The sequence below is a fragment of the Streptomyces sp. NPDC090442 genome, from assembly GCF_044769405.1.
Classification (GTDB): Bacteria; Actinomycetota; Actinomycetes; order Streptomycetales; family Streptomycetaceae; genus Streptomyces.
The window spans coordinates 1-56,697 of record NZ_JBIVXW010000021.1 but is presented as its reverse complement, the minus strand read 5'-3'; the positions used below and the strand labels follow the sequence as shown (position 1 = coordinate 56,697).

The window sequence follows — 56,697 nt, the reverse complement described above, 5'->3', positions numbered from 1 at the left end:
GTCCGGCCGCGGCCGGATCTGGTCCTACGTCGTGCCGCACCCGCCGCTGCTGCCCGCCTACGCCGCGCAGGCGCCCTACAACGCGATCGTCGTCGAGCTCGCCGAGGCCCCCCGGATCCGCCTGGTGGGCAACCTCGTCGCCGCCCCGGACGCCGCCCTGAACTCCGTCGACCCGGCCCGGCTGCGGATCGGCGCCCCGGTCCGGGCGGTCTTCCACACCCCGCCCGGCGGCCCCACCCTCCCCCGCTGGGTCCTGGAGCGCCCATGACGCCCGCCGGGCTCCGCACGGAGATCACCGACGGGGTCGCCCTGGTCACCCTCGACCGACCCGCCCGCCACAACGCCCTCGACCTCGCCACCGCCGCCGAACTGGTCGCCACCTGGCGGGAGTTCCGCTTCGACGACACCGTCCGGGCGGCCGTGCTCACCGGCGCCGGCGGCCGCGCCTTCTGCACCGGCATCGACCGCTCCGCCGAAGTGCCCCAGCCCGCCTCCCCGTTCTCCCTCGACGACCCGCTGCGCACCGTCGGCCCGAAATCCAACGACCTGTGGAAACCGGTGCTCGCCGCCGTCGAGGGCATGGCCTGCGGCGGCGCCTTCTACCTGCTCGGCGAGGCGGAGTTCATCGTCGCCGCCGAGGACGCCACCTTCTTCGACCCGCACACCACCTACGGGATGGTCAGCGCCTACGAGTCCGTCCTCATGGCGCAGCGGATGCCCTACGGGGAGATCGCCCGGCTCGCCCTGATGGGCACCGCCGAACGGCTCGGCGCCCGGCGCGCCCACGCCGTCGGGCTGGTCTGCGAACTCACCGCGCCGGGCTCGGCGGTCGAGACCGCGCTGCGCCGCGCCGCGGTGCTGGCCGCCCAGCCCACCGAGGCCGTCCAGGGCACCGTCCGGGCCCTGTGGGCGGCCCAGGAGGCCACCCGTTCCCAGGCGTTGGCGCACGCCCCGCACCTGATCGCGCTCGGCAACCTGCCGCCGGAGCGCCAACGCGCCCTGTTCGCCGCCCGCCCCCGCACCACCGGGGACGACCCGCCGCCCGTCAGATGACCCGCCGGCCGCACCCGGCCGGCTCCGGCCTCACATCTTGGTCTTGTGCGCCCGGGTGATCTGGCAGGTGTACCAGAACGCCTGCCAAGAGGACTGGTTCAGCGTGTACTTGGCGGTGTACGTCTCGGTCGCGCCGGGTGCCACCACGACGCTGCGCTGGTGCACCCCGTAGGACGAGCCGTCCGCCGGCCGGTCCTTCATCCAGTCGACCCGTATGTCGTAGGAGAACGTGCTGGTCGTCGACGGGTTGGTGACGGAGACCGTGTAGCTGAACTGGCGCGTCGAGGCGGAGAAGTCACAGCCGCTGCCGCGGATGTCGGACCGCCCGTCCGGGTCGAAGGTCTCCTGGGTCGGCGACGGCGAGTAGCTGTCGTATCCCGGCGGGGTGTACGAGGGCGTCGGGTTCGCCGGGTCGTAGCTGGCGGACGGCGACGCCGTCGCCCAGTCCGGCAGCGGCGGCGGCTTGGGCCGGCTGAACGCACAGCCGCTGGCGCCGACGAGCGTGCCCGCCGCCACCGCGGCGACGACGCCCGCCCTGATCCCCTTGCCGCCCCGGCCCCCGCGGCCCCCGACGGTCCCGCCCGTACGCGTACGCGTGCCCTGCGCCATGTCCTTCGCCCATCCCCCGTTGTCACGTTCCCACCGCGCCGCCCCAAGGGGTTGACGCGTGCACGGCACCCTAGCAAGTGCCGGTGACGGCCCGTGCGGGCCCCTGAGCGGAGCCGGCCCGGAGGTGAGCCCGCTTGTCTAGCGGGGGTCGACGGGCAGGCGTAGCGTCGGTCACGAGGGCGAGACGACGGGACGAGTCGAAGCGAGGCGACGCCGGTGGTGCGCAACGTTCTCGGCTCCCTGATCGCCCTCGTCGGAGCGACGGCCGCCGTCTGGAGCCCCTTCCGTCCCTGGTACGACGGCCGTCACGGAAGCGACGTCCGGATCGAGGACCTCTTCAACGGCCTCACGGACAACGGCGCCACGCTCTTCGGCTCCCTGGTGCTCCCGATGGTCTTCGCCGGGCTGCTGACCCTGATCGGCGTGGCGCTGCGCTCCCGGTTGCTCGTCACCCTCGCCGGGCTGGTGGTCCTGGGCTGCACCGTCTTGTGGATGGTCCGCCAGGGCCAGCGCGCGGGCGAACTCACCGCCGGCGCCCACGGGCTGGGCGTCGGCGTCGCCAACGCCCTGGGCGGCGGCGCACTGCTGATCCTGGGCGCCCTGATCATGCGCGGGCGCGCCCGACGGGTGCCCCGCTACGAGGACGAGCCCCTCCGACCGCCACCGCCCGAGCCCTGGGACCCGGGCCGCCCGGCCGCCCAGGAGTGGCACCCGGCACCGCACGATCCGCGGTCCACCACCCAGCCCCTTGGGCCGCAGCCACCGACCCCGCCCGTGGAGTGGGGCCGCCAACTCCCGTCGGACCGCCGGGAACACGGGCCCACCGGGGGACCGGGACCACAGGGGCCTCCGGCGCACCAACCGCCGCCGGACGACAACGGGCCGCCACCGGACGAACCCCGGTGAACGCCCCCACGCGCCCCGCCCGTCCTACGGGCGCCGCGCCTGCCCCGTCCCCTTCGCGGCGTCCAGCGCGTACACGCAGCGGTCCTTGCTGCACGCGTAGACCACCCCGCCGACCGCCACCGGCGAACCGGTGATCTCGCCGCCGGTGGCCAGCTTCCAGCGCAACTGCCCGCCCATCGCGTCGAGGGTGTAGAGGCAGTGGTCGGCCGACCCGAAGTGCACCCGGCCCTCGGCGACGACCGGGGAGCCCACGATGTCGGCGCCCGCCTGGAAGCGCCAACGCGGGGTGCCGGTCACCGCGTCGAGGGTGTAGAGGGCCTTGCCGCTGCCCAGGTGGACGGCGCCCTGCGCGACCAGGACGGGGGCCGCGGACTGCCGGGCCTCGGTGGCGATCCGCCAGCGGTCCCGACCGTCCGCCGCGTCGAGGGCGTAGACCGTGCCGAGGTAGTCGGCCAGATAGATCCCGCCGCCGGCGACGGCCGGACCGGGCGCGAAGGCCGGCGGGCTCAGGAAGACCGCGGGCGCCTCGAAGTGCCAACGGACGTCGCCGCGGGCCGCGTCGAAGGCGAGCACCCGGGTGCCGGCGACGACGTACACCGAGCCGTCCGACGCGGGCAGCACCCGCATCGGGACGCCGCCGCAGGACGCCGTGTCCCCCACCGGATACGACCAGAGTTCGGCGCCGGTGCGCACCTGGAGCGCCTTCAGCCGGGCGTCGGCCCAGACGTAGACCGTGCCGTCGTGCACCACTGGCGCGGCCTCGGGATTCTCGAAGTCGGTCTGGACACCGGTCAGTTCCCACAGCAGCTCACCGCTGGCGGCCTCCCGCGCCTGGACGCCGCCACCGCGGGTGCTGGTGACGACGGTGCCGCGGTCGGCGGCGAGGGCGTAGATCCACGCCTCGCTGCTCAGCCGCCAGCGCTCGCCGCCGTCCTCGGCGTCCAGGGCGTAGAGGGTGGGGCCGTCGGAGGCGTGGATCCGGCCGTCGGCGACCGCCATCGCCCAGGCGACGTCGCGGGTCTTGAACTTCCGCCGCCCGCTGGCCACATCGAGGGCGTGCACCTCGAACGACGTGACGTAGAGCAGGTCGTCGGCGACGACCGGGGTGCCCCAGACGTCGTTGGACATCCGGAACCGCCAGGGGCGCCAGCGGCCCGGCTCGGCGGGCGGGGCCTCCGGCGGAGCGGAGTGCGTGGCGTCGCCCTGGCCGGCGCCGCTGGCCGCGGCCGCGCCCTGCTGCGGTACGCCGGGGGCACCGGACGGGGGCCGGACCCAGTTCGTCCCGGCGGCGGCCTGCCCGCGCGGCTGCGGGGCCTCGGCGGCGCGGGGCCCGGGCCCTATCGGGGCGTGCGAGCCACCGAGTCGTACGGGACCGCCGGCGCCGTCGGGGGCGGGCGGGGCGGCCACCGGGGCCGGCGCGACGCCGTGCGCGGCCTGCGGGACCGGGGCGGCGCCGCGGGGGTCGGCGGCGCGGTGCACACCGGGGCCGGCGCCGATCCGCCCGGGCCAGCCGTCGGCGGGCCGGCCGGCCTCGGCGTGCTGCGGCGGGGTCCTGGGCATGGGCGGGAGCGCGGGCTCCTGGGGGCCGGCGCCGCGGGGCACGGCGGCGGCCCGCGGGGTGCTCGGCGCGACCGCGCCCCGGCCGCCGCCGCGGCGCCGCTCGATGAGCGCCACGGCACCGGGCGGCAACCAGGCCGACGCGGTGCCGCTGTCGTCCCCGCCGGAGCTGAACAGGTGCGGCGCCAACTCGGACTGGAGATCGGCCGGGGACGGCCGGTGGGCCGCCTCCATCTGCATGCAGGACTCCATCAACGGCCGCAGCTCGTCCGGCAACCCGACCAGGTCGGGGCCCTCACGGAGCAGCATGAAGACCGTCTCGACCGGGTTGGCGCCGTGGAAGGGCGCGTGCCCGGTGGCGGCGAAGACCAGGGTGGAGCCGAGCGAGAAGACGTCGCTGGCGCCGGTGACGCTGCGGGAGTCGCGGGCCTGCTCCGGCGACATGTAGGCCGGGGTGCCGACGGCGACATTGGTCATCGTCAGCCGGGTGTTGGACACCCCGGAGGCGATGCCGAAGTCGATGACCCGGGGGCCGTCCTCGACCACCAGGACGTTCGACGGCTTCAGGTCGCGGTGGACCAGGCCGGCGCCGTGGATGGACTGGAGCGCCTCCGCGATGCCGGCCGCCAACCAGCGCACCGCCTGGACGGGCAGCGGGCCGCACTCATTGACTATCTCCTCCAGGGAGGGCGCGGGGACGTACGCCGTCGCCAACCAGGGCACCGCGGCCCGGGGATCGGCGTCGACCACGGCCGCGGTGTAGAAGCCGCTGACGGCGCGGGCCGCCTCTACCTCGCGGGTGAACCGGACCCGGAACAGCTGGTCCTCGGCGAGCTCGGAACGGACCGTCTTGATGGCCACCCGCCGGCCGGACGCCGACCGCGCCAGATAGACCAGGCCCATGCCGCCGGCCCCGAGACGGCCGAGGACCTCGAACGGGCCGATCCGCCGGGGATCGTGCTGCGTCAGCTGCTCCACCACTTGCCTGCCACCTCCCCGTGGGGCATAAAACGAGACTCTCCACACCGACGAGTCGCCGAGAGCCACTGCCCCGCGCAGCGTCTCACCGCCTGGCCGAAACGGCCGTACGCACCCTGATTCTTCCTGGCCGGGCCGGCGGTTGCGAACCCGGGGCCTGTCGGCCGTGTCACGACTCACCCCCTGCGATACGCAACAAGGCCATTACCCGGCGTATTCCACCCCGCCCTGACGTGCTCCGATACGTCCGGGTCGGGCGATTACCGAGCGGTTACCGATCGGTTGTGCCGCGGGCGAAGGAACGCGGCCGCGGAATATCCGCCGTTCATCGCCCCATCCGGACGGCCGGATTCCGCGCCGGAGGCCGCGCAACCACCCCCACCGATCCCCTTGCCCCCGGCGGATATCCGGACCGACGGCCGGTCCGCCGTGGCCGAAACCATCCCTTTTCCCGCCCGCTTGCCCGCCCGTATCTCTGCACATGCCTTCCCCCGTGCCACCCCTGCGTCAATGGATCAATTCTGCGACGCCCGGGGCGATTTCGGGGCCAGGACACCGCGCGTGGCGCACGGATTGCCGCGCCCCGACCGCCGCGCACCCGCCGCTCCCCCGACGCCTCGTCGCCCACCCCGTCATCCACCGCAGTTGTCCACAGGGTGTTGATAACAACATTCACTGGATCGGACCAATGGGCGCCCGTCCAGCACCATCGGCGATCGGGCCCACAACCAGGGCGGCAGCGGGCTTTGGGCACCCCGAACTCCCCGGTCCCCATTTGCAGGCAGCCAAATCGCGCTCCGATCACCCCTCGGTAAGCTGACGGCATGACAGGACAAGTTCGAACCGTCGACGGCAGAGTTGCCGGCCGCCGCGGACAGGCGACGCGGCAAAAGCTCCTCGACTGCCTCAGCGAAATGCTCAGTTCGTCCCCCTATCGGGACGTCAAAGTCATCGATGTGGCCCGAAAAGCGGGCACTTCCCCCGCGACGTTCTACCAGTACTTCCCGGACGTTGAAGGCGCGGTCCTCGAAATCGCCGAAGAGATGGCGAAAGGGGGCGCGAGCCTGACCGACCTGGTCGCCGGACGCTCGTGGGTGGGCAAGTCCGGTTGGCAGGCGGCCGAGGAACTGGTCGACGGCTTCCTCTCCTTCTGGCGCAAGCACGACGCGATCCTGCGCGTCATCGACCTGGGCGCCGCCGAGGGCGACAAGCGGTTCTACAAGATCCGCATGAAGATCCTCAACGCGGTCACCAACTCCCTTACGGAGTCGATCCAGGAGCTCCAGAGCAAGAACAAGGTCGACAAGGACGTGAGCGCCGCGGCGATGGCCGGCTCCCTCGTCGCCATGCTCGCGGCGGTCGCCGGCCACCAGAAGGGCTTCCAGAGCTGGGGCGTCAAGCAGGCCGAGCTCAAGCCCAACCTGGCGCTGCTGGTGCACTTCGGCATCACCGGCAAGAAGCCCACCAAGTAGCCGGCCTCCCGGGCCTCCGGACCCCGAGGGTCCGCGCCGGGACCGCCGCGCCGGCGCAGCGCAACGACGCCGCGCCGCTGCCGCCGGGGAAGCCTCGCCTCCCCCATGTCCCGTACTTTCCGGGACAGTTCGCCCCCGTCCTGTGTCCGTCCTGCCATAGCTGTGAACGCCCGCGCGGCGGGCGCCGAGCCCCTCTTCAGGGGCGGTACGGCGCCCGTTGGGCGGGCGTTTCGGTGCCGCCCCGGCGCCCGTCAGGTCAGCGCCGGTCCAACCGGAAGAGTCGGATCTCCCGTTCCACCCGCGCCTGATAGGCCGCGTACGGCGGCCAGAACGCCAGCGCCGCCCGCCAGGCCCGCTCCCGCTCCGCCCCGGTCAGCAGCCGGGCCCGCACCGGAACGTCCCGGCCGCGCCAACTCACCTCCGCCTCCGGGTTCTTGCGCAGGTTCGCGGACCAGGCCGGGTGCCCCGGCCGGCCGAAGTTGCTGCCGACCAACAGCCAACCGCCGTCGTCCTGCGGCACACAGGACAGCGGGGTGCGCCGCGGCAGTCCGCTCCGGGCGCCGGTGGTGGTGAGCACGACGCCGGGCAGCATCCGGGTGCTGAGCAACGCCCTCCCGCCGGACAGTCGGTGGACGGCGCGGTCCAGCGCGGGGATGAGGTGCGGTGCGAGCCGCGCGAACGCCCGCGTCGAGGAGAGCTTCTGCACCAGGTGCACGCCGCGGTCCATCAGGCACCGACCGCCGCTCGCGCGCCCGGAACGGCGAGGGCGTCCGCGCCCGTCGCGTTTCCCCCGGCTCCGAACAGGCCCGCCTGCTCCGCCGCCCGGGCCCGCAGCCGGTGCACCGGACCCCACAACAGCTCGTCGCAGGCGGCCCGTTTGAAGTAGAGGTGCGCGGCGTGCTCCCAGGTGAAGCCGATGCCGCCGTGCAGTTGCACGGCCTCGGCGGCCACCGCGCGCAGCGCCGACAGCCCCTGGGCCAGCGCCAGCGCCCCCGCCCCGGGCTCGGGCCGCCCGCCGCCCGCCACCCAGGCCGCGTAGTACGCCGCCGAACGGGCCGCCTGCACCTCGACGTAGAGGTCGGCGAGCCGGTGCTGCACGGCCTGGAACGCGCCGATCGGCCGGCCGAACTGGGTCCGCTCCTTGACGTAGTCGACCGTGCGGGACAGCGCCGCATCGGCCGCGCCGACCGCCTCGGCCGCCAGGCACGCGGCCGCCGTCGCCCCCGTGGCGGCCAGCGCCGCGACCACCGCGTCCGCGGCGCCGTCCTCCCCGGACGGCTCCTCGCCCAGCAACTCGGCCGCGACGTCGCGGAGTTCGACGCGGGCCTGCGGACGGGTCTCGTCCATGGCGGTCTGCCGGGTCCGCAGCAGCCCCGGCGCCTCCGCGCCGTCCGGCCCCTTCGCCCGTACGGCGAAGAGCAGGGTGCGGCTGCAGGCGAAGCCACCGGTGTGCGCGGCGACCACCAGCACGTCCGCGGTGTGCCCGTCGAGGACCTGCGCGGCCTCCCCGTAGAGCCGCCATCCGGAGCCCGCTCGTCGCGCCTGGATGCCACCGGCCCGGCCGCCACCGGCCCAGTCGCCGTCATTGGAGCCGGTCAGCGCCAGCGCGGTGGCCAACTGCCCACCCGGTACGACGAGGGCGGCGGTCAACTCGCCGGCGGCCAGGGCCGGTAGCAGCTCCGCGCGGCGGCGCTCCCCGCCCAGCGCCAGGATCAGCGGCGCGGCCAGCACGGCGGTGCCGATCAGCGGCGCGGGGAGCACGGCGCGGCCGGTCTCCTCGCAGGCCAGGGCGAGTTCGGTGGGTCCGCAGCCGGCGCCGCCGTACGCGGCGGGCAGGGCGAGGCCGGGTAGTCCGAGCTCTCCGGCGAGCCGGCGCCACAGCTCCTCGTCGTAGCCCGCCGGAGTGCGGACCGCCGCCTTGACCTCGTCCGGGCCGCAGCGCTTGCGCAACAGCGCGCGCAGGGTGCGGCGGATCTCGTCCTGCTCCTCGGTGAACGCGGCATCCATCGGCGGGCTCCTCCCGACCGTGCGGCGACGCCCGTCCGGCCGGACGGGCTCCGGTTACGCCGGCTGCACTGCTGACCGAACCGGTGGAACGGGCGGCCTCATTGAGCTGGTTGAACTGGATTCACCGGCGTCGCTGGCTTCGCAGCCATCTGATCTGACGGGGCGTCATGTTAGGGCTGAAGGACGGAGTTTCCCAGAGAGGGGCGGGCGGCGCCCCCCTTACCGCCGGACAGCGGCCGTCCGGCCGTCCCGCCACCCGCTCCCCCTCTGCCCGCCCTGGCATATCTGATGTACCGTCAGATTCATGTCGCTGACGCCAGAGACCCCCGTCCGGAGCCGCAAAGTCGCCGTCGCCGGAGTCGCGTTGGCGGACTGCGGGCGGGTGGACGAGGCCACCCCGTATGCCCTGCATGCGCAGGCCGCCCGGCGGGCGCTCGCCGACTCCGGGCTCGACCGGTCGGTGATCGACGGCTTCGCCTCGGCCGGGCTCGGCACCCTCGCCCCCGTCGAGGTCGCGGAATACCTGGGGCTGCGCCCCACCTGGGTAGACTCCACCTCGGTGGGCGGCGCCACCTGGGAGGTGATGGCCGCGCACGCCGCCGACGCGATCGCGGCCGGGCACGCCAACGCCGTTCTGCTGGTCTACGGCTCCACCGCCCGCGCCGACATCAGGGCCCGGCGGCGCACCGCCAACCTCTCCTTCGGCGCCCGCGGCCCGCTCCAGTTCGAGGTCCCCTACGGGCACACCCTGATCGCCAAGTACGCCATGGCCGCCCGTCGCCACCAGCACCAGTACGGGACCACCCTGGAACAACTGGCCCAGGTGGCCGTCCAGGCGCGGGCGAACGCGGCCACCAACCCGGACGCGATGTACCGCGAGCCGATCACCGTGGACGAGGTGCTGTCCGGGCCGATGATCGCCGACCCGTTCACCAAGCTGCACTGCTGCATCCGCTCCGACGGCGGCTGCGCGGTGCTGCTCGTCGCCGAGGACTACGTGCCCGACCTCGCCAAACGCCCGGTCTGGGTGCTCGGTTCGGGCACCGCCGTCTCGCACACCACCATGTCGGAGTGGGACGACTTCACCGTCTCCCCGGCCGCCGTCTCCGGCCGGCTCGCCTTCGCGCGCGCCGGCGTCCGGCCCGCGGAGATCGACCTCGCGGAGATCTACGACGCCTTCACCTATATGACCCTGGTGACGCTGGAGGACCTGGGCTTCTGTGCCAAGGGGGAGGGCGGGGCGTTCGTCGAGAAGGGGCGGCTGCTGCGGGACGGCGCGCTGCCGGTCAACACCGACGGCGGCGGGCTGGCCGCCTGCCATCCCGGGATGCGGGGGCTGTTCCTGCTGGTCGAGGCGGTGCGGCAGCTCCGCGGCGAGGCCGGCCCGGGCCGCCAGGTCCACAGGGCGGGCGGCGCGCTGCCGCGGCTCGCGGTGGCGTCCGGGACCGGCGGGTGGTTCTGCTCGTCGGGGACGGTGGTGTTGGGGCGGGGATAGGGCGGTAGCGCCCGCGCGGACGGTGGCTGCGGCGCGGGGCGGGGGCCGCGCGTAGGCTGCCCGGCATGGCCGCACAGATGGATCACCGCGCCGACGGGGACGCTCCGGAACCCGACGCCGCCCGAGGCGCCGACGACGAGGCCCGGGCCTTTCGGGCGCTGTTGCGCGGGCTGCGGGTCTGGGAGGGCGAGTTGCCGGCGTTCGCGGCGGAGCGGGCGCCCGCCGAGCCGCTGCCGCTCTTCCGGCAGTGGCTGCGCGAGGCCGCCGAGGCCGGCGTCCCCGAGCCGCACACCATGTCCCTGGCCACGGCGGACGCGACCGGCGACCCGTCCGTGCGCATCGTGATGCTGCACGACGCCGACGCGCGCGGCTGGCACTTCGGCACCCACCGCGACAGCCGCAAGGGCCGCGAGCTGGCCGCCCGTCCGCGGGCCGCGCTCGCCTTCTACTGGGCGGCGGTCGGCCGCCAGGTGCGGGTCCGGGGCACGGTGACCGCGGCCGGCCCGGCGGAGAGCGCGGCCGATCTGCACCACCGCTCCACGGGCGCGCTGGCCGCCGCCCTGGTGGGCCGGCAGAGTCAGGTGCTCGGCTCCGCCGCGGAGTTGGCGCGCGCCGCGGACGCCGCCTGGGAGCGCGCCCGCCGCGAACCGGACGCGCCGGTCCCGAGCTGGACGCTGTACGTACTGGACGCCGACGAGGTCGAGTTCTTCCAGGGCGACCAGCATCGACGTCAGCACGTTCGACTCAACTACCGCCGGACCGTAGGCGGTTGGGAGCGGGAGCTGCTCTGGCCGTGAGGCGGAGGCGGCGGCGCGGCGCCGATCGGCGCTACAGTCTCCGGTACATGACGTGCAGCCCCACGTACCCCTTCGAGGGGTGACGGAAGCCTTCGGGGACGGTGGCCAGGATCTCGAAACCGAGGGACTGCCAGAGGGCGACCGCGCCGGTGTTGGTCTCCACGACCGCGTTGAACTGCATCGCCCGGTAGCCCTCGGCGGTGGCCCAGGCCAGCGCGTGCTCGCCCAGCGCCCGGCCGACGCCGCGCCCGCGGTGCCGCGGGTCGACCATGAAGCTGGCGCTGGCGACGTGGGCACCGTTGCCCATGCGGTTGGGGTTCATGTGCGCCGAGCCGAGCACCGTGCCGGCGTCGTCGACGGCGACGACGGTCCGGCCGGGCGGCGGGAGCAACCAGAGCGTGCGGGCCGCCGGTTCGTCGATGTCCAGGGGGTAGGCGTAGGTCTCGCCGGCCCGCACGATGGACCGGAAGAAGGGCCAGATCGCCGGCCAGTCGGGGGCGTTCGCGTCTCGGATCAGCACCGCGGCAGCATCCCGGAGGAGCGGCGCGGCCCGCCACCCCATTACCGGGGGCCGCCACCATGGCGGCCGAGTGGACGTGGGCTCCGCTCGCCCGCTCCCCGGGCCTCCGGCACGTTCCACCGCGCCGCCGCCGTCACACCGGGCGGAACACCGGTATCGCGTGGCCGGCGGCGCCCGCCGGCTCCGGGGCGTCGCCGGTCGCGTCGGGTTGCGGCTCGGCGCGGAAGTGCACCGCGAGCGGCATCCCGATCCGCAGGTCGGACTCCGCGCAGTCGGTCACCTCGGTCATCATCCGGGGCCCTTCGGCGAGTTCGACGACGGCGGCGACATAGGGGACGCGGGCGCCGAAGGGTGGCAGGTCGTTGCGGTGCACGACGGACCAGGTGTAGAGGGCGGCGCGGCCGGAGGCCGGCTCCCAGGCGACGTCCTCGCTCCAGCAGTGCGGGCAGAACTCGCGCGGGTAGTGGTGCGCCACCCCGCACCCCTCGGCCCGGCACCGGCGCAGCAGCAGCCGCCCCTCGGCCGCCGCCTCCCAGTACGGCCGGGTGAAGGCGTCCACCTCCGGAAGATCGAACCGTGCCGCGGCCCGCCCCGCGCCGCCCTTGTCGTGCTTCGTGTCCCGCGCCGTCATCCGCACCCACCTCCACCACCGGGCCGGGCGGCCCGCGTTGCCGTGTCCTGTGCACCGCGCCGGGCCGGGCCGGGCCGGGCCGGTTCCGCCCGGTGCGCCCGCTGGCCCGTTTCCGCCTTGCCCTCGCACCGGGCCCCGGGGTTGCCTGGAAGCGACAAGCGCTCCGCTGCGCACCCGCGTTTCCGTACTCCTGCGGTCCCGGGCCGCCGGGATTCTGCGCTTCTGCGCTTCTGCGCTTCTGCGCTTCCGAACGCCCGGATGCCCGGACTACAACCGTTAGCGGATGCCTGACATTGCGTCAGGTCCCGGTGTCCAGTCCAGCCGATGGTGGGCCGCGACCGCAAGAGGGCGGGGGCACTCCACCCCGTCCGCCAACCTTTACCGCGCACAACCATTCCTGACGCGACGTCAGTTCAGTAATCTGACTGAGCGTCAGCTAGCGATTGGCCGCTGCCGAGCGCGGTGCGGCGCGCAGTCCACGAGAGCCGTCACACAGGAGCGGGCGTCTGCGATGCTTGGATCGACTCACGGCACCCTCACCACGCACTCCCGGCCGGCCCGCGTCGTGGCCTGCGGGGAGCATCCACCCCACACCGTCCACGGCATCAGCGAACCCGACGGCGCCGATGGTCCGCGGCACCTCAACGGCGGTGGGGGCGCGGTCGGTTCGGCCGGTGTCGACCTCGACGTCAGCGGGCGCCCGCTGCACGCGCCGGTGCCGGACCTGGACCGCTTCTTCCGGCCCGAGTCGGTGGCGGTGATCGGCGCCTCGGACCGCGAGGGCCGGCCCAACACCGGCATCACCCGTCAGTTGCTCGCCTGGGCGGAGCGGGTCGGTGCCCGGCTGCACCCCGTCAATCCCGGGCGGGAGCGGGTCTTCGGGCTGGCCTGCTACCCGAGCGTCGCCGAGCTGCCGGAGACCGTCGATCTCGCCGTGCTGCTGGTCGGTGACCCGCTGCCGGTCATCACCGAACTGGACCGGGCCAAGGTGAAGTTCGCGGTCGCGTTCGCCTCCGGCTTCGCCGAGACCGGGCGGGACGGGGCCGCCGCCCAGGCCCGGCTGGCCGAGGCGGTCGCCCGCTCCGGTCTGCGGCTGCTCGGTCCGAACACCAACCTCAACGCCTTCGAGCGGTTCCGCGACGACCTCGAAGGGCCGGCCATCGCCCTGATCACGCAGTCGGGCCACCAGGGCCGGCCGGTCTTCACCCTCCAGGAGCTGGGCATCCGCCTCTCGCACTGGGCACCGACCGGCAACGAGGCCGATCTGGAGACCGCCGACTTCCTCTCCTACTTCGCCTCCCGTCCGGAGGTCGGCGCGATCGCCGCGTATGTGGAAGGGCTCAAGGACGGCCGCAGCTTCCTGCTCGCCGCCGACCGCGCGGCCCGCAACAAGGTGCCGGTGGTCGTCGTCAAGGTCGGCCGCACCGAGACCGGCGCCCGGACCGCCGCCTCGCACACCGGCAAGCTCACCGGCGCGGACGAGGTGGTGGACGCCGCGCTGCGGCAGTTCGGCGTGATCCGGGTGGACGGCCTGGACGAGCTCCAGGACACCGCGGCGCTGCTGGCCCGGGCCCGCACGCCCCTCGCCGAGGGCGTCGCGGTCTATTCGATCTCCGGCGGCACCGGCGCGCACTTCGCCGACCTGGCGACCGCGGCGGGCCTGACGCTGCCCACCCTCTCCGACGCCAAGCAGGCCGAACTCCACCAGTGGATACCCGACTACCTCCACGTCGCCAACCCGATCGACAACGGCGGGCACCCGGTGGGCGACTGGCGCGGCCGCAGGATCATCGACGCGCTTCTCGCCGACCCCGCCGTCGGCGTGCTGATCTGCCCGATCACCGGCCCCTTCCCGCCCATGAGCGACAAGCTGGCGCAGGACCTCGTGGACGCGGCCGAGCGGACCGACAAGCTGGTCTGCGTCGTCTGGGGCTCGCCGGTCGGCACCGAGGACGCCTATCGCCGCACCCTCCTCGGCTCCTCCCGGGTCGCGACCTTCCGCACCTTCGCCAACTGCATCACCGCCGTCCGCGCCTACGTGGACCACCACCGCTTCACCGCCGACTACCGCTCCCCCTTCGACGACGCCCCGCGCGCGGCCTCCCCGGCCGTCCGCAAGGCCCGGATGCTGCTCCAACCGGGCCAGCAGCTCAGCGAGCACGGGGCCAAGCAACTGCTGCGCGCCTACGGCATCCGCGTGCCGCGCGAGCAGTTGGTGACCAGCGCGGCCGCGGCCGTCCGGGCGGCGAGCCAGGTCGGCTATCCGGTGGTGCTGAAGGGCTCCGGGCCCCAGCTCGCCCACAAGACCGAACTCGGCCTCGTCAAGGTCGGGTTGACCTCCGCCAGTCAGGTCCGCGACGCCTACCGCGAGCTGACCGACATCGCCCGCTACGAGGACCAGCCGCTGGACGGCGTCCTGGTCTGCCAGATGGTCGAGCGGGGCGTCGAGATGGTCGTCGGCGTCACCCCCGACCCGCTCTTCGGGCCGACCGTCTCCGTCGGCCTGGGCGGGGTGCTCGTGGAGGTCCTGCGGGACGTCGTGGTGGGCGTGCCGCCCTTCGGGGAGGCGCACGCCCGCGCCATGCTCCGCGAGCTGCGCGGCCACGCCCTCCTGGAGGGCGTCCGGGGGATGCCGCCCGCCGACACCGACGCGCTGGTCGAGACCGTGCTGCGGGTGCAGCGGATGGCCCTCGAACTCGACGGCGAGCTGGCCGAGTTGGACATCAATCCGCTGGTCGTCCTCCCCCGCGGCCAGGGCGCGGTGGCGCTGGACGCCCTCGCGCTCTGCCACTGACCGCCGCGCCGGCACCCCCGACCGCCTCTTCTCCTGGAGCCGCTCCCCCATGTCGCCCGCACCGTCCCCCCGTTCCGAAACCGCCACCGACCCGGCCCCGGCGGCCCCCGCCGCCGACCCCGTCGACTCCTTGATACTCCACGCCACTGACAACGGCGTCGTCACGCTCACCCTCGCCCGTCCCGACGCCCTCAACGCGCTCACCCCCGCCATGCGCGAACGCCTCATCGACCACCTCGCCGCCGCCTCCGCCGACCCCGACGTCCGGGTCGTGCTGCTCACCGGCACCGGCAGGGGCTTCTGCTCCGGTGCGGACCTGCGCGGCGCGCCGTCCACCGGCGACCGGGTCGCCGGCGACGTCGCGCGGATGCTCCGCGGCGGCGCCCAACGGCTCGTCGCCGCCGTGTGGGACTGCGAGAAGCCGGTGCTCGCCGCCGTCAACGGCACCGCGGCGGGGCTCGGCGCGCATCTGGCGTTCGCCTGCGATCTGGTGCTGGCCGCCGAATCGGCCCGGTTCGTCGAGGTGTTCGTGCGCCGCGGCCTGGTCCCGGACGGGGGCGGCGCCTATCTGCTGCCGCGGCTCGTCGGCCCGCAGCGCGCCAAGGAACTGATGTTCTTCGGCGACGCGGTGCCGGCCGCCGAGGCCGCGCGCCTGGGGCTGGTCAACCGGGTCGTCCCGGACGGCGAGTTGGCGGACGCCGCCCGCCGGTGGGCCGAGCGGCTCGCCGCGGGCCCCACCCGCGCCCTCGCCCTCACCAAGCAGTTGGTGAACGCCTCGCTCGACGGCGACCGCGCGACGGCGCTGGCCGCCGAGGCCGCGGCACAGGAGATCAACATGACGACGGCGGACGCGCAGGAGGGCGTCGCCTCGTTCGTGGCGCGCCGCCGACCCACGTTCCGGGGGAGGTGAACGGACGGGGCGGGGTCGCCCCAAGGCGCCGGGATCCTCCCCCGCGCTCGGCTACGGCGCGGCCGAGGTCGAGCGCGCCCGCGCGTCCGGCGGTCCTTCGGGGACGCGAACCCCACTTCCCGCCAACCCCCTTGCCGGAGCGTGGATTTCCGCGCCGAACCACCCGTGCGGGTGGCGCCCCGCCCCTTCCGATCTGACGCACCATCAGATTCAATGGAGGGCATGATGGGACACGCCGGAATGGCGGCCACGGCCGTCCGCTATCTGCGCTCCGTGGGCGCCCCCACCGCCGCGCCGGCGGCCACCACCGCCCGCGCCGCGCCCCGGCCCGCGCTGCGCGCCGTCCGCGACGACGAGCGTGCCCCCCTGGACCCGGCCGAATTCCGGTCCGTGCTGGGCCACTTCGCGAGCGGCGTCGCGATCATCACGGCCCCCGGCGCGCCGGGCCCGGCCGGCTTCGCCTGCCAGTCCTTCGCCTCGCTCTCCCTGGACCCGCCCCTGGTGGCGTTCATGGTGGGCCGCACCTCGACGACCTGGCCGCGGCTGGCGCGGGCCGGCGTGTTCTGCGTCAACGTCCTCGGCGCCGAACAGGGCGCGCTGTGCCGCGCGTTCGCGGTCAGCGGCGCCGACAAGTTCGCCGGTGTCCGGCACGCCCCGGCCCCCGCGACCGGCTCCCCCCGCCTCGCCGACGTCCCCGCCTGGATCGACTGCACGATCCACGCCGTCCACACCGGTGGCGACCACCTCATCGTCGTCGGCCGCGTCGAGGCCCTCGGCACCGACCCGACCGCCGCCGACCGGGGCCCGCTCCTCTTCCACCGGGGCGCCTTCGGCCGGCTCGCCCCGTAGGGCGCGAGGGCGCGGGACCGGCGCCCCAACTCCTCGCCCGCAGCGTCGCGTCCAGGCCCCTCGGGACCGGGACCCGACGGCGGGCGTCCGCCGCCACGGCACCCCTCAGGACCGCGCCCCCGCCCGCCCCCGGAGCACCAGCGCCATCAGTGCCGCCAGCGCGCACAGGGCGCCCGAGACGTACCAGACCGGGTCGTAGGTGCCGAAGGCGTCGCGGGCCAGGCCGCCCAGGTAGGCGATGAGGCCCGCGCCCACCTGGTGGGCGGCGAGGACCCAGCCGAAGACGATGGCGCTGTCCTCCCCGTAGTAGAGGCGGCACAGCGCGAGGGTCGGCGGCACGGTCGCGACCCAGTCGAGGCCGTAGAAGACGATGAAGAAGACCATCGGGGGATGGACGGTGTTGGAGAGCAGGACGGGGAGGAAGAGGAGGGAGAGGCCGCGGAGGCCGTAGTACACGGCGAGCAGGCGGCGGGTGTCGAAGCGGTCGGTGAGCCAGCCGGAGCCGACGGTGCCGGCGATGTCGAAGATGCCGATCACGGCCAGCAGCGAGGCCGCCGCGGTCATCGGCATGCCGTGGTCGTGGGCGGCCGGCACGAAGTGCGTCTTGACCAGGCCGTTCGTGGTGGCGCCGCAGATCGCGAAGGTGCCGGACAGCAGCCAGAACGGCCCCGTCCTGGCCGATGAGACCAGGATGCGCAGGGCCCGGCGGGCGGCACCGTGCCGCGGCGGCGGCTTGGGCACGAACTCCTCGGCCCCGTACGGGCTCGCGCCGACGTCCGCCGGGTGGTCGCGCAGCAGCAGCCATACCAGCGGGACCACGGCGAGGGCGGCGAGCGCGACGGTCACCGCGGCCGGGCGCCAGGAGTGCCGCTCGACGATCACCGACAGCAGCGGCAGGAAGACCAGTTGGCCGGAGGCGCCGGCGGCGGTCAGCACGCCGGTGACCATGCCGCGGCGCGTGACGAACCAGCGGTTGGTGACGGTCGCGGCCAGCGCCAGCGCCATGGAGCCGCTGCCCAGGCCGACCAACACGCCCCAGAGCAGGATCAGTTGCCAGCTCGCGGTCATGTAGACGGTGAGGCCGGCGCCGACCGCGATCACGGTCAGTGCGGCGGCCACCACCCGGCGGATGCCGAAGCGGTCCATCAGGGCGGCGGCGAACGGCGCGGTCAGCCCGTAGAGGGCGAGGTTGACCGAGACCGCGATGCCGATGGTGCCGCGCGACCAGTGGAACTCGTCGTGCAGCGGGTCGATCAACAGGCCGGGCAGCGAGGCGAAGCCGGCCGCGCCGATCAGCGTGAGGAAGGTGACGGCGGCGACCGACCAGGCCCGGTGCGGCCGCCGGCGGCGGGCGGGGGAAGGGCCGGCCGGCGGCCCCGCGCTCGCGGGGGCGTCGGCGTCGGCGCGTACGGGCAGATCGGGCGAGGTGTGAGTCACCACAGCAGCTTCGGCGAGGCGGGGGTGACCGGACGAGTGGCCGGAGGGACAGGGCTCAACAGGATCGGGCCAACACCCCTCCCGCCCCTCCGCCTACTCCCCGAACACCAGCACCGCCCGCGCCACCCGCCCGTGGTGCGCGTCGTCCGCCGCCTTGGCGAAGTCCTCGACCCCGTACGTCGCGGTCACCAACTCGTCCAGCAGCAGCCGGCGTTCCCCGTACAGCCGGGCGTAGAGGGCGATGTCCCGTTGGGGGCGGGAGGAGCCGTAGCGGCAACCGAGGATGGACTTGTCCAGGTACAAGGAGGAGACCAGGAAGGACGCCTCGGCGGCGGCCGGCGGGACGCCCAGCAGCACCGCCTGCCCGTGCCGGTCCAGCACGTCGACCGCCTGCCGGATCAGCCGGGTGCTCCCCACGCACTCGAAGGCGTGGTCGGCGCCGGTCGGCAGGATCTCCTTCACCGCCCGCACGCCGTCCGGCACCGCCGAGGCGTCCACGAAGTGCGTCGCGCCGAACTGCCGCGCCACCGCCTCCTTCGCGGGGTTGGCGTCCACCGCGATGATCACCGAGGCGCCCGCCAGCCGCGCGCCCTGGAGGACGTTGAGGCCGATCCCGCCAGCCCCGATCACCACCACCGACTCCCCGCGGTCCACCCGGGCCCGGTTCAGCACCGCCCCCACGCCGGTCAGCACCCCGCACCCGATCAGCGCCGCGGAGGTCAGCGGCACCGCCTTCGGGATCTTCACGGCCTGCACCGCCTTGACGACCGTGCGCTCCGCGAACGCCGAGTTGGAGGCGAAGTTGAACAGCTCCGTCCCGCCCCGCCGAAAGGGCTTCCCCGGCATCCCGATCGCCTTGCGGCACATCGTCGGCCGCCCCCGGTCGCACTCCGCGCAGGTCCCGCAGTTCGCCAACGTCGACAGCGCCACATGGTCCCCGGGCACCACATGCACCACGCCCGGCCCGACGGCCTCGACGACCCCCGCGCCCTCGTGTCCCAGCACCACCGGCACCGGAAACGGAATCGTGCCGTCGATCACCGAGAGGTCGCTGTGGCACAACCCGGCCGCCCGGATGCCCACCAGCACCTCGCCCGGCCCCGGATCGCGCACCTCCAGATCGCCCACGACCCGGACCTGCTCGCCGTCGAATATGACGCCCTTCATTTCCGCTCCGCTCTGGGCATTCCCCGCTCCGCTCTGGGCAGGCCGAGCACCCGCTCGGCGATGATGTTGCGCTGGATCTCGTCCGAGCCGCCGTAGATCGTGTCGGCCCGGGTGAACAGGAACAGCCGTTGCAGCGCATCGAGTTGGTACGGCTCCCCGGCGGACCAGTCGCCGGGCCCCACCGCCGCGACGGCACCCCGTACCGCCATCGCCAGCTCCCCGAGCCGCCGGTGCCACCCGCCCCACAACAGCTTCGCCACGCTCGGCGCCCCCGCGTCACCCCCCGCCAACGTCCGCAACGCGTTCCACCGCATCACCTTCAACGCGGCCCACTGCGCCACCAGTTGCTCCCGCAGCACCGGATCCCGCACCGCCCCGCACCGCACCGCCTCCCCCACCACCTCCGCCAGCTCCCCCGCGAACCCGATCTGCTGCACGAGCGTCGACACCCCCCGCTCCCGCGCCAACAGCCCCATCGCCACCCGCCACCCCTGACCCGCACCGCCCACCACGTGGTCGGCACGCGCCACCGCCCCGTCGAAGAACACCTCGTTGAACTCCGCGGTCCCGGTCATCTGCCGGATCGGCCGCACCTCGATCCGCCCCGGCTGGTCCATCGGCACCAACAGGAACGACAGCCCCCGGTGCCGCCGCTGCGCGGGGTCCGTCCGCGCCAGCACGAAGCACCAGTCGGCCTCCCCGGCCAACGAGGTCCACACCTTCTGCCCGCTGATCCGGTACCGGTCACCGTCCCGGACCGCCACCGTCCGCAGCCCCGCCAGGTCCGACCCGGCCCCCGGCTCGCTGTACCCCTGGCACCACAGCTCCTCGCCGCGCGCCACGGCCGGCAGGAACCGCCTGCGCTGCGCCTCGTCCCCGTACGCGAGCAACGTCGGCGCCAGCAGGTTCTCCCCGATGTGCCCCACCCGCCCCGGCGCCCCGGCGCGCGCGTACTCCTCGGCCCACACCACCTGCTGCGCCAGCGACCCGGCCCGGTTCCCGTACCCCCCGTGCCCCCGGTCCCACCCCAACCCGATCCAGCCCCCACCCCCCAACTCCCGCTCCCAGCCCCGCCGCACCCCCACCCCCACATGCTCACTCCCCGGCCCACCCGCCGCCCCCAACGCGGCAAACTCCCCCACCACATGCCCCACCAACCACTCCCGTGCTTCCCCCCTGAACGCCTCGTCCTCAACCGAAAACACCGGCACCCTCCCTCCCACGGCAACCACGCCCCACCAAAGACCCACCCACCCACGGGAGGGGACGGGCCGGAGGGGCAGGGGTTCCGGACGTCAAGCGAAGCAGTCCGGAACCCCTGCCCCGGAGGCCCGTCACCGCACCCCGAAAGCCCCGCGCAGCGGCCCCGCGCCGCAGGCGCAGAACAGCAACCCCCACGGCGGGAAAGCCGACAACGGGGGAAACGGCCGGCCGCAGGCCCAGGCCCCCGCCCCTAGACATTCGGCCGCTCCGCGGCCTTGGCCGCCCGGGCCATCTCCGCCAACTGCGCCAGCATCGGCATGGGATCGACCCCGACCGATCCCGCCACCACCCCGGCGACCCGCTCCGGCGTCCACCCACCCTCGTCGGCATAAACGGAGCGCAGCTCCCTCGGCTGGGCCCACACCGCGATCTTCGGCCCGGCCACCGTGTAGACCTGCCCGGTGACCCCGTCCTCCCGCGCCCGGTCGCTCAACAGGTAGACCACGAACGCCGCGACGTCCTCCGGCTCCCCGATCTCCTTGAGCTCCATCGGCACGTTGGCCGACATCCGGGTCCGGGCGACGGGCGCCACCGCGTTGGCGGTGACCCCGTACTTGTGCAGGCCCAGCGCCGCGCTGCGCACCAGCGAGATGATCCCGCCCTTGGCGGAGGCGTAGTTGGCCTGGGCGACGCTGCCCTGGTGGTTGCCGCTGGTGAAGCCGATCAGCGTGCCGGACCTCTGCTCGCGCATCACGGCCGCGGCGGCGCGGAAGACCGTGAAGGTGCCCTTGAGGTGGGTGGCGACCACCGGGTCCCACTCCTCCTCGGACATGTTGAAGAGCATCCGCTCGCGCAGGATGCCGGCCACGCACACCACGCCGTCGATCCGCCCGTACTCGGCGAGCGCGGTGTCCACGATCCGCTGCCCGCCGGCCATCGTGGAGACGTCGTCGGCGACCGCAACGGCGCTGCCCCCGGCCGCGGTTATCTCCTTGACCACCGCCGCCGCGACCTCGCTGCTGGGCTCGCCGCCCCCGATGGCGACGCCGTAGTCGTTGACCACCACCTTCGCGCCCTCGGCGGCCGCCGCGAGGGCGACCGCCCGCCCGATGCCGCGGCCGGCCCCCGTGACGGCGACCACCTTGCCGGCCAAGAAGTTCCCCATGCCGCGCCCCTTCCCACCATTTCTGACGGACCGTTAGATTTTTGAGCACGCACCGGCCGAGCACAAGACCCCGAACACGAGCCGTACGAGACCGCCCCCACGCGCCACACGAGCCCCCCCCCGGACGCCGCCCACGTCGCCTCCCCAAGGAGCCCCATGCCCCTCCCCCAGGAGTTCCACGACATCGCCCGGCGCGTGAACAACTGGGGCCGCTGGGGCCCGGACGACGAGCTCGGCACCCTGAACCTGATCACCCCGGACGCGGTACGCGCCGCCGCCGCGACCGTCCGCAGCGGCCGCCGGGTCCCCCTCGCGCTGCCGCTCCGGCACGACGGCGTGCAGAGCGGCCTGATCCCGGGGCGGGTCAACCCGCTGCACACCATGGTCGCCATCAACCACGAGCTCTTCGGCCCGGGCACCGTCGCCACCTCCGACGACACCGTCACCATGGGCCTCCAGGCCGCAACCCACTGGGACGGCCTGGCCCATGTCTCGCACTCCGGCCGGCTCTACAACGGCCGGAGCGCCGACACCGTCACCGCACACCGCGGCGCCACCGCGGTCGGCATCGAGAAGGCCGCGCCGATCGTCTCCCGCGGGGTGCTGCTGGACGTGGCCCGGGTCCACGGCACCGACCGACTGCCGCCCGGGCACGCGGTCACGCCGGAAGACCTGTCCGCCGCCGAGGAGTTGGCCGGGACGCGGGTCCGGTCCGGCGACGTGGCCCTGGTCCGCACCGGGCACCTGACGCACTACCTGGCCGGCGACCGGGAGGCGTACGCGTTCCCGTCGCCCGGGCTCTCGCTGCGCGCCCCGGAGTGGTTCCACACCCGCGAGGTGGCCGCGGTCGCCAACGACACCCTGACCTTCGAGGTCTTCCCGCCCGAGGTCGAGGGGTTGTGGCTGCCGGTGCACGCCCTGCACCTGGTCGAGATGGGCATGCTCCAGGGCCAGAACTGGAACCTGGAGGAACTGTCACGGGCTTGCGCGGACGAGGGCCGCTACGCCTTCCTGCTGTCCGCGCCGGCGGAGCCGTTCGTCGGCGCCACCGGCGCCCCGGTCGCGCCGGTGGCGGTTATGTGAGCCCCGACCGGGCGCCCCGGCCGGCCAGGTGGCGGCGCGCGATGCGCGCCCCGAGCACGGCACCGCGGACCGCCACCCGGCTCCGGCCGCGATCCGCACTCGTCAAGGCCGCGGGCCCCTCGCCCCTCGCGACGGACGCCCGGTCCGACGCGACGGCACCCGGGCCCGACCCCCCGGACCCGTACCCGGCACACCGCACGCACGGCATGCCGCCCCACTGTGGCCTCGACGTCCCCTCGCGGCGGCATCGCTCCCCCAAGAGTGATCACCGGCCCACGCCACGTCAACACCTGGTCTGGACTAATTCCGCGCCTGGCGAACCGATTCAGCGGCTTACGCCCGGTTTGTCGCGGCGCAATGCGGGTCATACGCCCCCAGGTCCGCACCGGTCGCCATCAGCAGCGCCTGCGCGCGGTCCACCTCGCACCAGATCCGCTTGCCGGCACCCTCGTGCTGCCAACCCCAGCGATCCGCAAGGCCGTCGACCAGTTCCAGCCCGCGGCCGTTGGTGTCCTCGCCGTCCGCGTGCCGGGGGCGCGGCGGACGCGCACTGGTGTCCACCACCTCGACGCGTACGGTGCCCACCACGGCACCACTGCCCGAGAAGCACAGCCGCACCCGGGCCGACGCACCGGTATGCACCACGGCGTTGGTGACCAGCTCGGAGATCAGCAGGATCAGCGTCTCGGCGAGCGGCTCGTCCGCCCCTATGCCCGATCCCGCGAGCCTCGACCTGGCCCACCGCCGGGCCCGCCCCACTTCCGAGGGGTCGGGCCGCACTTCCAACTGCACCTGAAGCACCTGCACCGCTCACACCATCCGAACCGGCGGAAACATCGCCTCGCGCCTCCACGGAGTCACGGTGCGTGACTCCGGCGAAGCACAGCATGGTTGACGTTCAGTCACCGCAACAACCGCTTCGGGCATATTCCAGCGCAAGGGAGTATGCGTGCGGCATACTGTGCGACGCACAGCGCGGGGAGTCGAACATGGGGGGTCGTCGGGGCCTGGCCCACGGCGAGCGGCGCGCACTCGGGAGTCCGGAGCCGTCCGCCGGACAGCACCGCAACTACTGCGCCACAAAGCCACTCGCACCCCACGGAGCGTACCCGAGCGTGCCGCCGACTCCCCCCTGCGACGAGTCACGCCAAGGACACAACCCGATATCGACCCTGCGTGACTACTTATGCGTGCGGGGTCCGATATTTCGCACCGCGGGTGCCAGAGTCTGACATTGCCGTCCTTGCGACGCTCCGTGAGCAACGGCGGGCGCCGGCACGCTCCGTCACTCCCTCACCAAGGCGTCCGCCAGCCGCTCCTCCGCCTCCCGCGCGCCGCCCCAGCCCTCGGCCCGCAACCAGGCCCGTTTGAGGTGCAGATGGACATCGGCCTCCCAGGTGAAGCCGATCCCGCCGTGCACCTGGAGGCAGTCCCGGGCGTTGCGCACCGCGGCCTCGTCCGCCAACACCTTGGCGCCCACGGCGTCGAGGGCGTCACCGGTGACCGCCGCCGCATAGACCGCGGCCCGGGCCAACTCGGCGCGGACCAGCATCTCCGCACACAGGTGCTGCACCGCCTGGAACGAGCCGATGGCCGCGCCGAACTGGGTGCGCCGGCGGGCGTGCTCGACGGCCAGCTCCACCGTGCGGGCCGCGCTGCCCAGTTGCTGGGCGGCGGTCAGCAGCGCCGCCTCCCGGCGCAGCCGCGCCGCGTCCAGGCCGGCGAGCGGGGCGGTGCGTGGCGCATCGAGGACGCGGGCCAGCGGGGTCAGCGGGTCGACGGAGGCGAGCGGGGCGCGGTCGACCTCGGCGGGCGCGCAGCGGTAGGCCCGCCCGGCGCGGTCCGGTTCCCCCGCGCCCAGGATGACCAACGCGTCGCAGTCGTCCGGGTGTTCCCAGTACGCCGGGTCGGCCGCGGCGTCGCACAGGCCGACGATCCGCTCGCCGGTGGCCGCCCCGTCCACCGCCCCCGCCAGCAGCAGCCCGGCCACCAGCGGCCCCGGCAGCAGCGCCCGGCCGGCCTCCTCGAAGACCAGGACGGCCTCCGGGAGCCCCAGTCCGACACCGCCGTCGGCCTCCGGCATCCGCAGCGCGAAGAAACCGGCGTCGGCCAGCTCCCGCCACAGGCCGCGGTCCAGCGCCGGGTCGTCGACGGCCGCGCGCAGGCGGTCCCGGTCGAAGCGGCCGGCCAGCAGCTCCCGAGTGCCGTCCCGCAACGCCCGCTGGTCCGCGTCGAGTTGGAAGCGCACCCGCCCCTCACCGCCCCTTCGGCAGGCCGAGGATCCGCTCGGCGACGATGTTCCGCTGGATCTGCGAGGTGCCCGCGGCGATGGTGTACGCCAGGGCGGAGAGCCGGTCGGTGACCCAGGGGTGGTCGGTGTCCAGCGCCCGCCCGCCGAGCACCTCGGCCGCCGCGTCGTAGAGCTCCTGACGGGCGTGCGAGTAGCGCAGCTTGAAGACCGAGCCGCCGGTGCCCGGGACGCCGCCGGTGAGCTGGCCCTCGCTGACGTTCCACTGGGTCAGCCGCCACAGCGCGGCGAACTCGGCGTTCAGCCGGCCCAGTCGGCGGCGGAGCACCGCGTCGTCCCAGCGGCCGTTGGCGCGGGCGGCGCGGGCCAGTTCGGCGAGCACCCGGCGGCAGGCCACCACCTCGCCGACGAAGGCGGTGCCGCGCTCGAAGGAGAGCGTCACCATCGTCACCCGCCAGCCGTCGTGCTCGGCGCCGATGCGGTGGGAGACCGGGATCCGGACCTCGTCGAGGAAGACCTCGGCGAACTCCGTGGAGCCGGCCAGCGTCCGCAGCGGCCGCACCGTCACCCCGGGGGCGTCCATCGGCATCGCCAACCAGCTGATGCCGCGGTGCCGGGGGGCGTCGGGGTCGGTGCGGACGAGCAGTTCGCACCAGTCGGCGACCTCGGCGTGCGAGGTCCAGACCTTGGCGCCGGTCACCACGTAGTCGTCGCCGTCCCGGACCGCCCGGGTGCGCAGCGCGGCCAGGTCGGAGCCGGCGTCCGGCTCGCTGAAGCCCTGGCACCAGATCTCCTCGCCGCGCAGGATCGGCGGCAGCCAGCGGGCCCGCTGGGCGGCGGTGCCCTCGGCGGCGATGGTGGGGCCGGCGTGCAGCAGCCCGACGAAGTTGGCACCGACGTACGGGGCGCCGGCCCGCTCGGTCTCCTCCAGGAAGATCAGGTGCTGGGTGGGGGTGGCGCCCTTCCCGCCGGCGTCGACCGGCCAGTGCAGCCCGGCGTACCCGGCGTCGTACAACATCCGTTGCCAGGCCGCGTCGTACGCCCGCCGGCCGGGCCAGTCGGTGGCCGCGGGCCCCGGCGGCAGCTTCGGCAGCGCCTCGGCGAGCCAGGCCCGCAGCCGGACCCTGAAGGCGTCCTCCTCCTCGGTGTAGCTGAGGTCCACTGGTGTCCCCTCGCCCGTGCCGATCGGCCGCAGCGCCGATCTGATGCAGCGTCAGATTCGTGTGCCGGCCCCAGGCTAGACCCGCCCCCCTGGACCGACAAGACGTCGGGTCGTACGCTCGGGCACGAATCTGATGCTCCGTCAGCAACACCTCCCTGGAGGGCGCCATGACCGGCAGCACCCTGTGGGACCTGGTCGCCTGGCGCGCCGCCCGCACGCCCGACGCCCTCGCCCTCGTCCAGGGCGCCCGGGCCGCCCGGGACGAGCGCCGGATCACCTTCGGCGCGCTGTACGGGCGCGCCGAGCGGGTCGCCGCCGGGCTGGCCGCGCGCGGCGTCGGGCCCGACAGCCGGGTCGTCTGGCAACTGCCCACCCGCATCGAGACGGTGCTGATCAGCCTGGCCCTGGCCCGGCTCGGCGCGGTGCAGAGCCCGGTCCTGCCGCTCTACCGCGACCACGAACTGAGCCAGGTGCTGCGCCGCACCCGCGCCGCCTTCGTCCTCGTCCCCGGCACCCGGCGCGGCGTCGACCACACCGCGACGGCGCACCGCCTGGCCCGCCAACTGCCCGTGCCGCCGGCCGTCGTCGAGGCGTACGACCCCCTGCCGGACGGCGACCCGGCCACCCTGCCCCCGCCGCCCACCGACCCCGACGCGCCCCGCTGGATCTACTGGACCTCAGGGACCACCGCCGCCCCGCGCGGCGTGCTGCACACCGACCGCAGCCTGCGCACCGCCGGCGAGAGCCTGGCCGCCGCGCTCCGCCCGGGCCCCGCCGACGTCGGCTCGATGGCCTTCCCGTACGCCCATGTCGCCGGCCCCGACTACACCGTGATGCTGCTCCGGCACGGCATCCCGGCCGTCCTGCTGGAGCGCTTCGCCCTGCCGGCCGCCCTCGCCCCCTACCGCCGCCACCGGGTCACCCTCGCCGGCGGCTCCACCGCCTTCTACTCCCTCTTCCTCGCCGAGCAGCGCAAACTCCCCGCCGGCCGGCGACTGTTACCGGACCTGCGACTGCTGGCCGGGGGCGGCGCCCCCATGCCGCCCACGCTGTACCACGAGGTGGTGGCCGAACTGGGCTGCCAACTCACCCACGGCTACGCCCTCACCGAGGCCCCGATGGTCACCATGGGCGACCCCCGCGACGACGCCGAGCTGCTGGCCACCACCGACGGGCGCCCGCCCGCCGGCATGGAGATCAGGATCGCACCGGGGACCGGGGAGATCCTGCTGCGCGGCCCGGCGGTCTGCCGCGGTTACCTGGACGAGCCCGGGGCGTTCGACGCCGACGGCTTCCTCCGCACCGGCGACACCGGCCGCCTCGCGCCCACCGGCCACCTGGTGATCACCGGCCGGCTGAAGGACATCATCATCCGCAAGGGCGAGAACGTCTCCGCCCGGGAGGTGGAGGACCTCCTCTACCGGCATCCGGACATCGCCGACGCGGCGGTCATCGGCCTGCCGGACCCGGAGCGCGGAGAGCTGGTCTGCGCCGTGGTCGAACAGCCCCCGGGAGCCGCGGCGTTGACGCTCGGCGCCGTCGTCTCCCACCTGCTCACCGAGGGGCTCGCCCGGCACAAGGTGCCGGAGCGGCTGGAGGTGCTGCCGGAACTGCCGCGCGGCGCGACTCTGCGCAAGGTGCTCAAGCAGGAACTGCGGGAACGGTTCGGCGGGGCCCTGGGGCGCGGCGGGCGGCGAGTGCACCGCTGACGCCCCAACCCTGGCCCGTATGCGGCTACTTGGGCTGGTAGGAGCTGCTCGCCTCCGAGTACAGCCGGTCCACCTCGGCCCGGCCGGACTCCGGGCCCAGGACCAGGACGACGTGGTAGCGGCCGTCGCGGATCATCGCGAGGTTGCGGGCGTAGACCGGGCGGCCGTCGCCGTCCTTCCAGGTGAAGGTCGCCTCGGCCATCGCCGTCTGCCCCACGTCGATGCGCCGCTGCCCGGATATCTCCGACCAACTGGCGGCGCGGTAGGCCGCCAACTCGGGCTCGGTGTCCTGCTGGTAGGTGGACGGGTCGGTGCCGAACTGCGCGGTGGCGTCGCGGCCGGGGACCACCAGCAGCTCGTAGCCCCCGCCGGCGTAGCGCACCCGGCCGTGGTCCGTGCCGGGGCTGCGCTGCCAGCCCTTGCGCACCGCGATCCGGAACCCGGCGGGGTCCGCGCGGAGTTCGAACCCCGGGGCGACCGTCCCGGGGGCGGTGGTCTGCGGCTCGCCGGAGCCCGGCGTGCGGCCGGCGCCCTTGCCGTCGGTGCCGTCGCCCCGGCCGGGCGAGGGGGCGGGGCTGCTGCCGGGGGCGCCTCCCGAGGTGCCGGAGAGGTCCGCGCCGGACGGCCCGCCCGCCGCGTCCGCCCCGGACCTGGGCAGGAACACCATGGCGTAGGCGATCCCGGCCACCACCATCAGCAGGATCGCGGCGAGCAGCACCCGCCCCAGGCTGCGCGGCGCCCGCGCCCCCCGCTCGCGCGCCCGCTGCGGCACCGGCCCGACCCCGACCTGGCCCAGCAGCTCCGCGGACTCCTGCGCCGGTACGCTCGAACGCCCGCCGGGGCGGGCGGACTTGGCCGACCGGGACGGCGCGGACCGCGGCCGGGGCGCGGTCGCCTCCCAGCCCGCGGAGGTGCTCCCCGGCCGTTCGCGACCGCCCCGGAACCGCTTCGTGCGCCCCTGGCGGACCAGTTCGCCCCGGCGCCGGAGGATCGGCAGACGGCGCGGGTCCGCGGGCCCCTCCAGCGCCGGCAGGGTCACCAGTCGGCGGCCCAGATCGGGCTCCGGCGCCGTCCGCACCAGCGCCCGCAGCCGGCCGCGCAGCTCCTCGGGATCCGGCCGCCCGGCCGGATCCCGGCACAGCAGCTCCTCGATGAGCGGGCGCAGCGCCCCGGCCTCCCCGGCCTCGGCGGGCGGCCGCGCGCCCACCAGCCGGACCAGCTCGGCGGCGCTCTCCTCCGGGAACGGCGGCCGGCCCTGCACCGCGCGGAACAACAGGGCGCCCACCGCCCACAGATCGGCGGCCGGCCCCGCCGGCCCGTCGTCGCCCCCCACCGGCCCGGCCCGCTCCGGCGCCCAGCGCTCGGTGACCGGACCGACCATCGCCAGCCGCGCCTGCCGGGCCCGCTCGGCGGCGAGCCCGGTCAACCCCGCGCCCGCCCCGCCCGCCCCGCCTTCGCCGGCCGCCTCCCCGCCGCCCGCCTTGACCAGCGAAACCACCGCCGCCGGCTCCTTGGGCATCGGGTCGTACCCGCACAGCGCCTCCTGGGCCGCGCCGGCCGCCAGCCCCGTCAGCACGGCCCGGCCGTCGTCGCAGACCAGGACCGTGTCGGCGGTGACGTTGCGGTGGCTCCAGCCGTGCGCCTGCAGGGCGCGCAGCGCGGTCAGCAGGTCGGCGGCGATCTCCGCGGCGCGGTGCGGGCCCAGCGTCCGCCCGTCGAGCAGCGCGGACAGCGGGCGGGCAGGCAGGAGTTCGCCGACGATCCAGAGGCTGCCGTCCTGCGCGAAGACGTCGAAGACCTGGTCCAGCAGCGGGTGGTCGGGGAGTTGGGCGGCGGCCGTGGCGGCCCGGAGGGCCCGGCGGACGGCCGGGTCCCGGGGGTTGCGGTCGGCGCCCGCCGGGGCGCCGGGACCGCCGAACGCCCCACGGCCACCGCCGCCGAAGCCGCCCTGCGCCCGCCCGTCCGCGAACTCGCGCTCCGTGAACCGGCCGTCCGTGAACTCCCCGTCCGCGGCCGGCACCTCGGCCTCCACCACCTCCGGCAGCGGCACCTGACGGACGGCCACGGCCTGCCCGCTGTAGGTGTCGAACGCCCGGAGCGCGCCGGCGTGCCCGACGAACTCCTCGCCGTGGGAAGCCTCGTCGCCGGGCGGCACCGACAGACGGTAGCGCTCGGCGAGCACGCGCCCCTGAAACCCGGACGGCGAGGGGTACGTCCCCCTCGGATGCTGCTCCACGACGCGCCTCCCCTCAGCGTGCGCCGCCCCGGCCGCTGTGCCCTGCGGACCGGCGCTGGACTTCTCACGATACGGCGCGGCACTGACAGTTGAGCCCGCCGGGCCGCGCCGCGCGCAGGCGTCCGCCCCGCGGCGGGGGCGGGCCCGCGGACGAGCGCGCCGGCGCGGCGGGCCAGCCCGACAAGGTGCCGGCCGTGCGGTGGGGCAGCCCGGCGGAGGCTCGGCCCCGGCAAGGGGTCAGCCCGACAAAGGGGCTGCCCGGCGAGGGCTCAGTCCTGCACCGCGAAGGTGCGGAACGCGGTGTCGCGCAACTGCCGGCACTCCGCGTCGTCCCAGGCGTCCGCCTCGCAGGTGATCATGATGGCGAAGCCGTGCTGGTCGTCGACGCGGAAGCCGCGGTCGAGGACCCGCACGTCCTGGCCGCTCTGGTGGCGGGTGAACGACCAGTCGGCGACGGTCGGATAGCCGCGCCAGTCCACGGACGTGATGCCGAGCAGGTGGTACGAGTCGCTGGAGCTGGCCACGTTGGGCTCCAGGGCGCGCCAGGATGCCGCGGCGTCCTTGCCCGGCGAGTCGTTGAAGTCGACCTGGACGCGCGGGAAGCCGCCGGAGGCGCTGTAGATGGCGCCGGAGTTCGTCCCCGCGGTAGCGGTCTGCTTGAAGCCCTCGGGCATCGCCATCTTGAAGTGGAAGCCGGCGTTGGCGACCTGCGCGTAGCCGTCCGGGAGCGCCGCCCCGTCCTTCTTCCCGGCGCCCGGCTTGCCGTCCTGGCCGCCCGGCGTCCGGCCGCCGGGCGCGCTCGGGCCGTCGGTGCCCGCGTCCTGGCTGGCCGCGGCCGACTCCGTCGCGGGCGTGCTCGCGGCCGCCGACGCGCCGCTCTTCTTGGCGGAGCTGCCGCCGTCGCCGTCACTGAACGCCAGGGCCAGCAGCGTCCCGAGGACGACGACGACCACGACCACCCCAACGATCAACGTGCGGCGCGGGACCACGTCGGTCACCGACGCGCGCGGCGGAGCGGGACGGCCGTCCCCGTCGCCGGGTCTGGACTCCGCACGCACCGCGGCCGCGGCGTTCCGCACCGACGACAGCGCGGCGCGCACCCGCTCCTTGGCGGCGTCGGCGTCGAACCCGGTGCGGGCCGGAGCGCCGTTCGCCTGCGCCTTCCCGGCGGTCTGACGCGTCGCGGCCGGCTCGGCACCGGACGTCCGCGCCGCCGCACCGCCCGAACCGCCGTTCTCCCGCACCTCGTTCGGCGCGTCCTGCGCGACCTCCGCCGCCGCGCCGGCCGCCGCCGCGGCCCCGGCCGCCGGCCTCGCCTTCGGCTTCTTCGGCGCCCGGGACTTGGCCGCGCCCTTGACGGGCCTGGCGGCCTTGGCCGCCGACCGCTCCGCGGGGTCGGGCGGCGCCGTGGGCAGCGCCATCGCCCGGGTCGCGTCCGCCGGCGGCTCCGGCTTGGGCTCCGGGGCGTGGATGACCTCCAGCAGCAGCGCCCGCGCCGCCGCCTCGTCCAGCCGGCCCGCCGGGTCCTTCACCAACAGGCCGTAGATCACGTCCTCCAGCGGCCCGGCGCTCTTGGGCGGCTCGACCGGCTCGGTCATCACCGCGGTGAGGGTGGCGATCGCCGACCCCTTGTCGTACGGCGGGGAGCCCTCGACGCAGGCGTACAGCAGGCCGCCCAGGGACCACAGGTCGGCCGGCGGGCCGGGCTTCTGCCCGCGGGCCCGCTCCGGCGAGATGTACGAGGGCGCGCCGACCAGCATGCCGGTCGACGTCACCGACGGGTCGCCCTCGACCTGGGCGATGCCGAAGTCGGTGAGCACGACCCGACCGTCGTCGGAGATCAGCACGTTGGACGGCTTCACGTCGCGGTGCAGGATGCCCTGGCCGTGTGCGGCGCGCAGCACGTCGAGCACCGCCAGGCCCACCTCGGCGGCGCGGCGCGGCGTGAGCGCGCCGTCGTCGCGGATGACCTCGGCCAGCGAGCGGCCCTCGACCAGCTCCATCACGATCCACGGCCGGTCGTCCTCGTCGACCACGTCGTAGACCGTCACCGCGCCGTTGTTGCGGATCCGGGCGATCGCCTTGGCCTCGCGCAGGGTGCGGGTGATCAGACGGCGCTTCTCGTCCTCCTCGACCCCGCCGGGGAAGCGCAGTTCCTTGACCGCGACCGTGCGGCCCAGCACCTCGTCACCGGCCCGCCAGACGGTGCCCATGCCGCCCCGGCCGAGAACATCGGCGAGCCGGTACCGGCCGGCGAGCAGCCTGCCCTCCTTGCCGTCCATCTCGACCTCGTCGCCCACTGAATCCCCTCTGCAATCCAGCCGAGTTGGCACTCTCGATTCTCCATCGATCGCCAAACTGGCCCAACTCGGACAACCCACCCTGGCAGAGCCTTCATTCTCCCTCATCCACAGCCGTGCGGAAGGCCCGGGTGGATTCGGGAGGCCGTCACACACCCGTCATGATGGCCCGGACGACGGGAGTTCTTTTTGCCCCTCAGCCCCGCCCCGCGCGCCGCCGCACGGGCCGCCCTGTCTGCCCTGGCCGCCCTGGGCCTGACGGCGTGTTCGAGCATCCCCTTCACCTCCGCTCCGTCCCCGGGGGCGTCGCCGTCGCCGGCCGCGGCGACGGCCGCGCTGCACCGCCTGGTCGCCGACGGCGCCCCCGGCGCGGCCTCGTTGGTCACCCGGGGCGGCCACCTGGCCGCGTCGCGGTTCGCCGCGGCCGGCGTCGCCGATCTGCGCAACGGCCGGAAGATGCGCCGGCCGGACCACTTCCGGGCGGGCAGCCTCACCAAGACCCTGGTCGCCACGGTGGTCCTGCAACTCGTCGGCGAGGGCCGGCTGTCGCTGGACGACCGGGCCGCCGACCACCTGCCGCCCGGCGTGCCGCGCTCGGGACCGCACGACGGGAGCGACCTGCGCCGGGTGACGGTCCGCCAACTGCTGGACCACACGAGCGGCCTGTTCAACTACACCGACGACCCCCGCCTCGCCACCGAGCTGTCCGGCACCGGCTTCCCCGCCCACCGCTACGACCGCTACACCGCGACCGAGCTGCTGCGAATCGCGCTCACCCACCCCCTGAGCGCCGCCCCCGGCACCGCCTACGCCTACTCCAACACCAACTACCTGGTCCTCGGCCTGGTCATCCGGGCCGTCACCGGGCACCCGTACGCCGAGGAGGTGCGCCGCCGCATCCTGGTCCCGTTCGGCCTGCGCGACACCTCGTTCCCCGGCAACAGCCCCGCGCTGCCCACCCCGCACGGGCGCGGCTACTCCCGGATCGACGGCCACCGGGTGGACAGCACCGCCTTCGACCCCAGCCGGGCCGGCGCCGCCGGCGAGATGATCACCACCCTCGGCGACCTCAACCGGTTCTTCGCCGCACTGCTCGGCGGCAGGCTCCTGGCACCCCGCCAGATGTCCGAACTGCGCAGCGAGAAGGCCACCGACGGCGCCTACGGCATGGGCCTCTACGCCACCCGCCTGCCCTGCGGCGTGACGGTCTGGGGCCACAACGGCGACATCAGCGGCTCCTACGCGCAGACCGCCAGCACCGCCGACGGCCGCCACCTGGTCAGCTACCGGGTCAACACCGACACCCCGGCCGGCCACACCGACGGCACCGCCGTCCTGACCGCCGAGTTCTGCCCGTCCCGCACCGCCCGGACCCGCCACTCCTGAAAACCGCCCGCTACGACAGCGGCACGATGTCCGGCGCGCCCAACCGGGCCGCGTCCGCCGTCAGATCGTCCGGCTGACGCTGCGACTCGCGCTCCGCCTCCACCCTCTTCTGGTAGTGCGCGACCTCCTTCTCGATCTGCGCGCTGTCCCACCCCAGGGCCGGCGCCATCAGCTCGGCGGCCTCCCTGGCGCTGCGGGTGCCGCGGTCGAAGGTCTCGATGGAGATCCGGGTGCGCCGGGTCAACACGTCGTCGAGGTGCCGGGCGCCCTCGTGCGTGCAGGCGTAGACGACCTCGGCACGCAGGTAGTCGTCGGCGGCGGCCAGCGGCCGGCCCAACGTGGGGTCGGCGACCACCAGTTGCAACAGTTCCTCGGTCAGTGAGCCGTACCGGTTCAGCAGATGCTCTATACGGGCCACGTGCAGCCCGGTACGGGCCGCGATCCGGGCCCGCGCGTTCCACAGCGCCCGGTAGCCCTCCGCGCCGGCCAGTGGCACGTCCTCGGTGACGCACTCCGCGACCCGGGCGTCCAGCCCGTGCACCGCCTCGTCCACCGCGTCCTTGGCCATCACCCGGTACGTGGTGTACTTGCCGCCCGCGATGACCACCAGACCGGGCACCGGGTGCGCGACGGTGTGCTCCCGCGACAGCTTGCTGGTGGCGTCCGACTCGCCGGCCAGCAGCGGCCGCAGCCCGGCGTAGACGCCCTGCACGTCGTCCCGGGTCAACGGGGTGGCCAGCACCGTGTTCACGTGCTCCAGCAGGTAGTCGATGTCGGCGCTGGAGGCCGCCGGGTGCGCCTTGTCCAGGTCCCAGTCGGTGTCCGTGGTGCCGATGATCCAGTGCCGCCCCCAGGGGATGACGAACAGCACGCTCTTCTCCGTGCGCAGGATCAGCCCGGTCGTCGAGTGGATCCGGTCCTTGGGGACGACCAGGTGAATGCCCTTGGAGGCGCGGACGTGGAACTGGCCGCGCTCCCCGATGAGCGCCTGGGTGTCATCGGTCCACACGCCGGTCGCGTTGACGATCTGTCGGGCCCGGATCTCGTGCTCCGCCCCGCTCTCGACGTCCTGCACCCGCGCGCCGACCACCCGCTCGCCCTCGCGCAGGAACCCCACCACCCGCGCCCGGTTGGCGACTTGGGCCCCGTAGGCGGCCGCGGTCCGCACCAGGGTGGTGACGTAGCGCGCGTCGTCCATCTGCGCGTCGTAGTACTGCAACGCGCCCACCAGCGCGTCCTTCTTCAGGCAGGGCGCCACCCGCAGCGCCCGGCGGTGCGAGAGGTGCCGGTGGACGGGCAGCCCCCGGCCGTGCCCGGAGGAGACCGACATCCCGTCGTACAGCGCCACCCCGGAGCCCGCGTAGAGGCGCTCCCAGCCCCGGTGCTGCAGCGGGTACAGGAACGGCACCGGCTTGACCAGATGCGGCGCCAGCCGCTGGAGCAGCAGCCCGCGCTCCTTCAGCGCCTCCCGCACCAGCGCGAAGTCCAACATCTCCAAGTACCGCAGGCCGCCGTGGATGAGCTTGCTCGACCGGCTGGAGGTGCCCGACGCCCAGTCCCGGGCCTCGACGAGCCCGGTGTCCAGCCCGCGGGTCGCGGCGTCCAGTGCCGTACCGGCGCCGACGACCCCGCCGCCGACCACCAGGACGTCCAGTTCTCGCTCCGCCATCTGGGTGAGTGCCTTGGCGCGCTGCGCCGGTCCGAGTGTCGCTGTCTTCACCACTGCCTCCCGCTGTGATTCGGAGCCGGACCCCCGTCCGTCGATTCTGTCCGCGCCTGGTTCCGGCAACCACCGTCCGCTCGTGGTGGCAACACCCGGCCACCTTGATCCACCAATACCCATTCTGGGTCAAATATCCGCTTAGTCTACTTATGACCTTTTGGTATCCGGCTCGCCCTCCCGCCGGCCCGGACACCGGGAGGCCACCGCGCAGGGACCTGAAACCATCGCTCGGGAAGGACGGCCGCAGCATGCCCGCAGACCTCGCCGTCATCGGCCTCGGACACCTGGGGCTCCCCCTCGCCCAGGCCGCCACCGCCGCCGGCCTGGCCACCCTCGGCTACGACCCCGACCCCCGCGCGGCCGCCCTGGCCGGCGCCGGCGGCCCGCTCTCCGCCGCCGAGATCCGCCGCCTGCTCGCCGCCGGCTTCCGCACCACCACCGACCCCGCCGCCCTCGGCCGGGTCCGCACCGCCGTCCTGTGCGCCCCCACCCCGCCCGGCGAGGACCGCACCCCGGACCTGACCGCCCTCGCCGAGGCCGCCCGCACCCTGGCCGCCCGGCTGCGCCCGCACACCACCGTCATCCTGGAATCGGCCGGACACCCGGGCACCACCGAGGAGTTCCTGCGCCCGCTGCTGGAGGCCGGCTCCGGCCTCACCGCCGGCCGCGACTTCCACCTCGCCTGCTCCCCCGCCCGCCACGACCCCGGCAACCGCACCCACCTCTACCGCAACACCCCCAAGGTCATCGGCGGCCTCACCCCCGCCTGCACCGAGGCCGCCGCCGCCTTCTACGGCCGCCTCACCGACAAGGTCGTCCGCGCCCGCGGCCCCCGCGAGGCCGAGACCGCCCACCTGCTGGAGACCAACTACCGGCACATCAACATCGCCCTGATGAACGAGATGGCGGTCTACTGCCACGAGATCGGCGTCGACCTGTGGGACGTCATCCGCTGCGCCGAGACCAAGCCGTTCGGCTTCCAGTCCTTCCGCCCCGGCCCCGGCGTCGGCGGCCACGCCGCCCCCCTCCACCCCAACCACCCCGCCGGCCACGGCAGTTCGCCCCGCTCACCGCTCCGCATGGTGGAACTCGCCCAGGAGATCAACGGCCGGATGCCCGCCTACGTCATCCAGCGCTGCACCACCCTCCTCAACGAACACGGCAAGTCCGCCCGCGGCGCCCGCATCCTCCTCCTCGGCGTCACCTACAAGCCCGACCTCGCCGACCTCACCGGCACCCCCGCCCACGAGGTCGCCGCCCGCCTCCGCCGCCTCGGCGCCCACCTCAGCTACCACGACCCCCACGTCCCCCACTGGGACGTCGCCGGCCGCCCCGTCCCCCGCGCCGACTCCCTCTACGAGGCCGCCGCCGACGCCGACCTCACGGTGCTCCTCCAACCCCACCGCACCTACGACCTCCAGGGCCTGGCCGTCAAGGCCCAACTCCTCCTGGACACCCGAGGCGCCACCCCCACCGGCGCCGCCCACCGCCTCTGACGCCCCCACACCGGGGAGCAACGACAAAGCCCGGCCGCGCAACGCGCAGCCGGGCTTCCACCTCTCCCCCGCCCCAACACCCCTTCGCCGAAGGCGAATCGAGCACCCTCACGGCGGGAGGGCCGAGATCGGGGGGCGACTACCGCCGCGGAGCGACGGTCACCTCAACCCGCTGGAACTCCTTGAGCTCCGAGTACCCCGTCGTCGCCATCGCCCGCCGCAGCGCCCCGAAGAAGTTCATCGTCCCGTCCGGCGTCGTCGACGGCCCGCACAGGATCTCCTCCGTCGTGCCGACCGCACCGAGGTCGACCCGCTTGCCGCGCGGCACGTCCTCGTGGACCGCCTCCATGCCCCAGTGGTGGCCGCGGCCCGGTGCGTCCGTCGCCCGCGCCAGCGGCGAGCCCATCATCACCGCGTCCGCGCCGCAGGCGATCGCCTTCGGCAGGTCGCCGGAGTAGCCCACGCCGCCGTCGGCGATCACGTGCACGTACCGGCCGCCGGACTCGTCCATGTAGTCCCGGCGGGCGGCCGCGACGTCGGCCACCGCGGTCGCCATCGGCACCTGGATGCCCAGCACGTTCCGCGTCGTGTGCGCGGCCCCGCCGCCGAAGCCGACCAGCACGCCCGCCGCGCCGGTCCGCATCAGGTGCAGCGCCGCGGTGTACGTCGCGCAACCGCCGACGATCACCGGCACGTCCAGCTCGTAGATGAACTGCTTGAGGTTCAGCGGCTCGGCGGCGCTGGAGACGTGCTCGGCGGAGACCGTCGTCCCGCGGATCACGAAGATGTCCACACCCGCGTCCACGACCGCCTTGGAGAACTGCGCGGTGCGCTGCGGGGAGAGCGCCGCGGCGGTGACCACACCGGCCTCGCGCACCTCCTTGATCCGCTGCCCGATCAGCTCCTCCTTGATCGGCGCGGCGTAGATCTCCTGGAGCCGCTTGGTGGCGGTGGCGCCGTCCAGCTCCGCGATCTCCGCCAGCAACGGCTCGGGGTCCTCGTAACGGGTCCACAGCCCTTCGAGGTTGAGCACGCCGAGGCCGCCCAGCTCACCGATGCGGATCGCGGTCTGCGGCGAGACCACCGAGTCCATCGGAGCCGCCAGGAACGGCAGCTCGAAGCGGTAGGCATCGATCTGCCAGGCGATCGAGACCTCCTTCGGGTCGCGGGTGCGCCGACTGGGTACCACGGCGATGTCGTCGAACGCGTATGCCCGGCGGCCGCGCTTGCCGCGCCCGATCTCGATCTCAGTCACTGGTTCTGCCTTCCTACGGATACGCCCCCAGTATCCCCGACGGGGAAGACCGGGGGCGCATCCGGCCGGCACTCCCTTACGGGGAGCCGTTCAGCTCCGCGCGTAGTTCGGGGCCTCGGTGACCATCTGGACGTCGTGCGGGTGGCTCTCCTTCAGGCCCGCCGCGGTGATCCGCACGAACTGGCCCTTCTCCTTGAGCTCGGGGATGTCGGCGGAGCCCACGTAGCCCATGGAGGCCCGCAGACCGCCGACGAGCTGGTGCGCGACCGACGACAGCGGACCGCGGTAGGGCACCTGGCCCTCGATGCCCTCCGGCACCAGCTTGTCCTCGGACAGCACGTTGTCCTGGAAGTAGCGGTCCTTCGAGAACGACCGCGCCTGGCCGCGGGACTGCATCGCACCCAGCGAGCCCATGCCCCGGTACGACTTGAACTGCTTGCCGTTGACGAAGACCATCTCGCCCGGCGACTCCTCGCAGCCGGCCAGCAGCGAGCCCAGCATCACGGTGTCCGCGCCCGCCGCGATCGCCTTGGCGATGTCGCCGGAGAACTGCAGACCACCGTCGCCGATCAGCGGCACGTCCGCCGCGTGGCACGCCTTCGCGGCCTCGTAGATCGCGGTGACCTGCGGGACGCCGATGCCGGCGACCACCCGCGTGGTGCAGATCGAACCGGGGCCGACGCCGACCTTCACACCGTCCACGCCCGCGTCGATCAGCGCCTGGGCGCCGTCGCGGGTGGCGACGTTGCCGCCGACGACATCGACGTTGATGTTGGACTTGACCTTGGCGATCATGTCGAGGATGCCCCGGCTGTGACCATGCGCGCTGTCGATGACCAGGAAGTCCGCGCCCGCCTCGACCAGTGCCTGGGCCCGGTCGTACGCCGCGTCGCCGACGCCCACCGCGGCGCCGACGATCAGCCGGCCCTCGGCGTCCTTGGCCGCGTTCGGGTACTTCTCCGCCTTCACGAAGTCCTTGACCGTGATCAGGCCCTTGAGCACGCCCGCGTCGTCGACCAGCGGCAGCTTCTCGATCTTGTGGCGGCGCAGCAGCTCGATGGCGTCCTCGCCGGAGATGCCGACCTTGCCGGTGACCAGCGGCATCGGCGTCATGACCTCGCGGACCTGACGACTGCGGTCCATCTCGAAGGCCATGTCGCGGTTGGTCACGATGCCCAGCAGCTTGCCCGCGGCGTCGGTGACCGGCACCCCGCTGATCCGGAACTTCGCGCACAGCGCGTCCGCCTCCGTCAGCGGCGCGTCCGGCCGGACCGTGATCGGGTCGGTGACCATGCCGGACTCGGAGCGCTTGACCAGGTCGACCTGGTTGGCCTGGTCCTCGATCGACAGGTTGCGGTGCAGCACGCCCGCGCCACCCTGCCGCGCCATGGCGATCGCCATCCGCGCCTCGGTGACCTTGTCCATGGCGGCCGAGAGCAGCGGGATGTTCACCCGGACGTTCCGCGAGACGCGGGACGCGGTGTCCACGGCGTTCGGCAGCACCTCCGACGCACCGGGAAGCAGCAGCACATCGTCGTATGTCAGCCCGAGCATGGCGAATTTGGCGGGCATACCCTCGACGTTGTCACTCATGACACCTTCCCCAATGCTCTTGCCTCAGCGCGGACTCCCATGCTAACGGCCTTGTGGAGTGTCCTAACCCACGAGCGATGAGGGGCTCATCACCCGTACGTTCCTACGGCGACTTCCCGCCGCGCGACGGCAACGTCCACCAGGGAAAACGGCCCCGCGCCCACCGCTGCCTACTGCTCGGCCAGCGCCCGCAGCCTGCTCAGCGCCCGGTGCTGGGCGACCCGCACCGCCCCCGGCGACATCCCCAGCATCTGCCCGGTCTCCTCCGCCGTCAGCCCCACGGCCACCCGCAACAGCACCAGCTCCCGCTGGTGCTCGGGCAGATTGGCCAACAGCTTCTTGGCCCACTCGGCGTCGCTGCTCAGCAGCGCCCGCTCCTCGGGGCCCAGCGAATCGTCCGGCTGCTCGGGCATCTCGTCCGACGGCACCGCCGTACTGCCCGGGTGCCGCATCGCGGCCCGCTGCAGATCGGCGACCTTGTGACCGGCGATGGCGAAGACGAACGCCTCGAAGGGCTTCCCGGTGTCGCGGTAGCGGGGCAGTGCGCACAGCACCGCGACACAGACCTCCTGCGCCAGGTCCTCGACGAAGTGCCGGGCGTCGCCGGGCAGCCGGGAGAGCCGGGTGCGGCAGTAGCGCAGGGCGAGTGGATGCACATGGGCCAGCAGGTCATGGGTGGCCTGCCGGTCTCCTTCGACGGCGCGTGCGACGAGAGCGCCGATCTCCTGCTTCCCGTCATCGCGCATCGGACCATGGTGCCTTGACGCCACACGATCCGCGGCATCAGGTCCACGCTTGTGCACTGAAGCGTTATGCGCGGCAGGTGCGCCGGCAGTCATCTCGTGCGCCCTCCCCTCGTGCCCGACCGACCCGTCCCCGAGGAACTCCATGCCTCAAGGATGCGGCACCGCGCGGGTAATCGGGCCGCCGTGGCACCGGGCGGAGTGCGGGAAGCCATGCCGCCCCGCCCGCCACAGGGCGGGCGGGGATCTTCATTCCCCCGCATCTCTGCACGTCACGACGGTTCAGCGGACCAGGCCCCAGCGGAAGCCGAGCGCCACCGCGTGCGCCCGGTCGGACGCACCCAGTTTCTTGAACAGACGCCGCGCGTGCGTCTTGACGGTGTCCTCGGACAGGAACAACTCGCGGCCGATCTCGGCGTTGGAGCGGCCGTGACTCATGCCCTCCAGCACCTGGATCTCCCGGGCCGTGAGGGTCGGCGCGGCCCCCATCTCGGCGGACCGCAGCCGGCGCGGGGCAAGCCGCCACGTCGGATCGGCCAGCGCCTGGGTCACCGTCGCGCGCAGCTCCGCGCGCGAGGCGTCCTTGTGGAGATATCCGCGGGCACCGGCGGCGACCGCCAGCGCCACCCCGTCCAGATCCTCGGCCACGGTCAGCATGATGATCCGGGCGCCGGGATCGGCGGACAGCAGCCGGCGCACGGTCTCGACACCGCCGAGGCCGGGCATCCGCACGTCCATCAGGATCAGGTCCGAGCGATCGGCCCCCCAGCGGCGGAGAACCTCCTCGCCATTGGCCGCGGTGGTCACGCGCTCGACACCGGGTACGGTCGCAACCGCCCGTCGGAGCGCCTCTCGGGCAAGCGGGGAGTCGTCACAGACGAGGACGGATGTCATGACCGCCCTCCGCAGCTGATGCGCGTCACCTTGAGCCTCCAGGCTTGGTACGTATCGTCACCTGGGCGATCGACGAACCCCTCGGACACCTGCCCGAGGGCTACCTCTGCCAACCGCCTCCGCACACTCAACGACGGTCACTCGAAAGAGTTACGGCTTCGGCGACCGAGTTCAGCACGCTCCGTGAGGAGCCGGATACGCAGACGACTCACTGAGCTGCCGGCATCCGCGCGTGCACCCTATGCCCTATTTGGCTCTGTTTCTTCCATTTTCACGCTGACTGCGACTAGATTCGCAATGAGTCATATTTACATCTACTTAGACAGTAGATGTACCGTCGTGAGCACCGAGCCCGATACGCATCGCTTTCGAGGGGACAAGCAATGGCAGATTTCTCCCGCCTCCCGGGCCCGAACGCAGACCTCTGGGACTGGCAGTTGCTGGCCGCCTGCCGTGGCGTGGACAGCTCGCTCTTCTTCCACCCCGAGGGCGAGCGAGGAGCGGCCCGCAGCGCGCGGGAGGCGTCGGCGAAGGAGGTCTGCATGCGCTGCCCCGTGCGAGCCCAGTGCGCGGCGCATGCACTGGCCGTCCGCGAGCCCTACGGCGTCTGGGGCGGCCTCACCGAGGACGAACGCGAGGAGCTCATGGGCCGGGCCCGCCACCGCATGGTCCCGGCGAGCTCACTGCCCGGCCACGCGAGCATGCCGGGTGCCTGACCGTCACCCCGTAACAGCCAGCGAAGAAACGTTCCTGCGTAGCTCACGACCACGCACCGCGGGACCCCGCCCCTCCGGAGCCCGCGGCCGTCAGCGCCCCGGCGCCTGGGCGAGCTGGTCCAGCATCGCCCCGACCGCGGGCACATGCGCCAGATCCGGCAGCGTCAGCGCGACGATCTCGCGGTGCACGGCCGGCTCCATCCGCACCGTCGTCGCCCCCTTGGGGCGCACCGACTCCAGCGTCAGCTCGGGCAGCGCCGCGACCCCGAGACCCGCCCCGACCAGCCCGATCACCGCCGGATAGTCATCGGTGGCGAAGTCGATCCGCGGCGTGAACCCGGCCCCCTCACAAACCTCGACCAGATGCGTCCGGCAGCGCGGGCACCCCGCGATCCACGGCTCGTCGGCGAGGTCCGCGAAGCGGGCGGCACCGGCCCGCGCCAGCCGGTGACCGTCCGGCACCAGCCCGACCAGCCGGTCCGACAGGACCGGCCGGACCACCAGGTCCTCCCACTCCGCACAGGCGGACGGGTCCGCGCCGCGCACCTCCGGATACCGGAAGGCCAGCGCGATCTCGCAGTCCCCGTTGCGCAACAGCTCGATCGAGCGCGGCGGTTCGGCCTCGTCCAACGACACCCAGACCCCCGGGTGCGCGGCCCGCATCCTGGCCAACGCCGTCGGCACCAGCGTCGAGCTGCCCGACGGGAACGACACCAGCCGCACCCGCCCCGCCCGCAGCCCCGCGATGGCGGCGACCTCCTCCTCGGCCGCGGTCAGCCCGGCCAGGATGCCGGCCGCGTGCCGCACCAGCGCCCGGCCGGCCTGCGTCAGCCGCATCTCCCGCCCGGTCCGCACCAGCAGCGGCGTCCCGGCGGACTGCTCCAGGGCCTTCATCTGCTGACTGACAGCGGGCTGGGTGCAGCCCAGCTCCCGCGCGGCGGCGGAGAAGGAACCGGTCTGGGCGACGGCGCGCAGCACCCGCAGATGACGAGCTTCGATCACCCTTCAAGCATAAGCGCGCCTTGGGTACTCCGCGAAAAACGGAATGCCGGCTTTAGCTTGATGTCTTACGGTGCGGCCATGAACGCGAAGCTGCTGACCGTGAACACCGGGCGGGCCACCCCGTCCACGCACACCAACGCCGAGGGCGGAACGGGCATCGACAAGCGCCCCGTGGACGGACCCGTCGCGGTAGCCGCCCCCGGCCCCAAGGGCGTCGGCGGCAGCGGCCTCGCGGGCGACGCGGTGGTCGACCGCCGCCACCACGGCGGCGACGACCAGGCCGTCTACGCCTACGCCCGCGAGGACCTCGACGACTGGCAGCGCGAACTGGACCGCGAACTGGCCAACGGAGCGTTCGGCGAGAACCTCACCACCACCGGCATCACCGGCGCCCGCATCGGCGAACGCTGGCGGGTCGGCCCCGAGGTGCTCCTGGAGATCACCTCACCGCGCATCCCCTGCCGGACGTTCCAGAGCTGGCTGGACGAACGCGGCTGGATCAAGCGGTTCACCCAGGCCGCGGTGCCCGGCGCGTACCTGCGCGTCCTGGAGGCCGGCGAGATCCGCGCCGGCGACCCCGTACGCGTCGAGCACCGCCCCGACCACGACATCACCGTCGCGCTGATGTTCCGCGCCCTCACCACGCAACGCGACCTCCTCCCCCGCCTCCTGGAAGCGGGCGCGCCCCTCCATCAGGAGGCGCGGGCCTCGGCGACCAAGTACGCGGCGCTGGCGACGCGCTGACGCCGCGACACCTCGGTGCGACCCGCCGCCCGGCGGGTCGCACCCACGGGGCACGCTCCCGAGTTCCATCGCCCGGCGTCCAACTCCCCTACTTCGGGCCGTACTTCCGTCCCGTACGGGAGGTGAGGCCGCCGAGGACGCCGCGCGGGGCCAGCTTCACCGCGCCCATCAGGGCCTTGTAGCGCGGGTCCGGGACGGAGAGCGACTTGCCGCGCGCCAGGTCCTTCATGGCCGCGTCCACGAGCCGGTCCGCGTCGAGCCACAGCCAGCCCGGAATGTTGTCCGTCCCCATGCCGGCCCGTTGGTGGAACTCGGTCCGCACGAAGCCCGGGCACAGCGCCATCAGGCGCACCCCGCTGCCGGCCAGGTCGCGGGCCGCGCCCTGGGTGAACTGCACGACCCACGCCTTGCTCGCGCCGTACGTGCCGCGCGGGACGAACGCCGCGACCGACGCCACGTTGACCACGGCGCCGCGACGGCGCTCGCGCATCCCGCGCACGGCCGCGGTGGTCAGCCGCAACACCGCTTCACAGTGCACCTTCAGCATCGTCAACTCGTCGGCCATCGGGACTTCGAGGTACTCGCCCTTGTTGCCGAACCCGGCGTTGTTGACCAGCAGGTCCACCGGGTGCTTCGGGTCCGCCAAACGGGCCTCGACGGCGGCGATCCCGTCCTCGGTCGCGAGGTCGGCGCTCAGCACCTCCGCCTCGATCCCGTGCCGGTCGTGCAGTTCGGTGGCCTGTTCCCGCAGCCGCTTCTCGTCGCGCGCCACCAGCACCACGCTGTGCCCGTCACTCGCGAGACGGCGGGCGAATGCGGCGCCGATGCCGGCTGTTGCTCCTGTGATCAGTGCAGTCGTCATACCGGAACGGTAGCGGGGCCGACGGACTTCCCACGCTCGCGGCCACCGTGGCGTTCGCCTTCCGCCGGGCCCGGCCGGTGGGTGGCCGCGGGCCGTGGCGGCGGGGTGGGTGGGGTGGTTCGTGGCCGCCTCGCGCTGTTGGCTTTCCGTGCCGTGGTGGCTGGGGTCGTCCGCCTCCCCTCGGTGGGTGGGGTCGGAGGGGCTGTCCCGGCACCCGTCCTCGGTGCGGGCACCTCTGGTCAGTCACCTGAAAAATGCCCGGGAGTTCGCTCCAGATCCTGCGGGCGGGCTCCGGGACATCCCCTCCGCCCCGGCACCGTGGGCGGCTACCCCGCCGTCTCGGCCGGGGTCGGCTACGCGGGTGCGCCCGCTGGGGCGGCGTCGCCGACCGCGGTCCGTTGGCCGCCCGCCTCCTCCTTTCCCCTCCTCACTTCCTCACTTCCTCACTGTGCGGGCATATCCCCAACGCCCCCACCACTCCTCACCCACCGATTACAATCCGTAACGGAACGTGGAACTCCCCGCAGCCTCGCGTTCGTTGCCGGATAAGAGGAGGCGGCGGCGAGCAAGGCAGTGGACCACGCCCGGCACGGTGGGGCGAGAGAGGAGTCGCGGGATGCGTCCGGACGTGCTTTTGGCCATGGGGCCGGGGATCGCGGGAAGACTGCTCGGGGAGGCGCAGCGGGCCCGGTTGGAGGGGCTGGCCAGGACGGATTGCCAGCTTGTGGCGCACGAGTTGGCCGCGACGGGGCCCGAGGTAGCCGCTGCTCTCGCCGAGGCCGAGGTGTTGCTGACCTGCTGGGGCGCCCCGCCGCTCACGGCGGAGGTGCTTACCGCGGCGCCCCGACTGCGGGCGGTCGTGCACGCGGCCGGATCCGTCAAGCAGCTTGTGACGACGGCCTGTTGGGAGCGGGGCATCGCGGTCAGCTCGGCGGCGGCCGTCAACGCGTTGCCGGTGGCCGAGTACACCCTCGCCGCCATCCTGTTCGCGAACAAGCGCGTGCTGCACACCGCCCACCGCTACCGCGCCCTGCGCGGCCGGCCCCACGACTGGCTGCGCGAGCTGGACGGCGCCGGCAACCACGGCCGCACCGTCGGCATCGTCGGCGCCTCCCGCATAGGCCGCCGGGTCGTTGAATTGCTACGCCCGTTCGCGCTGCGGGTGTTGTTGTTCGACCCGTATGTGGACGACGAGGAGGCGGGGCGGTTGGGCGTGCGCCGCGTTCCGTTGGCGGAGTTGTGCGCGGGGAGCGACGTGGTGAGCGTGCACGCCCCGGAGGTGCCCGCGACCCGGCACCTGATCGGCGCGCGCGAGCTGGCCCTGATGCCCGACGGGGCGACACTGATCAACACCTCGCGCGGCTCGCTGATCGACGAGGCGGCGCTGGTGGCGGAGGTCTCCAGCGGGCGGATCGCCGCGGTGTTGGACGTCACCGAGCCCGAACTGCCGCCCGCGGACTCGCCGTTGTACGCCTTGCCGAACGTGCTGCTCACCCCACACATCGCCGGTTCGCTGGGCACCGAGCTGCACCGGATGGCCGACCACGCCCTGGACGAGTTGGAGCGGTACGGGAAGGGGCTGCCGTTCGCGACCCCGGTGCGACGGGAGGAGCTGGACCACTCGGCCTGACGAGCCGTCGCGCGTCGACGGGCCGTCACGCGTCATCACGAGTCGTAACGATTCATGATGAGTTGTGATGAAGCGTCATGAGATGTCGCGAGCCCGACAAGGCGCCCCTGCTGTTCAGGCCAAGGCTCGATGACATGGCCCTGGCCGCAAGGGCCTGACCACAAGGACTCGAATCCGGCGGCAACTTGGCTGGCGGAGAACCTGGCGGGAGACCTGGAAGGGGAGGCCGGGTGAGAACCTGCCCGGATCCGGACGGGGCCCGGGTGGGAACCGGACAGAGGCCGAGAGCCAGCAGGCCATCGGTGGGCCCGGAGAACGGGCGAGGCCCGGCCCCCCGGTGAGTGGGGGCCGGGCCTCGGGTGCCGGCGTGGGCGTGGCCGGCGGGTGTGCGCGAGGTGTTAGTGCGCGTGGCCGTGACCGTGGCCGGCGGCCGGGGCCTCTTCCTCTTCCTTCTTCTCGACGACCAGGGTCTCGGTCGTGAGCAGCAGGGAGGCGATGGAGGCGGCGTTCTCCAGGGCGGAGCGGGTGACCTTGACCGGGTCGATGACGCCGGCCTTGACCAGGTCGCCGTACTCGCCGGTGGCGGCGTTGAAGCCGTTGCCCTTGTCGAGCTCGGCCACCTTGGAGGTGATCACGTAGCCCTCAAGGCCGGCGTTCTCGGCGATCCAGCGCAGCGGCTCGACGGCGGCGCGGCGGACCACGGCGACACCGGTGGCCTCGTCGCCGTCCTTGCCGAGGTTGCCCTCCAGGACCTTGACGGCGTGGACGAGGGCGGAGCCACCACCGGAGACGATGCCCTCCTCGACCGCGGCGCGGGTCGCGGAGATGGCGTCCTCCAGGCGGTGCTTCTTCTCCTTGAGCTCGACCTCGGTGGCCGCACCGACGCGGATCACGCAGACGCCGCCGGCCAGCTTGGCGAGGCGCTCCTGGAGCTTCTCGCGGTCCCAGTCGGAGTCGGTGGCCTCGATCTCGGCCTTGATCTGGGCGACGCGGCCCTGGACGTCCTCGCTGTTGCCGCCACCGTCGACGATGGTGGTGTCGTCCTTGGTGACGGTCACGCGGCGGGCGGTGCCGAGCACGTCCAGGCCGACCTGGTCCAGCTTGAGGCCGACCTCTTCGGCGACGACGGTGCCGCCGGTGAGGGTGGCCATGTCGCCGAGCATCGCCTTGCGGCGGTCACCGAAGCCGGGGGCCTTGACGGCCACCGCGTTGAAGGTGCCGCGGATCTTGTTGACGACGAGGGTGGAGAGCGCCTCGCCCTCGACGTCCTCGGCGATGATCAGCAGCGGCTTGGAGGCGCCGGCCTGGATGATCTTCTCCAGCAGCGGGAGCAGGTCCTGGATGGAGGAGATCTTGCCCTGGTGGATCAGGATGTAGGGGTCGTCGAGGACGGCCTCCATGCGCTCCTGGTCGGTGACCATGTACGGCGAGAGGTAGCCCTTGTCGAAGGCCATGCCCTCGGTGAAGTCCAGCTCCAGGCCGAAGGTGTTGGACTCCTCGACGGTGATCACGCCGTCCTTGCCGACCTTGTCCATCGCCTCGGCGATGAGCTCGCCGACCTGGGCGTCCTGGGCGGACAGCGCGGCCACGGCGGCGATGTCGGACTTGTCGTCGATCGGGCGGGCGGTCGCCAGCAGGTCGTCGGAGACGGCCTTGACGGCGGCGTCGATGCCCTTCTTCAGGGCGGCGGGAGAGGCACCCGCGGCGACGTTGCGCAGACCCTCGCGGACCAGCGCCTGGGCCAGCACGGTGGCGGTGGTGGTGCCGTCACCCGCGATGTCGTTGGTCTTGGTCGCCACCTCCTTGACGAGCTGGGCGCCGAGGTTCTCGTACGCGTCCTCGACCTCGACCTCGCGGGCGATGGTGACGCCGTCGTTGGTGATGGTCGGGGCGCCGAACTTCTTGTCGATCACGACGTTGCGACCCTTGGGGCCGATGGTGACCTTGACCGTGTCGGCCAGCTTGTTGACGCCGCGCTCAAGGGCGCGACGGGCGTCCTCGTCGAACTTCAGGATCTTCGCCATGGGTGCTTCAAGTCCTCTCGTTGCGATCGTCGGCCTCGCCGCCGTGACCGCTCTCGCGAAAACGAACTGCGCCCCTGCCCCGGTCGGTGAGAACGCGGGAACCAGGGGCGCAGATCAGGGCAATTCCGGGTGACTTACTTCTCGACGATCGCGAGCACGTCGCGTGCCGAGAGGACGAGGTACTCCTCGCCGCTGTACTTCACCTCGGTGCCGCCGTACTTGCTGTAGAGAACGACGTCGCCGACCTTGACGTCGAGCTCGACGCGCTTACCGTCCTCGAAGCGACCCGGACCGATCGCCAGGACGACGCCCTCCTGGGGCTTCTCCTTCGCGGTGTCCGGAATGACCAGGCCCGAGGCCGTGGTCTGCTCGGCGTCGAGCGGCTGGACCACAATGCGGTCCTCAAGCGGCTTGATGGCAACCTTGGAGCTGGCGGTCGTCACGATCCGACCTCCCCCTTCGGAGATCTCACGGGGTTAACTGTCTGAGGTGGCGACCAGGTGGATCCGTCGTCGCGGGTGCCGGACCTGCCCGTCGCTGTGTTGGCACTCTCCGTCGGGGAGTGCCAACGCTGAGACTATGACGCCGTTAGCACTCGGTCAAGCGGAGTGCCAGCGCGGCGGAGACGCGTACCGTGTCTGCTGCCGGTCGGCCGGGCGTGGAGTCGGACACACCTTCCCGCTCGGCCGCAACCAGGCCCGTGGCTGCCCCGTCTTGTCCCCGGGACCGCTGACACCGGGCCGCGACCCGGCCGCCCTGCGGCCCTGACCCATCGATGGCGGAGGAACCGTGCGTGGACTGACCAGCGCTCCCCGGGATTCCGGGGGACCGGAGAGCGACGCCGAACGCACCATGACGTTCGCCGCGCTGGCCCAGGCCCCGAACCGTCGGCGGACCGAGGGCTGGCTGCTGGGCTTTGTGGTGCTCATCACCGTCTTCGGCTACGCCTACACCGAGTTGTCCATGAAGGGGCAGCTCCCCGGCGGGCTGGCCGGCTTCGCGGTGAGCATGTTCTTCATCGCGCTGGTGCCGCACCTGGTCGTCCGCCGGTTCGCGCCGCGCGCCGATCCGCTGATCCTGCCGTTGGCGACCATGCTGACCGGGATCGGGCTGGTGCTGCTGCACCGGCTGGACATCACCTACGCGGAGAAACCCCGGCTGAAGATCGCGCAGGCGGCGACCGGGCAGTTGGTGTGGACGGTGATCGGGGTCGCGGTCTGCATCGTGATCCTGATGGTGCTGCGCGACCACCGGCTCCTGCAGCGCTACATCTATCTGACGATGGCCGTGGCGCTGGTGCTGTTGATGGCGCCGGCGTTCTTCGGCGCGGACCAGTTCGGCGCCAAGCGCTGGATCATGCTCGGGCCGCTGTCGATGCAGCCCGGCGAGTTCGTGAAGATCATGATCGTGGTGTTCTTCGCGGGCTATCTCACAGTGAACCGCGATGCGTTGGCGCTGTCCGGGCGCCGGGTGATGGGCATGCAGCTGCCGCCGGGCCGGCAGCTCGGGCCGATCTTCACGATCTGGGTGATCAGCCTGCTGGTGCTGGTCTTCGAGCGCGACCTGGGCACCTCGCTGATCTTCTTCGGCGTTTTCGTGATCATGCTTTACATGGCCACCGAGCGCACCAGTTGGGTGGTCTGCGGTCTGCTGATGGCCGTCGTCGGCGCCGCCGTCGTCGGCTCGACCGAACCGCACGTCAAGGGCCGTGTGATGGCCTGGCTGCACCCGATGGACATCTTCCTGCCGGAGAACAAGCGACCGCCGGGCCTGATCTCCGACCAGGCCGCCCAGGCGCTGTTCAGCTTCGGCAGCGGCGGGATCGGCGGCACCGGGCTGGGCCAGGGCCACCCCGAGCTGATCGGCTTCGCCGGCAACAGCGACTTCATCCTCACCACCGTCGGCGAGGAGCTGGGCCTGGCCGGGGTGATGGCCGTGCTGCTGCTCTACGGGCTGCTGGCCCAGCGCGGCCTGCGGGTGGGGCTGACCGCCCGCGACCCGTTCGGCAAGCTGCTGGCCGTCGGCCTCGCCGGTGCGCTGCTGCTCCAGGTCTTCGTCGTCACCGGCGGCGTCACCGGGCTGATCCCGCTGACCGGTAAGGCCCTGCCGTTCCTCGCCAAGGGCGGTTCGTCACTGGTCGCGAACTGGGTGATGGTGGCGGTGCTGCTACGGGTCAGCGACAGCGCCCAGCGGCGCCGGGAGCCGGTCCGTCCGGCCCCGGAGCGGCCGGACGCGGACGCCACCCAACGGGTGCCGCGGATCACCGGGAACGAACCCGGGGCCTGACGACGCCACGACCGCCCACGTGCCGGCCAGCGGACCATCCGCGGGCCGGCACGCGTGCGTGGCCCACAATGGTGCCGATGACCGACCTCGACACCTTCTCCGCACTGCTCGCCCCCGAGGGGCAGCAACTCCTGGCCGCCCTGCGGGACTACGACCCGGCGGACGAGCTGGCGACCGCCACCCGGCTCCGCCGCGACCACCCCGCCCCGCTGGTCTCCGCCGCGCTCGGGCAGGCCCGGCTGCGGCAGCGGGCGGCCGCGAAGTTCGGCGCGGACGCCGCACGGATGTACTTCACGCCCAACGGGGTCGAGCAGTCCACCCGCGCCCCGGTGGCCGCCCACCGCGCCGCCCGGCTCGCCGCGCTGGGCGTGCGGACCCTGGCGGACCTGTGCTGCGGGATCGGCGGCGACGCGCTGGCGTCGGCCCGGGCCGGGGTCCGGGTGCTGGCCGTGGACCGCGACCCGCTGGCCTGCGCGGCGGCCCGGGCCAACGCCGAGGCGCTGGGCCTGGCGGACCTGATCGAGGTGCGGTGCGCGGACGTCACGGAGGTCGACACCGCCGGGTACGACGCGGTGTTCGTGGACCCGGCGCGGCGTACCAAGGCGCCGACAAGAGGGGCGGCGCGCAGCGCCTCGGCCAGGGGTGGCGGCTGGGCGACGGGTGGCCGCGTCTTCGACCCGGAGGCGTACTCGCCGCCGCTGTCCTGGGCGATCGGCGCGGCCCGCACGGCGCCGTTCGCGGCGTTGAAGATCGCGCCGGGGGTGCCGCACGAGGCGCTGCCCGAGGACGCCGAGACGGAGTGGATCTCCGACGCGGGGGACGTGAAGGAGGCCGTCCTGTGGTTCGGTACCGGTCGGGGCGGCGTCCGCCGCGCCACCCTGCTGCCCGCCGGGGACTCCCTGGTCGGCGCCGGTCTGCCCGATCCCGAGCCGGGGAGGGTCGGCGACTGGCTCTACGAGCCGGACGGCGCGGTCATCCGCGCCCACCTGGTCGCGGACGTCGCCGAGCAGGTCGACGGCCGGCTGATCGACCCGACGATCGCCTATGTGACCGCGGACCGACTGGTGCCGACGCCGTACGCGACCGCCTACGCCATCACCGACGTGCTGCCGTTCAACGTCAAGAAGCTCAAGGCGCTGCTGCGGGAGCGCGGGGTGGGCGTCGCGGTGATCAAGAAGCGCGGTTCCGCGGTGGAGCCCGAGGAGCTGCGCCGGAAGCTCAAGTTGGCCGGGCCGCACTCCTGCACGGTCTTCCTCACCCGCGTCGCGGGGGCGCCCACGATGCTGCTGGGGCACCCGGCGGCCGAGGGCGCCTGACCGGCCCGGCGGCCGCTCAGCCCAGGTCGGTCAACTCCTCGGCGTAGACGCGGGAGAGCGGCTGCGGGCCCACGTACTGCTGGCAGCTGCACTGCCGGGCCTCGTAGCGGACCGGCTTCTTCGCGGCGTCCCAGGCGACGGCGGCCTCGACCGTCTCGTGGCAGCGGCCCTGCTTGTCGTGCTTGGCGAGGTGGTGCTCGCAGCCGCACACCGGGGCCGGCGGCTGGTCCGCGGCCTCCAGCGCCAGCCGGTCTTCCCGCCGGGCCTCGATGAGGTCCAACTTGCGCTGGTGGCGCGTCTTCAGCGCCCTGCGGATCGTGCCGCTCGCCGCGGAGCCGGCGTAGACCGCCGGTCCGGCCAGCATGAAGAGATACCACCAGTTCACCGCGCGCCCCCGCTTCCCCGTGCGTGCCCCGGGCGCTTCCCCCCGCGCCCGACCACCAGGATACGGGCCGCGCCCGGGCCCCAACGGGCGCCGGGCGCCTAGGAGTACAGGTTGTCCTTGCTCAACTCGTGGAAGTGGTCGTGGTCATGGCCGTGACCGTGGTCGTGGCCGTCCGGGGCCGGGACGTGGGGCTCGGTGACCGGCAGCGAGGAGTCCGCGGAGAGCTCCCAGGCGGAGGCCGGGCGGTTGCGGGCCACCATCTCGGCTCCCAGGGCCGCGACCATCGCCCCGTTGTCGGTGCACAACTTGGGCCGCGGCACCCGCAGTCGGATGCCGGCGTCCTCGCAGCGGCGCTCGGCCATCGCCCGCAGCCGGGAGTTGGCCGCCACCCCGCCGCCGATCATCAGGTGGTCCACGCCGTTGTCCTTGCAGGCCCGCACGGCCTTACGGGTCAGCACGTCGACGACCGCCTCCTGGAACGACGCCGAGACGTCCGCCACCGGGACCTCCTCCCCGGCCGCCCGCTTGGCCTCGATCCAACGGGCCACCGCGGTCTTCAGGCCGGAGAAGGAGAAGTCGTAGCGCGGGTCGCGGGGGCCGGTCAGCCCGCGCGGGAAGCGGATCGCCTCCGGGTCGCCCTCGCGCGCGTAGCGGTCGATGACCGGGCCGCCGGGGAAGCCGAGGTGGAGCACCCGCGCCACCTTGTCGAACGCCTCGCCGGCCGCGTCGTCGATGGTCGAGCCGAGCGGGCGGACGTCGGAGGTGATGTCCGGGGCCAGCAGCAGCGAGGAGTGGCCGCCGCTGACCAGCAGCGCCATCGTCGGCTCCGGCAGCGGGCCGTGCTCCAGCTGGTCGACGCAGATGTGCGAGGCGAGGTGGTTGACGCCGTAGAGCGGCTTGCCCAGCGCGTAGGCGTACGCCTTGGCGGCCGAGACGCCCACCAGCAGCGCGCCGGCCAGGCCGGGGCCCGCGGTGACCGCGATGCCGTCCAGGTCGGAGGCGGCCACCCCGGCCTCCTTCAGGGCGCGCTGGATGGTGGGGACCATCGCCTCCAGGTGCGCGCGGGAGGCCACCTCGGGCACCACACCGCCGAAGCGGGCGTGCTCGTCGACGCTGGAGGCGACCACGTCGGCGAGCAGGGTGTGACCGCGGACGATGCCGACGCCGGTCTCGTCGCAGGAGGTCTCGATGCCGAGGACGAGCGGTCCGCCGCGGGAGTCAGCCATGTTCACGTTCCTTGTACGGAGGGTGCTTCGGAGGAGGTCTGGGAGGGGCGGCGCATCACCAGTGCGTCGACGTTGCCGGGTTGGTAGTAGCCGCGGCGGAAGCCGATCGGCTCGAAGCCGAAGCGCTCGTAGAGGCGCTGGGCGCGGGCGTTGTCGACCCGCACCTCCAGCAGCACCTCGTGGCACTCGAAGGCGGTGGCGGCGCCCAGCAGCGCGGCCAGCAGCCGGCCGCCGAGGCCGGTGCCCCACTGGTCGCGGGCGGTGGCGATGGTCTGGACGTCGCCGGTGCCGTCGATCGCGGCCAGGCCGCCGTAGCCGACGATCCGGGCCGGCCCCCCGCCCGACCACCGCCCCTGACCGACACCGCTACGCGGCGGCTCCGTCACCTCGGCGACGAGATAGCGGCGGGTGGCCAACGGGCCGCGGGCGTGGGCGAGTTCGGACCAGAACATCCCCGGCGACCAGGCGTCCTCGGGGAACAGGTCGCGCTCCAGCTCCAGCACGCCGGGCAGGTCCCACCACCGCATCTCCCGCAGTGCGGCGGGGGATGCGGTCACGGCCGCGTCCGCGGGACCGCTCACTTCGGGGTGACCACCTTGTAGTTGGCGGGCACCTGGGCGTCGGGGCGGCGCAGGTACAGCGGGCGCGGCGGCAGCAGCTCCTCGCCGGCGGCCAGCTTGGCGGCGGCCAGTTCGGCGAGCGCGGCGGCGGACTGGTGCGCGGGGCCGTCCCGGTGGACGCCGGTGAAGACGGTGTCGTAGAGCAGCGCGCCGGCGCCGACGGCCGGGACGCCGGCGACCTGCTCGGCGATGTCGGCGGGGCGGTCGACGGCGGGGTCGGTCAGCCGCGTCCGCGCGTCCGCGTAGCGGGCCCAGTAGACCTCCTTGCGGCGGGCGTCGGTGGCCACGACGAACGGCTCGGTCAGGCCCGAGGCGTGGGCGATGCCGTCCAGCGAGCACAGGCCGTGGACGGGGACGTCCAGCGCCGCCCCGAAGGTGGTGGCGGTCACCAGCCCCACCCGCAGCCCGGTGTACGGGCCGGGGCCCACGCCGACGACGATGTCGGTGACCTCGGCCAGCTTGTGCCCGGCCTCGGCCAGCACCCGGTCGACGGCGGGCAACAGCAGTTCGCCGTGCCGGCGGGCGTCCACCTCGCCGGCGGCGGCGAGGGTGCGGGAGCCGTCGTGGAGCGCGACGGTGACGGCGGGGGTGGCGGTGTCAAGAGCTAGCAGCAGCACGCCTTAAAGACTACGGCGCGGCCGGCGGTGCCCGTTCCGGTGCTACCGTCGGTCCCCAGCCAGCCCAGTCAGCCCAAGCCCACAGCCTGCCCGTTCGCGGGCGGGAGCGTACGGAAAGGTGGCACCGCGGTGCCCGCTAAGAGCAGCACGATCGTCACCGGTCTCACCGCGGCCGCCCTGGTCGTGATCGGCCTGCTCGGTTACCAGGCGTCCGCCGCCGCATCCGGCCCGCTCGCTCCGGTACGGGGCGACGCGAAGGCCGCCGCCCACCAGCCGGCCGCCGACGACCAGCACGACAAGAAGGACAAGCCGCCGGCCCCGGCGCCCGTCCCGGAGCAGTCCGGCACCGGCAAGCGCGTGGTCTACGCGCTGGGCGCCAAGCGGGTCTGGCTGGTCGGCGCGGACGGCACCGCGCAGCGGACGTTCACGGTCGCGCCGAGCGCGGTGAGCCCGACGCCGGGGACGTACCCGGTCACCTCGCGTTCGGTGAGCGTGACCGGCTCGGACGGGGTGGCGATCGAGCACGTGGTGCGGTTCGCCGCCGTGAACGGCGTGGTCATCGGCTTCAGCGCGGCGGTCGACGGCTCGACGCCCGCGGCGACCGGCCCGAACGCGAAGAAGACCGGCGGCATCCGGGAGTCGCGCGAGGACGGCGCGGCGCTGTGGGACTTCGCACTGCGCGGCGTGCAGGTCGTCGTCGTTCCCTAGTCGTTCGCCGGGGGCCGCGGGCCGCGTCCGCCGACCGCCCTGCGGGCCCCGCTCGCTTCGCCCCTACGGACTACGCGGCGTCGCGCCCCGGAGTGGACGGGGCGGACGCCTGCCCACCGCTTTCCCCCGCATCGCTCCGTTCGCCCGCTTTCTCCTTTTCCGCACGCGGCCCCTCCGCGATCTCCGGCGGCGTGGAGACGGCGGTGGCCGCGGCACAGGCCGCGAGCAGTTCGTTCATCGTCGGCGCCGCGCGGCGCGCATCCGGCTCGGCGCGCCCGGCCGCCGGGGTGGGGGCGGACTGGTGGGGGGACATGGACGCCTCCCGGGCTCCTGGGGCAAGCGACTGGGGTCAGGCTCTACTTAGGTACACCTAACCAGGGCTCTCACACCCATGTGACCATGCCCGGCACCCGCCGCGCAACATCTTGCCGACGGCTTGTCGGAAACTACCGGGCCGGCTGGCCCGATCAAGCGCCCTTCGGGCCCGCCCGTCAGCAGATCTCCAGCTCGGGAAGGCCGGCGTCCGCCCAGCGCGCGCCGATCCCGGTGACCGTCACCTCGCGGACGTCGTCCGCGTCCTCCTCCGGGTGCCCCACCAGCCCACCGGGGGCGTCGGCGCCCACGGCCCGCCCGATGACGACGTGCAGCCGGTCCTCCGACAGCTCCTCGACCTTGCCGTCGCCCCACTCGACGACCACCACCGACTCCGGCAGCGAGACGTCGAGGTCCAGGTCCTCCATCTCGTCCAGGCCGCCGCCGAGCCGGTACGCGTCGACGTGCACCAGCGCCGGGCCACCGGTGAGCGACGGGTGCACCCGGGCGATGACGAAGGTCGGCGAGGTCACGGCGCCCCGCACACCCAGGGCCTCGCCCAGGCCGCGGGTGAGCGTCGTCTTCCCCGCGCCCAGCTCGCCGGTGAGCAGCACCAGATCGCCGGGGCGCAGCAACGGCGCCAACCGGCGGCCCAACTCCTGCATCTGCTCGGGGGACTTGACGGTTACGCGGGCAGTCGCGGCAGTGGTGCTCATGCCGCAAATGGTACGGCCCGGACGGGGCGGGGGCCCGCGTCCGCGCCCTAGGGCGCTTCCGACGGATCTCCGTGGAGGAAGGAGCGGCGTCTGGTGCGTGCGATCGCAAGGCGCCGGGATGTCTTCATAGCGGAGCTATGGGGACATTTCGGCAA

49 protein-coding genes (1 of these 49 only partly in view) are annotated in these 56,697 nt (G+C 73.8%); 19 read left to right on the top strand and 30 right to left on the bottom strand.

Annotated elements, in window-relative coordinates; genetic code table 11:
- Together ACIQU6_RS17090 and ACIQU6_RS17085 are read left to right on the top strand one after the other, a co-directional pair.
- Positions 1 to 268, top strand: partial view of a Zn-ribbon domain-containing OB-fold protein gene (locus tag ACIQU6_RS17090; RefSeq protein WP_403482466.1) — the 3' portion only. 227 nt of this gene lie to the left of the window's left edge; only the last 268 of its 495 coding nucleotides appear in the window; its start codon lies beyond the left edge, outside the window; the stop codon is at positions 266 to 268.
- On the top strand, positions 265 to 1,053 hold the full coding sequence (locus tag ACIQU6_RS17085) for an enoyl-CoA hydratase/isomerase family protein (RefSeq protein WP_403482421.1): 789 nt from the start codon (positions 265 to 267) through the stop codon (positions 1,051 to 1,053). Before ACIQU6_RS17090 ends, ACIQU6_RS17085 begins: the two co-directional genes overlap by 4 nt.
- Positions 1,054 to 1,083: 30 nt before the next feature.
- Here ACIQU6_RS17085 and ACIQU6_RS17080 read toward each other — a convergent pair whose 3' ends face one another.
- On the bottom strand, positions 1,084 to 1,662 hold the full coding sequence (locus ACIQU6_RS17080) for a hypothetical protein (protein ID WP_403482420.1): 579 nt from the start codon (positions 1,660 to 1,662) through the stop codon (positions 1,084 to 1,086).
- Between the two features lie 216 nt (positions 1,663 to 1,878).
- Here ACIQU6_RS17080 and ACIQU6_RS17075 point away from each other — a divergent pair, with 216 nt between their 5' ends.
- The gene (locus ACIQU6_RS17075) at positions 1,879 to 2,568 is read left to right on the top strand and encodes a hypothetical protein (RefSeq protein ID WP_403482419.1); all 690 of its coding nucleotides are present in this window, start codon (positions 1,879 to 1,881) and stop codon (positions 2,566 to 2,568) included.
- Between the two features lie 24 nt (positions 2,569 to 2,592).
- Here the strand turns inward: ACIQU6_RS17075 and ACIQU6_RS17070 are convergent, their stop codons facing one another.
- Positions 2,593 to 5,106, bottom strand: coding sequence for a PQQ-binding-like beta-propeller repeat protein (locus ACIQU6_RS17070; protein ID WP_403482418.1), 2,514 nt, complete (start codon positions 5,104 to 5,106; stop codon positions 2,593 to 2,595).
- Between the two features lie 821 nt (positions 5,107 to 5,927).
- Between ACIQU6_RS17070 and ACIQU6_RS17065 the strand changes: the two genes are divergently transcribed.
- Positions 5,928 to 6,575, top strand: coding sequence for a TetR family transcriptional regulator (locus ACIQU6_RS17065; RefSeq protein WP_403482417.1), 648 nt, complete (start codon positions 5,928 to 5,930; stop codon positions 6,573 to 6,575).
- Positions 6,576 to 6,831: 256 nt separating this feature from the next.
- On the opposite strand, the gene ACIQU6_RS17060 is transcribed toward ACIQU6_RS17065, so the two are convergent.
- Both ACIQU6_RS17060 and ACIQU6_RS17055 read right to left on the bottom strand, forming a co-directional pair.
- Complete coding sequence (locus ACIQU6_RS17060) at positions 6,832 to 7,302, bottom strand: nitroreductase family deazaflavin-dependent oxidoreductase (protein ID WP_403482416.1); 471 nt, start codon at positions 7,300 to 7,302, stop codon at positions 6,832 to 6,834.
- Positions 7,302 to 8,582 carry an acyl-CoA dehydrogenase family protein gene (locus tag ACIQU6_RS17055; RefSeq protein ID WP_403482415.1) on the bottom strand — a complete coding sequence of 427 codons (1,281 nt, stop codon included), beginning with the start codon at positions 8,580 to 8,582 and terminating at the stop codon, positions 7,302 to 7,304. The genes ACIQU6_RS17060 and ACIQU6_RS17055 overlap by 1 nt, the downstream gene beginning before the upstream one ends.
- 304 nt (positions 8,583 to 8,886) lie before the next feature.
- On the opposite strand from ACIQU6_RS17055, the gene ACIQU6_RS17050 reads away from it, so the two are divergent.
- Complete coding sequence (locus ACIQU6_RS17050; RefSeq protein WP_403482414.1) at positions 8,887 to 10,077, top strand: thiolase C-terminal domain-containing protein; 1,191 nt, start codon at positions 8,887 to 8,889, stop codon at positions 10,075 to 10,077.
- 65 nt (positions 10,078 to 10,142) lie between these two features.
- A complete protein-coding gene (locus ACIQU6_RS17045; RefSeq protein ID WP_403482413.1) occupies positions 10,143 to 10,874 on the top strand; it encodes a pyridoxal 5'-phosphate synthase in 732 nt (243 codons plus the stop codon).
- Between the two features lie 31 nt (positions 10,875 to 10,905).
- Here ACIQU6_RS17045 and ACIQU6_RS17040 read toward each other — a convergent pair whose 3' ends face one another.
- The gene (locus ACIQU6_RS17040) at positions 10,906 to 11,394 is read right to left on the bottom strand and encodes a GNAT family N-acetyltransferase (protein WP_403482412.1); all 489 of its coding nucleotides are present in this window, start codon (positions 11,392 to 11,394) and stop codon (positions 10,906 to 10,908) included.
- A 133-nt stretch (positions 11,395 to 11,527) separates the two neighbouring features.
- A complete protein-coding gene (locus ACIQU6_RS17035; RefSeq protein WP_403482411.1) occupies positions 11,528 to 12,025 on the bottom strand; it encodes a Zn-ribbon domain-containing OB-fold protein in 498 nt (165 codons plus the stop codon).
- A gap of 511 nt (positions 12,026 to 12,536) precedes the next feature.
- Between ACIQU6_RS17035 and ACIQU6_RS17030 the strand changes: the two genes are divergently transcribed.
- From ACIQU6_RS17030 to ACIQU6_RS17020, 3 genes are all read left to right on the top strand, one after another.
- Positions 12,537 to 14,819, top strand: a complete 2,283-nt coding sequence (locus tag ACIQU6_RS17030) for an acetate--CoA ligase family protein (protein WP_403482410.1) — start codon at positions 12,537 to 12,539, stop codon at positions 14,817 to 14,819.
- A 49-nt stretch (positions 14,820 to 14,868) separates the two neighbouring features.
- The gene (locus tag ACIQU6_RS17025; RefSeq protein ID WP_403482409.1) at positions 14,869 to 15,729 is read left to right on the top strand and encodes an enoyl-CoA hydratase/isomerase family protein; all 861 of its coding nucleotides are present in this window, start codon (positions 14,869 to 14,871) and stop codon (positions 15,727 to 15,729) included.
- A 213-nt stretch (positions 15,730 to 15,942) separates the two neighbouring features.
- Entirely contained in the window at positions 15,943 to 16,578 is a 636-nt protein-coding gene (locus ACIQU6_RS17020) for a flavin reductase family protein (RefSeq protein ID WP_403482408.1), read from the top strand.
- A 105-nt stretch (positions 16,579 to 16,683) separates the two neighbouring features.
- On the opposite strand, the gene ACIQU6_RS17015 is transcribed toward ACIQU6_RS17020, so the two are convergent.
- From ACIQU6_RS17015 to ACIQU6_RS17000, 4 genes are all read right to left on the bottom strand, one after another.
- Positions 16,684 to 18,015, bottom strand: a complete 1,332-nt coding sequence (locus ACIQU6_RS17015) for an MFS transporter (protein WP_403482407.1) — start codon at positions 18,013 to 18,015, stop codon at positions 16,684 to 16,686.
- A gap of 93 nt (positions 18,016 to 18,108) precedes the next feature.
- Positions 18,109 to 19,182 carry an alcohol dehydrogenase catalytic domain-containing protein gene (locus tag ACIQU6_RS17010; RefSeq protein WP_403482406.1) on the bottom strand — a complete coding sequence of 358 codons (1,074 nt, stop codon included), beginning with the start codon at positions 19,180 to 19,182 and terminating at the stop codon, positions 18,109 to 18,111.
- A complete protein-coding gene (locus ACIQU6_RS17005; RefSeq protein ID WP_403482405.1) occupies positions 19,179 to 20,387 on the bottom strand; it encodes an acyl-CoA dehydrogenase family protein in 1,209 nt (402 codons plus the stop codon). The genes ACIQU6_RS17010 and ACIQU6_RS17005 overlap by 4 nt, the downstream gene beginning before the upstream one ends.
- 248 nt (positions 20,388 to 20,635) lie before the next feature.
- Positions 20,636 to 21,550: an SDR family oxidoreductase gene (locus ACIQU6_RS17000; RefSeq protein WP_403482404.1), complete on the bottom strand. Its 915-nt coding sequence runs from the start codon at positions 21,548 to 21,550 to the stop codon at positions 20,636 to 20,638.
- A gap of 156 nt (positions 21,551 to 21,706) precedes the next feature.
- Here ACIQU6_RS17000 and ACIQU6_RS16995 point away from each other — a divergent pair, with 156 nt between their 5' ends.
- The gene (locus ACIQU6_RS16995) at positions 21,707 to 22,633 is read left to right on the top strand and encodes a cyclase family protein (protein WP_403482403.1); all 927 of its coding nucleotides are present in this window, start codon (positions 21,707 to 21,709) and stop codon (positions 22,631 to 22,633) included.
- Positions 22,634 to 22,966: 333 nt separating this feature from the next.
- Here ACIQU6_RS16995 and ACIQU6_RS16990 read toward each other — a convergent pair whose 3' ends face one another.
- From ACIQU6_RS16990 to ACIQU6_RS16980, 3 genes are all read right to left on the bottom strand, one after another.
- A complete protein-coding gene (locus ACIQU6_RS16990; RefSeq protein ID WP_403482402.1) occupies positions 22,967 to 23,440 on the bottom strand; it encodes an ATP-binding protein in 474 nt (157 codons plus the stop codon).
- Positions 23,441 to 23,918: 478 nt separating this feature from the next.
- Positions 23,919 to 24,881 (bottom strand): acyl-CoA dehydrogenase family protein, encoded by a 963-nt coding sequence (locus ACIQU6_RS16985; protein ID WP_403482401.1) that lies wholly within the window; start codon positions 24,879 to 24,881, stop codon positions 23,919 to 23,921.
- 7 nt (positions 24,882 to 24,888) lie between these two features.
- Complete coding sequence (locus ACIQU6_RS16980) at positions 24,889 to 26,043, bottom strand: acyl-CoA dehydrogenase (RefSeq protein ID WP_403482400.1); 1,155 nt, start codon at positions 26,041 to 26,043, stop codon at positions 24,889 to 24,891.
- A gap of 167 nt (positions 26,044 to 26,210) precedes the next feature.
- Between ACIQU6_RS16980 and ACIQU6_RS16975 the strand changes: the two genes are divergently transcribed.
- Positions 26,211 to 27,752: a class I adenylate-forming enzyme family protein gene (locus tag ACIQU6_RS16975; protein WP_403482399.1), complete on the top strand. Its 1,542-nt coding sequence runs from the start codon at positions 26,211 to 26,213 to the stop codon at positions 27,750 to 27,752.
- Positions 27,753 to 27,777: 25 nt separating this feature from the next.
- On the opposite strand, the gene ACIQU6_RS16970 is transcribed toward ACIQU6_RS16975, so the two are convergent.
- Together ACIQU6_RS16970 and ACIQU6_RS16965 are read right to left on the bottom strand one after the other, a co-directional pair.
- Complete coding sequence (locus ACIQU6_RS16970; RefSeq protein WP_403482398.1) at positions 27,778 to 29,988, bottom strand: hypothetical protein; 2,211 nt, start codon at positions 29,986 to 29,988, stop codon at positions 27,778 to 27,780.
- Between the two features lie 269 nt (positions 29,989 to 30,257).
- Complete coding sequence (locus tag ACIQU6_RS16965; RefSeq protein WP_403482397.1) at positions 30,258 to 32,288, bottom strand: protein kinase; 2,031 nt, start codon at positions 32,286 to 32,288, stop codon at positions 30,258 to 30,260.
- A 189-nt stretch (positions 32,289 to 32,477) separates the two neighbouring features.
- Between ACIQU6_RS16965 and ACIQU6_RS16960 the strand changes: the two genes are divergently transcribed.
- Positions 32,478 to 33,674 (top strand): serine hydrolase domain-containing protein, encoded by a 1,197-nt coding sequence (locus tag ACIQU6_RS16960; protein ID WP_403482396.1) that lies wholly within the window; start codon positions 32,478 to 32,480, stop codon positions 33,672 to 33,674.
- Between the two features lie 10 nt (positions 33,675 to 33,684).
- Here the strand turns inward: ACIQU6_RS16960 and ACIQU6_RS16955 are convergent, their stop codons facing one another.
- Positions 33,685 to 35,394 (bottom strand): glycerol-3-phosphate dehydrogenase/oxidase, encoded by a 1,710-nt coding sequence (locus ACIQU6_RS16955; protein ID WP_403482395.1) that lies wholly within the window; start codon positions 35,392 to 35,394, stop codon positions 33,685 to 33,687.
- A 251-nt stretch (positions 35,395 to 35,645) separates the two neighbouring features.
- Between ACIQU6_RS16955 and ACIQU6_RS16950 the strand changes: the two genes are divergently transcribed.
- On the top strand, positions 35,646 to 36,893 hold the full coding sequence (locus ACIQU6_RS16950) for a nucleotide sugar dehydrogenase (protein ID WP_403482394.1): 1,248 nt from the start codon (positions 35,646 to 35,648) through the stop codon (positions 36,891 to 36,893).
- Positions 36,894 to 37,032: 139 nt separating this feature from the next.
- On the opposite strand, the gene ACIQU6_RS16945 is transcribed toward ACIQU6_RS16950, so the two are convergent.
- The 4 genes from ACIQU6_RS16945 to ACIQU6_RS16930 all read right to left on the bottom strand — a co-directional run bounded on the left by ACIQU6_RS16945 (position 37,033) and on the right by ACIQU6_RS16930 (position 41,378).
- Positions 37,033 to 38,148: a GuaB3 family IMP dehydrogenase-related protein gene (locus ACIQU6_RS16945; protein ID WP_039635462.1), complete on the bottom strand. Its 1,116-nt coding sequence runs from the start codon at positions 38,146 to 38,148 to the stop codon at positions 37,033 to 37,035.
- Positions 38,149 to 38,238: 90 nt separating this feature from the next.
- Entirely contained in the window at positions 38,239 to 39,741 is a 1,503-nt protein-coding gene (gene guaB, locus ACIQU6_RS16940; protein ID WP_376566775.1) for an IMP dehydrogenase, read from the bottom strand.
- A gap of 170 nt (positions 39,742 to 39,911) precedes the next feature.
- The gene (locus ACIQU6_RS16935) at positions 39,912 to 40,487 is read right to left on the bottom strand and encodes a sigma-70 family RNA polymerase sigma factor (RefSeq protein WP_274915114.1); all 576 of its coding nucleotides are present in this window, start codon (positions 40,485 to 40,487) and stop codon (positions 39,912 to 39,914) included.
- Between the two features lie 279 nt (positions 40,488 to 40,766).
- Positions 40,767 to 41,378, bottom strand: coding sequence for a response regulator transcription factor (locus ACIQU6_RS16930; protein WP_003948568.1), 612 nt, complete (start codon positions 41,376 to 41,378; stop codon positions 40,767 to 40,769).
- Positions 41,379 to 41,761: 383 nt separating this feature from the next.
- Between ACIQU6_RS16930 and ACIQU6_RS16925 the strand changes: the two genes are divergently transcribed.
- Complete coding sequence (locus tag ACIQU6_RS16925) at positions 41,762 to 42,094, top strand: WhiB family transcriptional regulator (RefSeq protein ID WP_016571318.1); 333 nt, start codon at positions 41,762 to 41,764, stop codon at positions 42,092 to 42,094.
- Between the two features lie 90 nt (positions 42,095 to 42,184).
- On the opposite strand, the gene ACIQU6_RS16920 is transcribed toward ACIQU6_RS16925, so the two are convergent.
- Positions 42,185 to 43,096, bottom strand: a complete 912-nt coding sequence (locus tag ACIQU6_RS16920) for a LysR family transcriptional regulator (protein WP_403482393.1) — start codon at positions 43,094 to 43,096, stop codon at positions 42,185 to 42,187.
- 78 nt (positions 43,097 to 43,174) lie between these two features.
- Between ACIQU6_RS16920 and ACIQU6_RS16915 the strand changes: the two genes are divergently transcribed.
- A complete protein-coding gene (locus ACIQU6_RS16915) occupies positions 43,175 to 43,840 on the top strand; it encodes an MOSC domain-containing protein (protein ID WP_403482392.1) in 666 nt (221 codons plus the stop codon).
- Between the two features lie 88 nt (positions 43,841 to 43,928).
- Here the strand turns inward: ACIQU6_RS16915 and ACIQU6_RS16910 are convergent, their stop codons facing one another.
- Positions 43,929 to 44,702, bottom strand: coding sequence for an SDR family NAD(P)-dependent oxidoreductase (locus tag ACIQU6_RS16910; protein ID WP_403482391.1), 774 nt, complete (start codon positions 44,700 to 44,702; stop codon positions 43,929 to 43,931).
- Positions 44,703 to 45,318: 616 nt separating this feature from the next.
- Here ACIQU6_RS16910 and ACIQU6_RS16905 point away from each other — a divergent pair.
- Positions 45,319 to 46,332: a hydroxyacid dehydrogenase gene (locus ACIQU6_RS16905; RefSeq protein WP_403482390.1), complete on the top strand. Its 1,014-nt coding sequence runs from the start codon at positions 45,319 to 45,321 to the stop codon at positions 46,330 to 46,332.
- Between the two features lie 398 nt (positions 46,333 to 46,730).
- Here the strand turns inward: ACIQU6_RS16905 and groL are convergent, their stop codons facing one another.
- Positions 46,731 to 48,356, bottom strand: a complete 1,626-nt coding sequence (gene groL / locus ACIQU6_RS16900; RefSeq protein ID WP_403482389.1) for a chaperonin GroEL — start codon at positions 48,354 to 48,356, stop codon at positions 46,731 to 46,733.
- Between the two features lie 134 nt (positions 48,357 to 48,490).
- Positions 48,491 to 48,799, bottom strand: coding sequence for a co-chaperone GroES (groES, locus tag ACIQU6_RS16895; RefSeq protein WP_016571324.1), 309 nt, complete (start codon positions 48,797 to 48,799; stop codon positions 48,491 to 48,493).
- A gap of 409 nt (positions 48,800 to 49,208) precedes the next feature.
- Between groES and ACIQU6_RS16890 the strand changes: the two genes are divergently transcribed.
- The gene (locus ACIQU6_RS16890; RefSeq protein WP_403482465.1) at positions 49,209 to 50,642 is read left to right on the top strand and encodes an FtsW/RodA/SpoVE family cell cycle protein; all 1,434 of its coding nucleotides are present in this window, start codon (positions 49,209 to 49,211) and stop codon (positions 50,640 to 50,642) included.
- Positions 50,643 to 50,710: 68 nt separating this feature from the next.
- Positions 50,711 to 51,958 carry a methyltransferase domain-containing protein gene (locus ACIQU6_RS16885; protein ID WP_403482388.1) on the top strand — a complete coding sequence of 416 codons (1,248 nt, stop codon included), beginning with the start codon at positions 50,711 to 50,713 and terminating at the stop codon, positions 51,956 to 51,958.
- A 16-nt stretch (positions 51,959 to 51,974) separates the two neighbouring features.
- On the opposite strand, the gene ACIQU6_RS16880 is transcribed toward ACIQU6_RS16885, so the two are convergent.
- From ACIQU6_RS16880 to tsaB, 4 genes are all read right to left on the bottom strand, one after another.
- Positions 51,975 to 52,343, bottom strand: a complete 369-nt coding sequence (locus ACIQU6_RS16880) for a hypothetical protein (RefSeq protein WP_403482387.1) — start codon at positions 52,341 to 52,343, stop codon at positions 51,975 to 51,977.
- A gap of 98 nt (positions 52,344 to 52,441) precedes the next feature.
- A complete protein-coding gene (gene tsaD, locus ACIQU6_RS16875) occupies positions 52,442 to 53,569 on the bottom strand; it encodes a tRNA (adenosine(37)-N6)-threonylcarbamoyltransferase complex transferase subunit TsaD (protein ID WP_403482386.1) in 1,128 nt (375 codons plus the stop codon).
- Between the two features lie 2 nt (positions 53,570 to 53,571).
- The gene (locus tag ACIQU6_RS16870) at positions 53,572 to 54,096 is read right to left on the bottom strand and encodes a GNAT family N-acetyltransferase (protein WP_403482464.1); all 525 of its coding nucleotides are present in this window, start codon (positions 54,094 to 54,096) and stop codon (positions 53,572 to 53,574) included.
- A gap of 50 nt (positions 54,097 to 54,146) precedes the next feature.
- A complete protein-coding gene (gene tsaB / locus ACIQU6_RS16865; protein WP_403482385.1) occupies positions 54,147 to 54,806 on the bottom strand; it encodes a tRNA (adenosine(37)-N6)-threonylcarbamoyltransferase complex dimerization subunit type 1 TsaB in 660 nt (219 codons plus the stop codon).
- A 129-nt stretch (positions 54,807 to 54,935) separates the two neighbouring features.
- On the opposite strand from tsaB, the gene ACIQU6_RS16860 reads away from it, so the two are divergent.
- Positions 54,936 to 55,514 carry a hypothetical protein gene (locus tag ACIQU6_RS16860; protein ID WP_403482384.1) on the top strand — a complete coding sequence of 193 codons (579 nt, stop codon included), beginning with the start codon at positions 54,936 to 54,938 and terminating at the stop codon, positions 55,512 to 55,514.
- 70 nt (positions 55,515 to 55,584) lie between these two features.
- Here ACIQU6_RS16860 and ACIQU6_RS16855 read toward each other — a convergent pair whose 3' ends face one another.
- Positions 55,585 to 55,827: a hypothetical protein gene (locus ACIQU6_RS16855; RefSeq protein WP_403482383.1), complete on the bottom strand. Its 243-nt coding sequence runs from the start codon at positions 55,825 to 55,827 to the stop codon at positions 55,585 to 55,587.
- Between the two features lie 178 nt (positions 55,828 to 56,005).
- The gene (tsaE, locus tag ACIQU6_RS16850; protein ID WP_403482382.1) at positions 56,006 to 56,542 is read right to left on the bottom strand and encodes a tRNA (adenosine(37)-N6)-threonylcarbamoyltransferase complex ATPase subunit type 1 TsaE; all 537 of its coding nucleotides are present in this window, start codon (positions 56,540 to 56,542) and stop codon (positions 56,006 to 56,008) included.
- Positions 56,543 to 56,697: the final 155 nt, after the last annotated feature.

Bases quoted from the DNA above. Each gene is read 5' to 3' on its own strand.
- ACIQU6_RS17065 (WP_403482417.1), top strand. From the start codon at position 5,928: ATGACAGGACAAGTTCGAACCGTCGACGGCAGAGTTGCCGGCCGCCGC.
- ACIQU6_RS17010 (WP_403482406.1), bottom strand. From the start codon at position 19,182: ATGAAGGGCGTCATATTCGACGGCGAGCAGGTCCGGGTCGTGGGCGAT.
- ACIQU6_RS16995 (WP_403482403.1), top strand. From the start codon at position 21,707: ATGCCCCTCCCCCAGGAGTTCCACGACATCGCCCGGCGCGTGAACAAC.
- ACIQU6_RS16905 (WP_403482390.1), top strand. From the start codon at position 45,319: ATGCGTCCGGACGTGCTTTTGGCCATGGGGCCGGGGATCGCGGGAAGA.
- ACIQU6_RS17080 (WP_403482420.1), bottom strand. From the start codon at position 1,662: ATGGCGCAGGGCACGCGTACGCGTACGGGCGGGACCGTCGGGGGCCGC.
- ACIQU6_RS16950 (WP_403482394.1), top strand. From the start codon at position 35,646: ATGCCCGCAGACCTCGCCGTCATCGGCCTCGGACACCTGGGGCTCCCC.
- ACIQU6_RS17035 (WP_403482411.1), bottom strand. From the start codon at position 12,025: ATGACGGCGCGGGACACGAAGCACGACAAGGGCGGCGCGGGGCGGGCC.
- ACIQU6_RS17020 (WP_403482408.1), top strand. From the start codon at position 15,943: ATGGAGGGCATGATGGGACACGCCGGAATGGCGGCCACGGCCGTCCGC.
- tsaD (WP_403482386.1), bottom strand. From the start codon at position 53,569: ATGGCTGACTCCCGCGGCGGACCGCTCGTCCTCGGCATCGAGACCTCC.
- ACIQU6_RS17030 (WP_403482410.1), top strand. From the start codon at position 12,537: ATGCTTGGATCGACTCACGGCACCCTCACCACGCACTCCCGGCCGGCC.
- ACIQU6_RS17000 (WP_403482404.1), bottom strand. From the start codon at position 21,550: ATGGGGAACTTCTTGGCCGGCAAGGTGGTCGCCGTCACGGGGGCCGGC.
- guaB (WP_376566775.1), bottom strand. From the start codon at position 39,741: ATGAGTGACAACGTCGAGGGTATGCCCGCCAAATTCGCCATGCTCGGG.
- ACIQU6_RS16915 (WP_403482392.1), top strand. From the start codon at position 43,175: ATGAACGCGAAGCTGCTGACCGTGAACACCGGGCGGGCCACCCCGTCC.
- ACIQU6_RS16930 (WP_003948568.1), bottom strand. From the start codon at position 41,378: ATGACATCCGTCCTCGTCTGTGACGACTCCCCGCTTGCCCGAGAGGCG.
- ACIQU6_RS17045 (WP_403482413.1), top strand. From the start codon at position 10,143: ATGGCCGCACAGATGGATCACCGCGCCGACGGGGACGCTCCGGAACCC.
- ACIQU6_RS16870 (WP_403482464.1), bottom strand. From the start codon at position 54,096: ATGCGGTGGTGGGACCTGCCCGGCGTGCTGGAGCTGGAGCGCGACCTG.
- tsaE (WP_403482382.1), bottom strand. From the start codon at position 56,542: ATGAGCACCACTGCCGCGACTGCCCGCGTAACCGTCAAGTCCCCCGAG.
- ACIQU6_RS16885 (WP_403482388.1), top strand. From the start codon at position 50,711: ATGGTGCCGATGACCGACCTCGACACCTTCTCCGCACTGCTCGCCCCC.
- ACIQU6_RS16925 (WP_016571318.1), top strand. From the start codon at position 41,762: ATGGCAGATTTCTCCCGCCTCCCGGGCCCGAACGCAGACCTCTGGGAC.
- ACIQU6_RS16890 (WP_403482465.1), top strand. From the start codon at position 49,209: ATGACGTTCGCCGCGCTGGCCCAGGCCCCGAACCGTCGGCGGACCGAG.
- ACIQU6_RS17050 (WP_403482414.1), top strand. From the start codon at position 8,887: ATGTCGCTGACGCCAGAGACCCCCGTCCGGAGCCGCAAAGTCGCCGTC.
- ACIQU6_RS17085 (WP_403482421.1), top strand. From the start codon at position 265: ATGACGCCCGCCGGGCTCCGCACGGAGATCACCGACGGGGTCGCCCTG.
- ACIQU6_RS17055 (WP_403482415.1), bottom strand. From the start codon at position 8,582: ATGGATGCCGCGTTCACCGAGGAGCAGGACGAGATCCGCCGCACCCTG.
- ACIQU6_RS16935 (WP_274915114.1), bottom strand. From the start codon at position 40,487: ATGCGCGATGACGGGAAGCAGGAGATCGGCGCTCTCGTCGCACGCGCC.
- ACIQU6_RS16910 (WP_403482391.1), bottom strand. From the start codon at position 44,702: ATGACGACTGCACTGATCACAGGAGCAACAGCCGGCATCGGCGCCGCA.
- ACIQU6_RS17025 (WP_403482409.1), top strand. From the start codon at position 14,869: ATGTCGCCCGCACCGTCCCCCCGTTCCGAAACCGCCACCGACCCGGCC.
- ACIQU6_RS16975 (WP_403482399.1), top strand. From the start codon at position 26,211: ATGACCGGCAGCACCCTGTGGGACCTGGTCGCCTGGCGCGCCGCCCGC.
- ACIQU6_RS16855 (WP_403482383.1), bottom strand. From the start codon at position 55,827: ATGTCCCCCCACCAGTCCGCCCCCACCCCGGCGGCCGGGCGCGCCGAG.
- ACIQU6_RS17060 (WP_403482416.1), bottom strand. From the start codon at position 7,302: ATGGACCGCGGCGTGCACCTGGTGCAGAAGCTCTCCTCGACGCGGGCG.
- groL (WP_403482389.1), bottom strand. From the start codon at position 48,356: ATGGCGAAGATCCTGAAGTTCGACGAGGACGCCCGTCGCGCCCTTGAG.